This window comes from Microbulbifer sp. ABH2_005 (genome assembly GCF_056160005.1).
Genome location: NZ_JBSWWI010000001.1, coordinates 3,015,001 through 3,072,671, shown reverse-complemented (window position 1 = coordinate 3,072,671; position 57,671 = coordinate 3,015,001). Strand labels below are relative to the sequence as shown.

General features: G+C 49.3%; 55 protein-coding genes (1 of these 55 running past the window's edge). 34 read left to right on the top strand and 21 right to left on the bottom strand.

Annotated features, from left to right (window positions below; genetic code table 11):
* The 9 genes from eno to rpoS all read left to right on the top strand — a co-directional run.
* Positions 1-1,012 carry the 3' portion of a phosphopyruvate hydratase gene (eno, locus tag ACXAFI_RS13430; protein WP_475109213.1) on the top strand. It extends 275 nt beyond the left edge of the window, so only the last 1,012 of its 1,287 coding nucleotides appear in the window; its start codon lies beyond the left edge, outside the window; it ends in the stop codon at positions 1,010-1,012.
* 85 nt (positions 1,013-1,097) lie between these two features.
* Positions 1,098-1,385 carry a septum formation initiator family protein gene (locus ACXAFI_RS13425; RefSeq protein WP_226645888.1) on the top strand — a complete coding sequence of 96 codons (288 nt, stop codon included), beginning with the start codon at positions 1,098-1,100 and terminating at the stop codon, positions 1,383-1,385.
* Positions 1,382-2,101, top strand: coding sequence for a 2-C-methyl-D-erythritol 4-phosphate cytidylyltransferase (gene ispD / locus ACXAFI_RS13420; protein WP_475109212.1), 720 nt, complete (start codon positions 1,382-1,384; stop codon positions 2,099-2,101). Before ACXAFI_RS13425 ends, ispD begins: the two co-directional genes overlap by 4 nt.
* Entirely contained in the window at positions 2,101-2,586 is a 486-nt protein-coding gene (ispF, locus tag ACXAFI_RS13415; RefSeq protein ID WP_475109211.1) for a 2-C-methyl-D-erythritol 2,4-cyclodiphosphate synthase, read from the top strand. Before ispD ends, ispF begins: the two co-directional genes overlap by 1 nt.
* The gene (gene truD / locus ACXAFI_RS13410; RefSeq protein WP_475109210.1) at positions 2,579-3,541 is read left to right on the top strand and encodes a tRNA pseudouridine(13) synthase TruD; all 963 of its coding nucleotides are present in this window, start codon (positions 2,579-2,581) and stop codon (positions 3,539-3,541) included. Before ispF ends, truD begins: the two co-directional genes overlap by 8 nt.
* Before the next feature lie 52 nt (positions 3,542-3,593).
* A complete protein-coding gene (locus tag ACXAFI_RS13405; RefSeq protein ID WP_475109209.1) occupies positions 3,594-4,265 on the top strand; it encodes a protein-L-isoaspartate(D-aspartate) O-methyltransferase in 672 nt (223 codons plus the stop codon).
* The gene (locus ACXAFI_RS13400) at positions 4,262-5,224 is read left to right on the top strand and encodes a DUF368 domain-containing protein (protein ID WP_475109208.1); all 963 of its coding nucleotides are present in this window, start codon (positions 4,262-4,264) and stop codon (positions 5,222-5,224) included. The genes ACXAFI_RS13405 and ACXAFI_RS13400 overlap by 4 nt, the downstream gene beginning before the upstream one ends.
* A gap of 221 nt (positions 5,225-5,445) precedes the next feature.
* Complete coding sequence (locus ACXAFI_RS13395) at positions 5,446-6,183, top strand: peptidoglycan DD-metalloendopeptidase family protein (RefSeq protein WP_475109207.1); 738 nt, start codon at positions 5,446-5,448, stop codon at positions 6,181-6,183.
* 202 nt (positions 6,184-6,385) lie between these two features.
* Positions 6,386-7,438, top strand: coding sequence for an RNA polymerase sigma factor RpoS (gene rpoS / locus ACXAFI_RS13390; RefSeq protein ID WP_253868642.1), 1,053 nt, complete (start codon positions 6,386-6,388; stop codon positions 7,436-7,438).
* A 111-nt stretch (positions 7,439-7,549) separates the two neighbouring features.
* On the opposite strand, the gene ACXAFI_RS13385 is transcribed toward rpoS, so the two are convergent.
* The 4 genes from ACXAFI_RS13385 to ACXAFI_RS13370 form a co-directional block, all read right to left on the bottom strand.
* Positions 7,550-7,876 carry a YdbL family probable chaperone protein gene (locus tag ACXAFI_RS13385; RefSeq protein WP_444921460.1) on the bottom strand — a complete coding sequence of 109 codons (327 nt, stop codon included), beginning with the start codon at positions 7,874-7,876 and terminating at the stop codon, positions 7,550-7,552.
* Positions 7,877-7,887: 11 nt separating this feature from the next.
* Complete coding sequence (locus ACXAFI_RS13380) at positions 7,888-8,082, bottom strand: YnbE family lipoprotein (protein ID WP_152454390.1); 195 nt, start codon at positions 8,080-8,082, stop codon at positions 7,888-7,890.
* Between the two features lie 192 nt (positions 8,083-8,274).
* Entirely contained in the window at positions 8,275-11,265 is a 2,991-nt protein-coding gene (locus ACXAFI_RS13375) for an intermembrane phospholipid transport protein YdbH family protein (protein ID WP_475109206.1), read from the bottom strand.
* A gap of 209 nt (positions 11,266-11,474) precedes the next feature.
* Positions 11,475-11,921: a nuclear transport factor 2 family protein gene (locus ACXAFI_RS13370; protein WP_475109205.1), complete on the bottom strand. Its 447-nt coding sequence runs from the start codon at positions 11,919-11,921 to the stop codon at positions 11,475-11,477.
* Positions 11,922-12,278: 357 nt separating this feature from the next.
* Here ACXAFI_RS13370 and pepN point away from each other — a divergent pair, with 357 nt between their 5' ends.
* Entirely contained in the window at positions 12,279-14,909 is a 2,631-nt protein-coding gene (gene pepN / locus ACXAFI_RS13365; RefSeq protein ID WP_475109204.1) for an aminopeptidase N, read from the top strand.
* A gap of 88 nt (positions 14,910-14,997) precedes the next feature.
* Here pepN and ACXAFI_RS13360 read toward each other — a convergent pair whose 3' ends face one another.
* From ACXAFI_RS13360 to ACXAFI_RS13350, 3 genes are all read right to left on the bottom strand, one after another.
* Entirely contained in the window at positions 14,998-15,546 is a 549-nt protein-coding gene (locus ACXAFI_RS13360; protein WP_444921464.1) for a histidine phosphatase family protein, read from the bottom strand.
* Between the two features lie 12 nt (positions 15,547-15,558).
* On the bottom strand, positions 15,559-17,124 hold the full coding sequence (locus tag ACXAFI_RS13355; RefSeq protein ID WP_475109203.1) for a carboxylesterase/lipase family protein: 1,566 nt from the start codon (positions 17,122-17,124) through the stop codon (positions 15,559-15,561).
* Between the two features lie 736 nt (positions 17,125-17,860).
* A complete protein-coding gene (locus tag ACXAFI_RS13350; protein ID WP_475109202.1) occupies positions 17,861-19,540 on the bottom strand; it encodes a hypothetical protein in 1,680 nt (559 codons plus the stop codon).
* Between the two features lie 616 nt (positions 19,541-20,156).
* On the opposite strand from ACXAFI_RS13350, the gene ACXAFI_RS13345 reads away from it, so the two are divergent.
* Positions 20,157-21,428 (top strand): MDR family MFS transporter, encoded by a 1,272-nt coding sequence (locus ACXAFI_RS13345; protein WP_475109201.1) that lies wholly within the window; start codon positions 20,157-20,159, stop codon positions 21,426-21,428.
* A 138-nt stretch (positions 21,429-21,566) separates the two neighbouring features.
* Here the strand turns inward: ACXAFI_RS13345 and ACXAFI_RS13340 are convergent, their stop codons facing one another.
* Both ACXAFI_RS13340 and ACXAFI_RS13335 read right to left on the bottom strand, forming a co-directional pair.
* Positions 21,567-23,603 (bottom strand): oxidoreductase, encoded by a 2,037-nt coding sequence (locus ACXAFI_RS13340; protein WP_475109200.1) that lies wholly within the window; start codon positions 23,601-23,603, stop codon positions 21,567-21,569.
* Between the two features lie 212 nt (positions 23,604-23,815).
* The gene (locus tag ACXAFI_RS13335) at positions 23,816-24,709 is read right to left on the bottom strand and encodes a LysR family transcriptional regulator (RefSeq protein WP_475109199.1); all 894 of its coding nucleotides are present in this window, start codon (positions 24,707-24,709) and stop codon (positions 23,816-23,818) included.
* A gap of 108 nt (positions 24,710-24,817) precedes the next feature.
* Here ACXAFI_RS13335 and ACXAFI_RS13330 point away from each other — a divergent pair, with 108 nt between their 5' ends.
* Genes ACXAFI_RS13330 through ACXAFI_RS13310 form a run of 5 tightly spaced genes read left to right on the top strand, consistent with a single transcriptional unit; the run spans position 24,818 to position 29,424 of the window.
* Positions 24,818-25,495, top strand: a complete 678-nt coding sequence (locus ACXAFI_RS13330) for a histidine phosphatase family protein (RefSeq protein ID WP_444898748.1) — start codon at positions 24,818-24,820, stop codon at positions 25,493-25,495.
* A gap of 35 nt (positions 25,496-25,530) precedes the next feature.
* Complete coding sequence (locus tag ACXAFI_RS13325; RefSeq protein ID WP_475109198.1) at positions 25,531-26,763, top strand: acyl-CoA dehydrogenase family protein; 1,233 nt, start codon at positions 25,531-25,533, stop codon at positions 26,761-26,763.
* Positions 26,756-27,811, top strand: a complete 1,056-nt coding sequence (locus ACXAFI_RS13320) for a phosphotransferase (RefSeq protein ID WP_475109197.1) — start codon at positions 26,756-26,758, stop codon at positions 27,809-27,811. The genes ACXAFI_RS13325 and ACXAFI_RS13320 overlap by 8 nt, the downstream gene beginning before the upstream one ends.
* Positions 27,812-27,869: 58 nt before the next feature.
* A complete protein-coding gene (locus tag ACXAFI_RS13315; protein WP_475109196.1) occupies positions 27,870-28,646 on the top strand; it encodes an SDR family oxidoreductase in 777 nt (258 codons plus the stop codon).
* Between the two features lies 1 nt (position 28,647).
* Positions 28,648-29,424, top strand: coding sequence for an SDR family NAD(P)-dependent oxidoreductase (locus ACXAFI_RS13310; protein WP_475109195.1), 777 nt, complete (start codon positions 28,648-28,650; stop codon positions 29,422-29,424).
* A gap of 110 nt (positions 29,425-29,534) precedes the next feature.
* Here ACXAFI_RS13310 and ACXAFI_RS13305 read toward each other — a convergent pair whose 3' ends face one another.
* From ACXAFI_RS13305 to dinB, 5 genes are all read right to left on the bottom strand, one after another.
* Positions 29,535-30,299 (bottom strand): substrate-binding periplasmic protein, encoded by a 765-nt coding sequence (locus ACXAFI_RS13305; protein ID WP_475109194.1) that lies wholly within the window; start codon positions 30,297-30,299, stop codon positions 29,535-29,537.
* Positions 30,300-30,372: 73 nt separating this feature from the next.
* Entirely contained in the window at positions 30,373-30,987 is a 615-nt protein-coding gene (locus tag ACXAFI_RS13300; protein ID WP_475109193.1) for a hypothetical protein, read from the bottom strand.
* A 138-nt stretch (positions 30,988-31,125) separates the two neighbouring features.
* Positions 31,126-31,575: a hypothetical protein gene (locus ACXAFI_RS13295; RefSeq protein WP_152454373.1), complete on the bottom strand. Its 450-nt coding sequence runs from the start codon at positions 31,573-31,575 to the stop codon at positions 31,126-31,128.
* A gap of 13 nt (positions 31,576-31,588) precedes the next feature.
* Complete coding sequence (locus ACXAFI_RS13290; RefSeq protein ID WP_475109192.1) at positions 31,589-32,110, bottom strand: RNA polymerase sigma factor; 522 nt, start codon at positions 32,108-32,110, stop codon at positions 31,589-31,591.
* 429 nt (positions 32,111-32,539) lie between these two features.
* Entirely contained in the window at positions 32,540-33,619 is a 1,080-nt protein-coding gene (gene dinB, locus ACXAFI_RS13285; RefSeq protein ID WP_475109191.1) for a DNA polymerase IV, read from the bottom strand.
* Between the two features lie 83 nt (positions 33,620-33,702).
* On the opposite strand from dinB, the gene ACXAFI_RS13280 reads away from it, so the two are divergent.
* On the top strand, positions 33,703-34,248 hold the full coding sequence (locus ACXAFI_RS13280) for a carboxymuconolactone decarboxylase family protein (protein WP_475109190.1): 546 nt from the start codon (positions 33,703-33,705) through the stop codon (positions 34,246-34,248).
* 46 nt (positions 34,249-34,294) lie between these two features.
* Here ACXAFI_RS13280 and ACXAFI_RS13275 read toward each other — a convergent pair whose 3' ends face one another.
* From ACXAFI_RS13275 to mutS, 4 genes are all read right to left on the bottom strand, one after another.
* Entirely contained in the window at positions 34,295-34,462 is a 168-nt protein-coding gene (locus ACXAFI_RS13275) for a DUF1328 domain-containing protein (RefSeq protein ID WP_152454369.1), read from the bottom strand.
* A gap of 89 nt (positions 34,463-34,551) precedes the next feature.
* Entirely contained in the window at positions 34,552-35,220 is a 669-nt protein-coding gene (locus tag ACXAFI_RS13270; protein ID WP_475109189.1) for a polysaccharide deacetylase family protein, read from the bottom strand.
* Positions 35,221-35,287: 67 nt separating this feature from the next.
* Positions 35,288-35,611 (bottom strand): ferredoxin FdxA, encoded by a 324-nt coding sequence (gene fdxA, locus ACXAFI_RS13265; RefSeq protein ID WP_020411359.1) that lies wholly within the window; start codon positions 35,609-35,611, stop codon positions 35,288-35,290.
* A 137-nt stretch (positions 35,612-35,748) separates the two neighbouring features.
* On the bottom strand, positions 35,749-38,409 hold the full coding sequence (mutS, locus tag ACXAFI_RS13260; RefSeq protein ID WP_475109188.1) for a DNA mismatch repair protein MutS: 2,661 nt from the start codon (positions 38,407-38,409) through the stop codon (positions 35,749-35,751).
* A gap of 762 nt (positions 38,410-39,171) precedes the next feature.
* On the opposite strand from mutS, the gene ACXAFI_RS13255 reads away from it, so the two are divergent.
* The 5 genes from ACXAFI_RS13255 (at position 39,172) to ACXAFI_RS13235 (ending at position 42,164) form a co-directional block, all read left to right on the top strand.
* Positions 39,172-39,915: a hypothetical protein gene (locus ACXAFI_RS13255; RefSeq protein WP_475109187.1), complete on the top strand. Its 744-nt coding sequence runs from the start codon at positions 39,172-39,174 to the stop codon at positions 39,913-39,915.
* A gap of 103 nt (positions 39,916-40,018) precedes the next feature.
* On the top strand, positions 40,019-40,390 hold the full coding sequence (locus ACXAFI_RS13250; protein ID WP_475109186.1) for a transposase: 372 nt from the start codon (positions 40,019-40,021) through the stop codon (positions 40,388-40,390).
* Positions 40,391-40,433: 43 nt separating this feature from the next.
* Complete coding sequence (locus ACXAFI_RS13245) at positions 40,434-40,763, top strand: hypothetical protein (protein ID WP_475109185.1); 330 nt, start codon at positions 40,434-40,436, stop codon at positions 40,761-40,763.
* A gap of 124 nt (positions 40,764-40,887) precedes the next feature.
* Positions 40,888-41,073, top strand: coding sequence for a hypothetical protein (locus ACXAFI_RS13240; RefSeq protein WP_475109184.1), 186 nt, complete (start codon positions 40,888-40,890; stop codon positions 41,071-41,073).
* A 755-nt stretch (positions 41,074-41,828) separates the two neighbouring features.
* Complete coding sequence (locus ACXAFI_RS13235) at positions 41,829-42,164, top strand: DMT family transporter (RefSeq protein ID WP_152452344.1); 336 nt, start codon at positions 41,829-41,831, stop codon at positions 42,162-42,164.
* A 134-nt stretch (positions 42,165-42,298) separates the two neighbouring features.
* On the opposite strand, the gene ACXAFI_RS13230 is transcribed toward ACXAFI_RS13235, so the two are convergent.
* Positions 42,299-42,907, bottom strand: a complete 609-nt coding sequence (locus ACXAFI_RS13230; protein WP_475109183.1) for a tRNA-uridine aminocarboxypropyltransferase — start codon at positions 42,905-42,907, stop codon at positions 42,299-42,301.
* Positions 42,908-42,934: 27 nt separating this feature from the next.
* Between ACXAFI_RS13230 and ACXAFI_RS13225 the strand changes: the two genes are divergently transcribed.
* Positions 42,935-43,369, top strand: a complete 435-nt coding sequence (locus ACXAFI_RS13225) for a GNAT family N-acetyltransferase (RefSeq protein WP_475109182.1) — start codon at positions 42,935-42,937, stop codon at positions 43,367-43,369.
* 314 nt (positions 43,370-43,683) lie between these two features.
* On the opposite strand, the gene ACXAFI_RS13220 is transcribed toward ACXAFI_RS13225, so the two are convergent.
* Together ACXAFI_RS13220 and ACXAFI_RS13215 are read right to left on the bottom strand one after the other, a co-directional pair.
* Positions 43,684-43,842, bottom strand: coding sequence for a galactose-binding domain-containing protein (locus ACXAFI_RS13220; protein WP_475109825.1), 159 nt, complete (start codon positions 43,840-43,842; stop codon positions 43,684-43,686).
* 222 nt (positions 43,843-44,064) lie between these two features.
* A complete protein-coding gene (locus ACXAFI_RS13215; RefSeq protein ID WP_475109181.1) occupies positions 44,065-46,092 on the bottom strand; it encodes a glycoside hydrolase family 16 protein in 2,028 nt (675 codons plus the stop codon).
* Between the two features lie 612 nt (positions 46,093-46,704).
* On the opposite strand from ACXAFI_RS13215, the gene ACXAFI_RS13210 reads away from it, so the two are divergent.
* From ACXAFI_RS13210 to csrA, 11 genes are all read left to right on the top strand, one after another.
* Entirely contained in the window at positions 46,705-47,220 is a 516-nt protein-coding gene (locus tag ACXAFI_RS13210; RefSeq protein WP_475109180.1) for a CinA family protein, read from the top strand.
* A gap of 199 nt (positions 47,221-47,419) precedes the next feature.
* Positions 47,420-48,454, top strand: a complete 1,035-nt coding sequence (recA, locus tag ACXAFI_RS13205; protein WP_475109179.1) for a recombinase RecA — start codon at positions 47,420-47,422, stop codon at positions 48,452-48,454.
* Entirely contained in the window at positions 48,455-48,943 is a 489-nt protein-coding gene (locus tag ACXAFI_RS13200) for a regulatory protein RecX (RefSeq protein WP_475109178.1), read from the top strand.
* Positions 48,944-49,042: 99 nt separating this feature from the next.
* The gene (glpK, locus tag ACXAFI_RS13195) at positions 49,043-50,521 is read left to right on the top strand and encodes a glycerol kinase GlpK (RefSeq protein ID WP_475109177.1); all 1,479 of its coding nucleotides are present in this window, start codon (positions 49,043-49,045) and stop codon (positions 50,519-50,521) included.
* A gap of 46 nt (positions 50,522-50,567) precedes the next feature.
* On the top strand, positions 50,568-51,587 hold the full coding sequence (locus ACXAFI_RS13190) for a class I fructose-bisphosphate aldolase (protein WP_475109176.1): 1,020 nt from the start codon (positions 50,568-50,570) through the stop codon (positions 51,585-51,587).
* Positions 51,588-51,631: 44 nt separating this feature from the next.
* Complete coding sequence (locus tag ACXAFI_RS13185) at positions 51,632-52,471, top strand: lysophospholipase (protein WP_475109175.1); 840 nt, start codon at positions 51,632-51,634, stop codon at positions 52,469-52,471.
* 132 nt (positions 52,472-52,603) lie between these two features.
* Positions 52,604-52,789 carry a Trm112 family protein gene (locus ACXAFI_RS13180; protein ID WP_152452364.1) on the top strand — a complete coding sequence of 62 codons (186 nt, stop codon included), beginning with the start codon at positions 52,604-52,606 and terminating at the stop codon, positions 52,787-52,789.
* Between the two features lie 4 nt (positions 52,790-52,793).
* Positions 52,794-53,141, top strand: a complete 348-nt coding sequence (locus ACXAFI_RS13175; RefSeq protein ID WP_152452366.1) for a histidine triad nucleotide-binding protein — start codon at positions 52,794-52,796, stop codon at positions 53,139-53,141.
* Between the two features lie 71 nt (positions 53,142-53,212).
* Positions 53,213-55,825: an alanine--tRNA ligase gene (gene alaS / locus ACXAFI_RS13170; RefSeq protein ID WP_475109174.1), complete on the top strand. Its 2,613-nt coding sequence runs from the start codon at positions 53,213-53,215 to the stop codon at positions 55,823-55,825.
* A gap of 129 nt (positions 55,826-55,954) precedes the next feature.
* Positions 55,955-57,178, top strand: coding sequence for an aspartate kinase (locus ACXAFI_RS13165; protein ID WP_475109173.1), 1,224 nt, complete (start codon positions 55,955-55,957; stop codon positions 57,176-57,178).
* Between the two features lie 239 nt (positions 57,179-57,417).
* Positions 57,418-57,612, top strand: a complete 195-nt coding sequence (gene csrA, locus ACXAFI_RS13160) for a carbon storage regulator CsrA (RefSeq protein ID WP_091391203.1) — start codon at positions 57,418-57,420, stop codon at positions 57,610-57,612.
* Positions 57,613-57,671: the final 59 nt, after the last annotated feature.

The window sequence follows — 57,671 nt, the reverse complement described above, 5'->3', positions numbered from 1 at the left end:
AGCGATGATCGATGCCGATGGTACTGAAAACAAAGCCAAGCTGGGTGCCAATGCCATCCTGGCAGTTTCCCTGGCGGCAGCCAAGGCTGCAGCAGCTTCTAAGAAAATCCCGCTGTATCAGCATATTGCCGAAGTGAATGGCACTCCCGGTCAATACACCATGCCGGTACCAATGATGAATATTCTCAACGGTGGTGAGCACGCCGACAACAATGTGGATATTCAGGAATTTATGGTGCAACCGGTTAAGGCTGAGTCTTTTGCCGAAGCTCTGCGTCAGGGTGCTGAGATTTTCCACTCCCTGAAAAAGGTACTGTCTAGCAACGGCCTCAACACCGCTGTTGGCGACGAAGGTGGTTTTGCTCCGAATCTGCCTTCCAACGAAGCTGCCCTGAAAGTCATTGCTGAAGCCGTGGAGAAAGCCGGCTACACCCTGGGTGATGACATTACCCTGGCACTGGACTGTGCTTCCTCTGAGTTCTACAAAGATGGCAAGTACGACCTGGCAGGTGAAGGCAAGCAGTTCGATAGCGAAGGTTTCGCCAGCTACCTGGCCGAGCTTTCCGCAAACTATCCGATCCTGTCTATCGAAGATGGCATGGATGAAAGCGATTGGGATGGTTGGAAAGTGCTCACCGATAAGATTGGTGACAAAGTACAGCTGGTCGGTGACGACCTGTTCGTAACCAACACCAAGATCCTCAAAGAAGGTATCGAGAAAGGTGTGGGTAATTCTATCCTGATCAAGTTCAACCAGATCGGCTCCCTGTCCGAGACTCTGGATGCGATCAAGATGGCTAAAGATGCTGGCTACACCGCTGTGATCTCTCACCGCTCCGGTGAAACCGAAGACACCACTATTGCCGACTTGGCTGTAGCTACCGCTGCCGGTCAGATTAAAACCGGCTCCCTGTGCCGCTCCGATCGCGTTGCCAAGTACAACCGCCTGCTGCGTATCGAAGCTGAACTGAACGGTTCTGCACCATACCGCGGCCGTGCTGAATTCAAATAATCAACTTTTGAATTGCACGCTGGTATTGCAGAGGGCTTCCTCTGCAATACCTCTAATACGAACAAGCGAAATATCGTAATCTCGTATGAAATGGCTGCTGGGAATTCTTACCTTTATTCTGCTTGCCACTCAGTATCGCCTCTGGGTCGGTGATGGCAGTCTCGCCGAAGTTACCCGTCTCAAACGACAACTCGCTCAACAACAGGAAAAAAATGCAGCTTTGGCACGGGAAAACCGCCAGTTGTTGAGAGAAGTGCGAAGCCTGAAAGAGGGCACTGATGGTGTCGAAGCCAAGGCACGCTATGATCTGGGGTTGATTAAGGAAGGGGAAACCCTGTTTATCTTCCTGGATTCGGAAGAGGCTAAAAAGTGATTACAGATTATTGGGTGATTGTACCCGCTGCAGGCGTTGGTAAACGCATGGGGGCAGACCGCCCCAAACAGTATTTACCATTATTGGGGCGCCCCTTGTTGTCCCTTACCCTGCGAAATATTTTAAGCTGGCCGGGGCTCGCTGGTGTTGTTGTGGCCTTATCAAAAGATGATGCATTTTTTCCACACCTGAAAGAAGCTTCGCACCAGCTAATACATACCGTGACTGGTGGTGTTGAGCGGGCAGATTCTGTCCTCTCGGCCTTGGAGTTTCTCGCCCAACGGGAGCAGGCAGATACCCCAGTGCTGGTACACGATGCCGCGAGGCCATGTGTTGCACTGGGAGACATTCATGCACTGTTGCATAGCCAGGTTGCACAGACTGCGCTGTTGGCACGTCCCGCCAGCGATACAGTTAAGCGAAGCCGTGATAAAGGCGGCATTCCATGTGTTGAGCAAACCCTGGATCGCAAACAGGTCTGGCTTGCGCAGACCCCCCAGCGAGCCCCTCTTGAGCTACTGCGCTCCTGTCTTAGCCAGGCCTTACAGCAAGGTCAAGCTGTTACCGACGAAGCCAGTGCCCTGGAAATTTTTGGTCACTCTCCGCAACTTGTTGAAGGGCGGAGCGATAATATCAAAGTGACCCATCCCACCGATATTGTAGTGGCAGAGACCATTTTACGTCTGCGTTACGCTCCCACAGAGGATCATCGATAGTGAGTTTTCGAGTTGGCCAGGGTTTTGACGTTCATGCGTTTGGCCCTGGTGATCATGTTGTACTTGGCGGAATAAAAATTCCCCATAGTTTTGGTTTGAAGGCTCACTCCGATGGGGACGTGTTGCTGCACGCCCTGTGTGACGCACTTCTTGGTGCTTTGGCACTCGGTGATATCGGTCATCATTTTCCTGATACGGATGAGCGCTATAGTGGTGCTGATAGTCGTGCCCTTTTACAGCATGTTATGGCACTGCTTAGGGAGAAGGGATATCGCCTGGTGAACGCGGATACCACACTGGTTGCCCAGGCACCCAAGATGGCTCCTCATATCGAAGCCATGCGTGACAACATTGCCGCAGATTGTGGCGTGGATGTCGCTGATATCAGTGTGAAAGCAACGACTACGGAGAAACTTGGTTTTACCGGCCGGGGCGAAGGAATTGCGGCTCAAGCCGTTGTGTTAATTGAGCGAAGTGATGTCTGAGGTCTGGAATCTGAATTGGCCCCGCGCTTTGGGTGGGGCGGCAATCTCTGCTGACTTCCGTACGGTTGCGGAAGATTTTGTTGTCGATGAGCTGGCATTTCCCGAGCCATCAGAGGATGGCGAGCATGTCTACCTGCATATCAAGAAGCGGGGTGCCAACACTGCCTGGGTGGCAAAGCAGCTGGCTAATCTCGCCGGAGTACGTCCCCTGGATGTGAGCTACTTTGGGCTAAAGGATCGGCATGCAGTAACCACGCAGTGGTTTAGTGTTTGGCTCGGACAGAAACCAGAGGCAGACTGGTCACAGATCAATAGTGATGAGGTTTCACTTCTGCAGTTTTTCAGGGGTGCCCGTAAGCTGCGTCGCGGTGAGCATGCTGGTAATCGGTTTAAAATTCGTCTTCGCAACGTCTGCGGAGATCGAACGACTGCGGAAAAGGTGCTTGAGCAAATTGGCGGTGGATTGCCAAATTATTTTGGTGAGCAGCGCTTCGGTATTAATGGCGGCAACCTGGATTTGGTGCGTAATCTGGCAGAAGAAGAGGGGCGTTGCCGCAAGAGCGAAAAGGCCTTCGCTATGTCGGCTGCGCGCAGCTGGCTGTTTAATCAGATATTGGCTGAGAGAGTTACTATCGATAACTGGCAGCAATGTCTTGAAGGTGAGCCACAAAGTGAGTCAACTGGCCCTCTGTGGGGGCGTGGCAGGAACCTCGCCTCGGGCCCTCAAGGTGAAATAGAGCAGCGAGTATTAGAGAAGTGGCAGGCTTGGTGTAACTGGCTGGAACATTGCGGGCTCAAGCAGGAGCGCAGACCGCTGATTCTCCGTCCAGAGGCCTTTCGTTTTGAGTGGCAGTCCGACGACCTCCTTTTGGAGTTTGCTTTACCGCCCGGCGCATTTGCAACAGCCCTACTCAGGGAGGTGGCACAGCTGGTCAATGTGAACTCGGACACATAAAATTTGTGGCTGAAAGCGAGAGAGTTATACAGGGGATGGAAATAGACAGCTTATGGACCGCTTGAGACACGAAGGCTTGGGGATGACCTCCCAGCGCACCCGTAATCGCTTGATCCAGCGATTGCGGGATGAGGGCATTAGCAATGAAGAAGTCCTCGATGTAATGGCTTCAACTCCAAGGCATTTGTTTCTGGATGAAGCCCTGGCGATCCGCGCCTATGAGGACACCGCTCTGCCAATAGGTTATGGCCAGACGATATCCCAGCCCTATATCGTTGCCCGTATGACGGAATTGCTGCTGAGTAGAGCCAAGTCTCTGCACCGGGTGTTGGAGGTAGGCACTGGTTCCGGTTATCAAACCGCCATACTCTCTCGACTGGTTGAACAACTTTTTTCTGTCGAGCGTGTCGAACCGCTATTGGATAAGGCCCGACAGCGCCTGACCGAGCTGGGTTACCAGAATATTGAATACAATCTCAGCAGTGGTGGTTTTGGTTGGCCAGAAAAAGGGCCCTACGATGCAATCCTGGCAGCAGCGGCTCCTTCGACAATCCCCGATGAGCTGAGGCAACAGTTAGGTCCCAACGGTGTCTTGGTTATTCCGGTGGGTTCGGAGCAGCAGCACCTGATGATGATCTCTCGGCGCCAGGATACTGATCAATTCGATGTGGAGAAGCTAGAAGCAGTGCGTTTTGTACCGCTGCTAAGTGGTGTTGTTCGATGAAATTTAGTGAGCTCTTCAAGAGCCGTTACCCTGGCGTAGTATTGCGTGGAATGGGGATGGGCGCAGCAGATGTGGTTCCGGGGGTTTCCGGGGGTACCATTGCTTTTATTACTGGTATCTACCAAGAGTTACTCGATTCTTTGAGCCGGATAGGCCCTCACTGCATCACAATTCTGCGGGAGGAAGGGCTGTCGGCAACTTGGAAGTATATTAATGGTAGCTTCCTGTTATCCTTGTTTTTAGGGGTATTGATCAGTATCTTCAGTCTGGCAAGGATCATTAGCAGCCTATTGGAGCAATACCCTATTCTGGTCTGGTCTTTCTTCTTCGGCCTGGTGTTGGCTTCCACCTTCCCGATCCTTCGCAATATTCCCAAGTGGACTCTTTCGACGGTTGTCTTTCTTTTGTTGGGGATTGCGTTGGCAGTTGCTGTCAGTGAGCTTCGTCCCGGAGATATCCCGGCCACTCCGCTCACATTATTTTTTTCTGGGGCACTGGCTATTTGTGCGATGGCATTACCCGGAATATCCGGTGCCTTTATCCTGCTCATGATAGGGATCTACCCTAAGGTACTTGCTGCAGTGCATGAGCTGCAAATATCGAATTTATTATATTTTGCTGCTGGAGCAGCTTTGGGACTTATGCTCTTTAGCCGATTACTTTCCTGGTTGATGCATAAATATGCTGCCAGAACATTGGCTTTTCTTGCCGGAATTTTACTGGGTAGTCTAAAAATAATTTGGCCTTGGAAGCTCCCAATGGATGGCGCTGAAGCCGTTTCCAGTAAGCTCACGCCACTGCTCGCTAATACGTCCCCGTCGAACTTTATGGCCCAAACTGGTGAAAATGCGAGTCTGGGGCCGGCGGTTATTGCGGCCCTGGCAGCAGCGATATTGGTTCTTGCGGTGGACTATTTTGGCGGGGGCCAACGAGGAAAATCCTACGCCACGCCGCAATAAGATCTGGAATATCTCGGTATGGCAGCTTTTTATGAAGCTTTTTCAGAGATTTTTAGAGCTTTTCTTTAGACACTTTTTCCATAAATGCCGTGGTCTGATGTAAAAAGAGAATAATGGAATGTCATCTTTTACGACGTGTTAAGGGCCTTTTTTGGCGGAACAATAACCCTAATATTGGTCATTTTTTGACTTTGCCGTTAAAAATATTAGGCGTTGCTATAGTGCTCCTGGCCCTGGTTTCCTGTGCCGGCCACAGGGCACCCAGCAGTTCCCTAAAGCAGCCTCCCAGTATCCGCCTCAACCACCATACTGTGAGCCGCGGGGATACCCTGTATTCTATTGCCTGGCGTTACGGTAAGGACTTCCGGCAGCTGGCGGCAATCAATGGCATTAAACCCCCTTACAGTATTTATCCGGGCCAACGTCTGAAACTGAGTGGCGTTGTACCGCTCCAGACTGCATCAAAATCACCCGTGACCACTAAAAAACCCGTGGTTAAGCCGGCAACTCCAAAGAAAGCTATTCCCGCCAAGAGTAAAAAATCTTTAACGAAAAGTTCTGCGCGCCAAAAGCCTCAAACTAAGCACACAGGGACGATTCACTGGCGCTGGCCAGCCAGTGGGCAAGTCATTAGCAAGTTCCGCCCTGGAGACCCCTTGAGGAAGGGTGTTGATATCGCCGGTGAAAAGGGAGAATCTGTATCGGCAGCAGCTGATGGCACCGTTATCTACGCTGGTAGTGCGTTGAGAGGGTATGGAAAACTGCTGATCGTTAAGCACAGTGAGGTATACCTAAGTGCTTATGCTCACAATCACCGGTTACTGGTGAAAGAGGGTAGTAAGGTCAAAGCTGGACAACGGATAGCGGAACTGGGTTCGAGTGGTACCGACCGCGACAAGCTCCACTTTGAAATACGAAAAAACGGTCAACCAGTGGACCCTCTTGCGTATCTACCGTGAGTCGGGAGGGTGTTCTAAAGCTCTGCAAATAAAAATGGACTTTTAACTAATACCACTTGGGGTAGTCACCGTAATCGTGGCGACCAAAGGGTCAAGCCGATTCAGTGGCTGTCGCACATGTGCACATAGTTGGTCGTATTTTTGACCAATTCTGGGCTCATGCTATGCGGTTGATATTGGCAAAGTACAAGGAGCAGGGGAAATGGAAGCACAACGGCAAGACCAGTCCATGGCGGCTGGCCAGGCAGAAGACTTTCCTCCTGAGTTGGCGGTTGAGAATGATGAGCAGAAACTAAATCCCAAAGAAGGAAAAGGTAGTAGCCGTACGCGGAGAAACACGGCAAAAAATAACTCCGTATCCTCCCCCACCGAGAAGAGTAGGGTTAGCAGGTTGGATGGCGATAGCCATCTGCAGAAGAACCTGGACGCCACCCAACTCTACCTAAATGAAATTGGCTTTTCTCCCCTACTGACCGCTGAAGAAGAGGTCTATTACGCTCGCAAGGCTTTGCGTGGTGATGCTGCGGCAAGAAAGCGTATGATTGAGAGTAATTTACGTCTTGTTGTAAAAATCGCTCGTCGCTATGTAAGTCGTGGCCTTGCCTTGCTGGACCTGATCGAGGAGGGCAACTTGGGGTTAATTCGCGCTGTTGAGAAGTTTGATCCAGAGCGAGGTTTCCGCTTTTCTACTTACGCTACTTGGTGGATACGTCAGACAATAGAACGAGCCATTATGAATCAGACTCGCACTATTCGCCTGCCAATTCACGTAGTAAAAGAGTTAAATGTGTACCTTCGAGCATCTCGTGAGCTTGCGCAGAAGCTGGATCACGAGCCATCCGCAGAAGAGATTGCTAACTTGTTGGAGAAACCTGTAGAGGATGTTGAGCGGATGTTGGGGCTCAACGAACGGGTCACTTCCGTTGATACCCCTATAGGCCCCTCTTCAGAAAAGACATTGGTTGATACCATTCCTGACCAGCAGGAGTCTGATCCCGCAGAGCTTCTTCAGGATAGTGATCTTTTCGACAGCATTAACCGTTGGCTTGGTGAGCTTCCAGACAAGCAATGTGAAGTTGTTTCCAGGCGATTTGGGTTGCGTGGTTTTGAAGCGAGTACTCTGGAAGAAGTTGGGCGTGAAATTGGCCTTACTCGTGAAAGGGTTCGTCAAATCCAGGTTGATGCGCTCAAGCGTCTCAGGGAAGTCATGGAAAAGCAAGGGCTTGATGGGCAGTCCCTGTTTGGAAATCTTTAAAGTTGGCCCCTAGATAAGGAAACCCCATGAACGGCGTGTTTTGTGGGGTTTCCTGGGACAACCTGGGGAGCCTTGTAAATTGTTAGAGTTACAATTTTCCTCTGGTCCGGCTTACTTTCTCACCCAGCGGCCAAGGTTGTCCTGATAGTACTCACCTCGGGACAGGCGAGCCTCTAGTTTCTCTGCAGCGCGTGCCGCGACTTGGGCAATATCCACATTGTGGCTTTTGGCGATTTCGGTATATGCCTGCTTACGCTCGGCATTGACCTTTTTCACCAGCTTCTCCAGATCGGGTGAGCTGGCGTCTACGATGGCGATGTAGCCACTGTTAGCCTCTCCCACCAACCCCTGCTTTTTGGCCTCATCCAGGGAGATCGCCATTGCGGGTAACGCCACCATCAAGCCCAACAATAATAGAGCTCTTTTAAACATACTCATATTGTGTCTCCTTAGAAAATGCCTTCCTTGTCGTCAAACAGGTTTTCGAGATCCTTGTCTACTTTGACTCGGATTTCGTGCTCAATCTTAACATTCAGGTTAACAGTTATAGGCTCACTAGGGGCCTTTACTGCCACAGTGGGCGTACATCCTGCAGCAACCATAACGTACAGCAGTCCTATAGGAATCAGCCGGCTGGCCCTCATCTGATACTCCTTACGGTACCTCTCTGGCACCTTGTATTTGTTGCATAATTAGCAGTTACGTCAATATCAGGCCAGGTTCGCCAACTGTGTCGGGAGTGACCACAGTTGCTTATTGTATAGGTTCTACCTTAACCAGCTCTGAACTAGCCGACCATTCTGCCCCGAATGGGGGAAGCCTACTTTACTACTAACCTATTGGTCCAGTTGCTTTTCCAGGGCTGTGGTCAGGTCGCGGCTGGCCTGCAAAGAGCGCAGCATCGCAGGGATATTATTCTCAAGGTTGAGGTTAATAATCAGGTCTCGCTCTGCGTCCATAGACTCGCTACGCCCTACAAGTTTTAGGTTGAGTTGCAGGTCTCCACTGGGGGGATATTGCAGATTGCCCTCCAGTGTGCGGAAGTCGTAGTCCTCAAGAGCGTTGGAAATCAGTTTAAGCTGCGGGTTACCTGCGAGCATTTGCGGAGAGAATGCCCCGTAATATCTAAGCTCTCCACCAGGCTCTATTGCTTCCAGATGGCCATTTTTTACAGTGACTCCATGGGGGCCGGTAGTGACAGGGATGGTTAAGTTAAGGCGTCCTTTAGCCTTAAAGTTTTCAGACTCGGTGACTTCAGCAAGTTGCTCTAAAGACACGTCCTTTGCGTACAAGATACTACTGCGTTCTTTATTATCCAGGTTCCAATACAGTGCATCAGAGCTTAACTTCCCATCGAGAAATTCTGCAGAAAAACCTTCCAAAACAAGATCTTGATCCCTGTCCATGGTCAGGGAAAAGGACACTTTACTCAAAGGTAAACCTGCGTTGATAGATTGTATTGTCAAGGGTTGTGGTTTGGGTGTAAACCAATGCTCTCCATGGTTTTCTACCAGGATACTCCCGTCAATACCTGTGGCAAAACTACCATCATAGACAGTAGCAACATCGTTAAGGGTTATAGCAATAGTGTCTTTTGGCTGTAGGGGCCAGGATATAGTTCCATTGGCAGAAAGGCTTCCGGAAACAATATCTACAGGTAAACTACGGACAGACTTGCTGAGAGGCGCTTTGGAATCAAAGTTGACTTTTGGTAAAGAAAATCGAATTGCTCCAGCAGCCAGCTCTAGATCATGTTGCCAGCTAGAATTAAATTGTAAAGTGCCGGCCTTTAGCTGGCTTTGCCCTTTTATTTTATTTCCACTTAAAGAGAATGACCCAATAAGTGAAGCCTGCAGGGCATAATTTTCAGGTGATTCTATTTCAAGCCTACTACTGCCAAAGTTGCCACTGAACTCTGTGTTTCCTAGTGAGGATACTAGCTTAAAGTCGCTAACATCGAGATTTCCAGAGAGAGTCGTATACTCGCTAGTGAAAGTATTAAACTGGTTACTCCATTTCTCACTGGTGCAACTTGTAGTATTTTTTGAAAATTTGCAGTTGGCACTAAGGGACTGAGTTTCCCCTTGGCTAATGTGGAAATCTTTAGTCTTTAACTCATTGAATGATGCTTTCAGCTGCTCAAGTTTTATAGTCTGGGTGTTAGCACTTGTCAGGAAATGAACTCTGGAATCTATATTCATTTCACTTAAACTAATATCGGTTCGCTTGTCGATAAACTCAGGTGACTTAGCTTTTAAGTCAAAAATGCATTCGACATTATCTTCCATTCTGCATTGAATTTGTTCAATCTTTGCGTGTATAGAAGTAGAAGAGTTTTTAGCTTTTAGTTGAGCGTTAATTATTCCATCGGTGGCTTTTAATTTAAAGGAATCAGATTTTGAGGGCTCCCCGATGAGTAAAACCTCCTTCATGAGCTCTATTTGAGCCTGACTATGGTCTAATCCGGTCGAAAGTAAGGGAGACTCTTCCTTTAGTCCAGTTACTTCTGTGTCAAGCTGTAATGTACTGTTGGGTAATAAGGTTAAGTGAATTTTTTCAAGCCAGCCTTGCTCGGTGAACGAAGTGCCAGTGAGATTCAAAAAAGCTTCACTTTGGAAGTTAAGCTCACCCTTGAGATTAGTAAATATTAGTGAGGGAAAGTATTCCTTCACTAGCTGTGATTCTAATAGTGGTTTTGCGGCAAGCAGATCAACAGAGCCGTTTACCTGCAGTTTAGGATCGGCCACGAGGTTGGCAGAGTTAAATTTTAAGCTTGCCAAATGGCTTTTAGTTGCTGCGTCTTTAACCGTTGAGAGATCAATAAAGCCGGAGCCAGTAGCAGATTCAAGTTTTACTGGGTTGAGAGTTTTTAGTTTGAGCTCTATAGGTGATTGAGTCGATAAGTGAGCCTTTACCTTGGTATTAAAAGATTCGCTGAGAAAGGTTAAGTCTAGTCCATTGCTTTCAACTTTAACTAGGGTGTCCTGATAGTCTGCTATGGATAAAAAGTTGTTTGGTATAATAGATTTGGTATCAATGGAAATCTTTCCGTTTGCGCTCATTTCATCCGAAGAGAATACAGCCAACGCCTCAGAAAAGCTAAGAATAGGATCGATAGAATTTAAGTTCGAATTCGCAGTCGAGTGAAATTCCCACTGATCAAGATTAACTCTTGAGATGTTTAGCTTTAATTGAGAAGCATCTTCAGAAAAATCAGAAAATACTTGTGCTCTAGCAGTTATATTATTTGCAGTTAAATCAGCTTTTAGAGTGATGTTGAGGTGCCCTGTTTCTATGGAGTGATATGGTAGATCTGCAAAGAGTTCTGTGTTATTTCGAGTAACCCTTAGTGGGCCGGCCTTAAATTTCTGGCCAAGCGTGATTTTTTCTACGGATACCATCCCAGGTATATATCTGGTTATATTCTGAATAATCTCATCTAGAGTTAAAGCACTTTCCTCATTCGGATCAATTATCGACGGTTTATTTATGAAAGAGGTTGTCTCTTTGACTTTTTGATAGGTCAGTTCGGCAATAGATAGTTCAACCTCTTGAATATTATCCCGATCAAAAATTATATGAAAAGGATTGAGGATCTGAACCTTATTAAGGACAAGATTGCTATCATGACTGGATTGAAGGCGGACTTGTTCGATAGAAGCTTGACTAAAATTCAATTTCAATCCGGATAGTTGCTGAATAACAACTTCGCCTGCAAGCAGATTGACTAGTTGTGAGACAACAATATCTTTTTTCCACCAGTTAGCAATTAGTAGGGTGATTAAGCAGACTGCAGACGCAGTGACAAGAATGCGGGGCTTTCGCACACTAAACCTCTAAACTCCTGGGCGGAGATATCTTTGTATTACCGCTAGTAAGCCGCAGTAGTCTGTAATAAGTCAGTGACGTCTTCTGCGTACTTGAGAAAAGAACATCTTATCAAACTGGCAGGATAATACCGTGTGGGAATTGGATTATTAATGATCGAGATGGTTCATTAAACTGCCAATCTGCCTGTGCCGAAATGAAGATACGGTCATGGGGCGTCAGTCATGGTTTCCTGTAATAGTTTCAGGCGCCATACGCCCTGCTCCTTAACCCAGATACTGGCAGTGAATAACCAGGCGGAGACAGGGTCATCTTCAAAGCTGCCTTCAAAAGAGGTATACATAGTCATCAAGGCGGTTTTAGGTCCCAATGGCACTACAGAGATCTTGTAAGAGGGGTGCTTTTTGATCTTCAGGGCCTTGAATCTCGCAGCAATTTGCCCTGATGTTAAGGGGCTCTTGTAATAGGGTGTAACTATCAGTCCATCCTTTGTCATTATTTCTTTGATGGTTTCCCCGTTATGCTCCATGAATGCTGCTTTAAGGCTGTCCATTCGCGACTTTAGTTCCATATCCAAGTTGGAGCCCAGGCTTGAGGCGCTGGCGAGCAACAAGCCTCCTGCTATCAGGAGGTAGGAAATCAGTTTGTAGCCCATTGAGTCACCCTCTAAATCTGAAGCCCACAGAAGCCAATGAAAGTCGCGTTGCTTTTATTCGGCGGCCAGTGGGTAGATTCTGTAACTAATGAAGAAATCGAGCCAATCCTAGTGTCCGCTAGAAGTTGAAACAAGTGATGTACTTTGGATGGGATAGGTTGTCTCGGCTGATCACTTGGGGAGGAGTACCGATTCTTAAGTCTCGCGGAGATTAATAGAAGAGAGGGGGCCGCTGAACAGAAATTCTGAAGAGGTAAAATATACGCAGAGGTTTCTTAACTTGTATTGACATATTTCACCCCAACTTATAGTTCCCTACTGTTCCTTAGAGAACGCACTTATCGAGGATTTTTTAAAATGCAAGACGCCCAGCCGAAGACTATTTACCTCAAGGATTATCAAGTACCAGATTACCTGGTGGATAACACCGATCTGCACTTCGAACTGGAGCCCAAAGCAACCCTGGTGAAATCACAGCTTAAAATTCGTAGAAACCCTGAAGCTGGCAAAGACCTGCCACCTTTATTATTAGATGGCATTGATTTAGAGTTGTTGTCTGTTGCCATTGATGGCTCCATTCTCTCCCAACCCACTTATCAAGTAACACCCCAGGGGTTATCTATTTCAGTAGAAAAACCTGAATTTCTACTTGAGATCCACAACCGAATTAACCCAGAGGATAATACTTCCTTGGAAGGTCTGTATCTATCCAACGGCATGTATTGCACACAGTGTGAGGCGGAAGGGTTTCGAAAGATCACTTTTTATCCGGATCGGCCGGATGTGATGTCAAAATTCACCACTACCATAGTGTCACCAAAAGACCATCCCGTATTACTTTCTAATGGTAATCAGATTGATAGTGGCTATTGCGAAGATGGGCGTCACTTCGCTACCTGGGAGGATCCTTTCGTTAAACCGGCTTACCTATTTGCTTTGGTAGCTGGCGATCTGGAGCATGTTGAAGATACCTTTACTACAGGCAGTGGTCGTGAAGTCAAGCTACAGATTTTTACTGAGCCAAAAAATATTGGTAAATGCGATCATGCTATGCGATCCCTGAAAAAAGCCATGCGTTGGGATGAAGAGATGTATGGCAGAGAGTATGACCTGGATATTTTTATGGTAGTGGCGGTAGACCATTTCAATATGGGAGCCATGGAAAATAAAGGGTTAAATATATTCAACTCAGCTTGCGTGCTAGCGAGCCCGGAGACTGCAACTGATTCAGCTTTCCAAAGAATAGAATCTATCGTCGGGCATGAATATTTTCACAACTGGTCTGGAAATAGGGTTACATGCCGAGATTGGTTTCAACTCAGTTTAAAAGAAGGTTTTACCGTATTTCGTGATGCTGAGTTTTCTGCTGATATGAATTCCCGGGCAGTAAAGCGTATTGAGGATGTTTCTCTACTGCGCACCAATCAGTTTGCAGAAGACGCTGGCCCTATGGCCCATCCGGTAAGGCCAGATTCTTATATGGAAATATCAAACTTCTATACTTTGACGGTATATGAAAAAGGCGCTGAAGTCGTTCGTATGTTACATACGCTGCTGGGGCCGGAGGGATTTCGCAAGGGAAGCGACCTTTATTTTGAGCGCCATGATGGATGTGCAGTAACCTGTGATGATTTTATAGTGGCGATGGAAGATGCCAATCAGATAAACCTTACACAGTTTCGTCATTGGTACAGTCAGGCTGGAACACCAGTCTTAGATGTCACAGATGACTTTGATCAGGCCAAGGGTGTTTATAGTCTTAAAATCTCCCAATCTTGCCCATCAACAACTGACCAGAAGGATAAGCTACCTCTTCATATACCAGTAAAAATTGGATTATTGGACCAAAGTGGTAATGACTGTGTCCTGAATTCCAAAGGAAATACTGAAGAAGTACTTGAAATCACTAAATCAGATCAAGTATTTGAGTTTAGTGGCTTTCAAGAAAAACCACTGCCTTCACTATTACGTGATTTTTCAGCACCGGTCAGGGTTCGTTATCCTTACACCGAAAAGCAATTGATTTTCCTAATGCGCCACGATTCCGATACTTTTAATCGCTGGGATGCTTCGCAGCGGCTAGCTTTCTTAGCACTATCTAAGCTCCAGAAAGACTACCGGAATGGAAGGGCATTGCAGTTACAGCCAGAACTGGTTGAGGCTTATCGAGATGTGCTAAGTAACACCGCACTTGATCCTGCTTTGGTGGCTGAAATATTAAGATTGCCAAGTGAGCAGTCCATAGCCGAGATGAGTGACTTAATTGATGCTGAAGCTATAGTGGTGGCTCGAGAGTTTGCGTATAAATCACTGGCTGAAGCATTATTTCCTGAGCTTTGGGCGAAATACTCTGAATTGAATGCTCAGAAGCCTTACGATCCTAATGCAAAGGATATCGCTGAACGTAGTTTGAAAAATACTTGTTTAACTTATCTTTCGGCTACTGAAAAATTTGAGGCCTTAGAACTTGTGCAAAAGCAGTTTGAGGCTGCTGAAAATATGACGGATAGTGCCGCTTCACTCAGCGCATTGATCAACTACGGAGATATACAGAAATCTGATTCTGCTATCCAAGATTTTTATCAACGCTGGAAAGGTGATACACAGGTTGTGGAGCTTTGGTTAGGTTTACAGAGTAGTAGTGCTCGTAATGGCACTTTGAATAAAATCAAAGATCTTATGAGCCATCCTGCCTTTGAGGTTAGAAATCCGAATAAAGTTCGGGCGGTAATCGGTGGTTTTGCTAATAGAAACTTCAAACAGTTCCATAAGGAAGATGGCAGTGGGTTTCGCTTTGTTGCCGAGCAGGTAATTTTACTCGATAAGTTAAATCCTCAAATAGCTGCCCGACTTGTTGTGCCGATTACCCGATGGAAAAAGTATAGTAAAAACCTCTCTGAAAAAATGAAAACTGCACTTCAATATGTGCTTGATGCAGGAGAGTTGTCACCAGATGTTTTTGAGGTGGTGAGTAAAAGTCTTAAATAAGTTTATTTGTTGGAATTTTTGTATGTGGGGCGCTAAAGCGCCCCAATTTTGCTTAGATTTAGAGTGGATGCAAGATTTTCTTTGATGGTTATGAGATCTTAGTGGTGCGCTCGCTGCCAAGTTGAACTAGATCAAGGCTTCCTTTGGTGAGCCTTAGCTCGGTGATGGATGTGTAATCAGGCCGAAATTGCTGGACTTTCGAATCTTCTAATATGTGTGCTACTACAGAATTGATCACCATGAAATGACAAAAGACCATGGTATCTTCGTGAACTCCTAGAAGGTAATCTATGATACCCTCACGCCATTCTTTTTGCTGTTTATTGCTTGGATCCCAATTCTGAGTTAATAAGGAGCGTAGCCAAGGCAGTCGTTGCTGTAATGAGATCCCTTTGGGAGTAGGGATTTCACTAACTCTGCTTTCTAGGGTAATAACTTGCCCCCATCTTTCAGCTACTGGCTGTGCAGTTTGTTGTGCGCGCAATTTTGGACTGCTAACCAACTTCAGGCATGTATCGCCAGGTAAGTTTTGAGCTAGAAGGGAGGCCTGTCTCTGCCCCAAAGTAGTGAGGGTCGGGTCTGCGATGGAGGGGCCTTTTGCTGCTTCTCCATGACGGACAAGTAGAATTTTTATCATATTGTTACTAGGTTACAGATACTTGTTTAAAACTTCATCAGGAATATCTTGCCACAGGCGAAGGAGTTCAGTGGTGTTAAATTTTCTGTTATCAGGGTTGTGTCCAAATCTTTTGCTATTTATACCAGAATAAACGGGCCAATCCACACCTGGATTACCCTTCTCGGCAAAGCTTAACCATGCCTCCTGAATAGAAGCGCTAAGTATGTGTGCCTTGGTTTCACCTCCATAAAGTGTTTGAAGTGAATCCTCACCATGAGTTCCAAAAACATAGCCGAGCTCCACTGCATGGCAAGCTCCCAGTAAAGGTTGAGCGATAAGCGGTTGGGTAAAGTGATAGTGGTAACAGTCTCCTTGATGTACACCTAGATGCCTCATTCCTGGAAGAGTAAATACCATATCTGTAAGCATGAGATTCCAGGTCTTACTCCACTTAGGCCAGAGGTTATCTTTTGTAGTTGATGCCTGATGGTAATAGTAATCTATGATTGGTTTTAAGCTGCTCTCGGGTATTAACCACTCTAAGTGGTTACAAATTTTCTGGTAGGTTAGGGAGTATATTTCTGGGTTGGGGGCACTAAATAAATTCCATTCATCTAAATTACTCCCTAAAAGAAGGGGGATGTTTTTTGAGGTGGCTAACTCGTTAGCCTCATTATCCTTTATGAGTATGTGGTCAATGACCGGTTTAAAGGGAAGTTGACCCCATTGTTTAGTCATTTGAGGATCATGTAGTATTTCATTCTGAGCTTGTAGAAGATCTTTTACAAGGTAGTTTCGAAGTGATTTTTTGCCGCAGTTTTTTCTTAGGTGGGAGATAAAAGCTTCGGCCATATGATTGGCTCGATCAATAGAGTGGAGGGCTTTAGGGTGGCCACTTTGTACAATCGCTCGAGAGTAAAGGCCTTGACATTCACGTATATTTAAAAGGGAGGCAATGCTCATGGCGCCAGCAGATTCACCAAAAATTGTAATGTTTTCGGGATCGCCACCAAATGCCGAGATGTTTTTCTTTACCCATTTGAGGGCAGCAATTTGATCCTGAAGCCCCTCGTTGCCTGTAGATGAAATATTGCTGATATCTGTCAGCCTTAAAAAACCAAAAGAGCCAAGCCGATAGTTGATGGTAACCACAATCGCCCTACCGCTGGAGGCGAGGTAGCTGCCATTGTAAACAGGTTGGCAACCAGATCCCATATAGAAAGAGCCTCCATGAATCCAGAACATGACAGGAAGCTTTTGGTTGTTCTCAATAGGCGGGGAAAATATATTGAGATATAAGCACTCCTCACTTTCTGGGAGAGCTCCATCTTGTCCACGCACTTCTATCAAGGCGGAAGGGTTTTGTGCGGCTGGCGTACCAAACTCTTCCGCATGATATGGGGCTGTCCAGGGGGGTAGTTCTTCTGGAGCGCTCCAGCGCAGCTCTCCCACTGGAGGTCTTGCATAAGGTATCCCGAGAAATCTATAGACGCCTGATTTTGTATCTCTGGTGCCGATAATTGGACCGGCATTTGTTTCAACAACTGGCGTTAGATTTTTATTTAAGTGCTTTCCAATGCCTGGGTCCGTTGTCATGACTGCCGTCCATTATATCAAAAAATCAATTAACTCTTTACGCTTGCGATTAAACCCTAGAGGTCTTTTGTAAGGTTGTGTCTGGGATTTTTAATCCAAAGAAATATATATGAAATAATTGGCACGCTTATACCTTTACTGAGTATGTAAGGTAATAATAAATTTAGTCGTGGGTAGATCCTTGATGCGGTAATAACTGTCTTTTAGTCAAATCATTGTGGGTTTAATGAGGTTTTTGTATTTCCTGAAGTTTTATTGTGTGATTAAAGTTTGAAGCAGTATTGTCGTTAGCAGTGCTAATTGTCATGCTTCATTTGTGGGTGGTGACAGGCTGATCTTCTATTCATGTAACGGTAACAATGCAAAATTTGAATTGTGTTCTTATTGGCTGGATGCAGTGGTCTTTATGATCTGCTATCGGTTGGAGTGATGTTAATCTCTATTTTAAGCTCGAAGCTCTCAATGTTTGATCTATCTTTGGAGAGAATGGGCGGATCAAATTTACTGTAAATATTTAAGGTTGTTGAGTCTAGAGGTGATAAGTTAATCTGCCCTTATATCATTCATTATCAGTTGGGGTAGGTTAATACTCGCTATTATAGGGTTGTATGATGAATTTGAATGTTATTCATTGGTGTTGCAGCTGATTGGAAATTGTTGGTATATCTAACTCTCAGTAAACTATAGGTACTTTGATACCGATGAGCCTAATTGTTAACGAAGGAGTTCCTGGGTTTTAAGATGTGGAGAACATTATGTTGTCAATATGGTTGGCTTTCTCAGTTTGAGGTGGATTATCTATACAGGCTGGTTTTTGGAGTGTCTGATCTAATATAAAATCACGATAGGCGATAAGCCCTGAAAGATATTGTTCAACCTCATCCGCTCGAAGTCTAAAGGCCTTGTGACGAATAAAAAAGCTGCCTGTTATTTTCTCCGGGTTTTTGAAGAACATTGCAGATTCTGGCCAAAAGTATCCGTTTAGTAAGTGGTCGGCTCTTTTGGCTAGTACGTGATAGAAATGTTCTAGGTCGACCTGGTCGAGAAGCTCTTGGAATAATCCTTGGGAATGCAGGTGGGAAATCATCTTCTCTGCAGACATCATTAGTTCAAGTAGGGCGGGAAAAGTAGTCTTGCAGTTTTCAACAAAACCCAGATGGTTAGCAAAGTTGCGGATGCCAAGCTGATAATATTTTTCCTTGGGGCGGTATTTGGTGAGTTCATTCAGGCAATAGCTCAGCCTGTGATCATGAGTGCGCCATTGCTCAGTAGCTATAAAGTATTCAAGGGCTTTTTCTACCATTGTGAGCCAGCGGGGGTTTTTGTCCCAGCTATATAAACGTATCAATCCGAGGGCTGCCTCACTGTCGTATTGGATGGATAAACGTTGTTTTTTGATATTAAGTGAAGGGTAGTCGAGGACATGACAAAACTGACCACTGGCTTGGTTTTGCATAAATTCGATGCCTTTAGCCAGCTGTTCCATTAGGTCTGCATAGGCTCTTACTCCCATAGCCTCGGAATATTTAACGAGAGCCAACAGACTTAGTGCATTGCCTCCTAACTTGATTTCACTATTGGATTCCACCAAGAAGGCAGCGGTCTCTCCTGTTTTTAACGGTATCGTTTGGATTAAATCACTAGTGAGAACGTTTAATGCTCGTTCTATTACCGCTTGTAAGGCGGGATCCTTACTGACTTCCCAGGCCTCTATCATGGCATGGGCACAGCTGGCGTGGCGTAGGTTGTTGTGGCCTTCTATCTCAAGATCAAAACATGGGTACCAACCAGAATGAAAATGTCCACTGGACGTAAGCTGGCGCCCTAGGTAGCTGCTGGCATTTTCGATTAATTGGGTGATCAGTTTTGCATTGAGGTTATTGATAATCCTTCGTCCAGTATTCGGACCGGCCCCAGATAGATATACTGGCTCTTTGTGGCTTTCGCAGAAAAGCCCTTCTGTAGATAAAAGAACCACATTTCTTTCGTCGGCAAAATCTAGTTCGACTTGATCTCCAAATCTACGCTGGCAATAGGATCTGAAGTTTCTTTTGTTGAGGGCCGCATGATCTATACAGTTGCCCTCATAGAGCATGGCATTACCATTTAGTTCCTGCTCCAGAAAAGCGATCTTACAGTCTTGATCCAACGCTAAGCCGTAGCGGAAATAACCGGGTTTGGTGTCAGAAAGAATTTCATGGAGGTTGGCAAGGGTGGTAGAGCTTCTTCTGGTAACCCAGTCGATCCTCAGCCAGCAGGGGTTCATCTTAGCTTGCCAAACAGCCTGGTGGATGTCGGCGGTGAGGGTTTGCCAGGCGCTGGAAAAGTCTGCGGCGTTAGTATGCCTCACTTCGGCGCGTTGTTTACTGTCGCTAATGGAAAAAAAAAGAGTGTAAGGTGGGGCTACCTTACTCAAGGCCCGCTCCACCAGTGGGCGTGCCCGCATAAGCATGCTGGATAGGGACATATGCTATTGCTCTCTGTGGATCACGATGTGGGCAGGTTTTCCATTTTGCTTATTTTGATAATCATCGGAGGACTTTTCTGCTGGAGTATAGACTTGTGTACAGATCCTGCAGGAGAGAAAGTGATGCTCCCATGGGAAATTGCTTTCAATAAAATTTATTATGAATATTGGGTTTCAAAATGAATCCACTTGGATAGTATTGGGATACCGCGCTAGAGAATGAAAGGCACGCAAAGTGTCGAAGGTTTTCACGATTAACCCTTAGGCAATTTCGAGGGTTAATATCCAGGTTGAATGATTTTGCAGGTTATACGCTTGCCAATCCCTAAAACCCGAAAGGCTATCCTTTCGGGTTTTTTTGTCAAAACTATTGGCCGCCTAATTGATTGTCGGTTCTCGCGGTTGATTACCCTGTCGACCTTTGATGTGGCACATGGGCGTTAAGTCTATGTGACGGGCTGTCCTCCCTGGCATTTAACGGGAACTTGCCTCTTTGGCGCGGGGTTCAAAAAGTCTCTATGGACTATTTGAGAACAAGGAAGAAATTGATGTGGAGTATTAGGCAATGCGTTGGAATTGGTGGCAGAACCTTAGGGGTTTTCCTCCTCTGGTCTGGATAATATTAATAGGCAGTTTTTTTAGCCGTGGCACTTACTTTATGGTTTGGCCCTTCCTGGCCATTCTTCTTTTCAATAAATTTGCGTTGGGTGCAGCGGAAATAGGCTTGATTCTCAGTGCTTCAGCAATTGGTGCGGCGCTATTGGGGTTTTATGTAGGGGCCTTGTCGGACCGCTATGGACGTCGGAATATCCTGCTATTAGGTTCGCTAATCAATCTATGTTCTTTTGCCCTATTGGCAGTGACTGAAACATTACCGGGATTTATTCTGGCAATGACGCTGTGTTCAATTGGTCGCGCTGTTTGGAAGCCGCCCGCTAGTGCATTGATTGGCGACTTAATTGATAACCAGGCGAGTCGTGAGCTAGCTCTGCAGCTGCGTTACTTCCTTATCAATGCGGGAGCGGCATTAGGGCCCATTGTTGGTGTCTGGGCGGGGCTGAGTGCGCAGCAGTCCACCTTTGGCTTAACTTCTCTCAGTTATTTGCTTTTGGCGCTGGCGTTTATTTGGGGATTTGCAAAAACAGAGAAGGGACAGCTCGTAAAGAGCAATGGTGATGGTTCTGTCGATTTAGGCAGTACCCTGGCGATATTGCGCAGGGACCAGGTGTTTATGGTGGTGATTGTTGCCAATATCCTCACGATGTTTATCTATGCCCATATGGATTCCAGCCTGGTGCAGTATCTGACACGGGCAGAGGCACCGAGATTGGTTGAGCTGATCTCCAGCATGATTTTTGTGAACGCAATGACCATCGTATTGTTGCAGTTTCCGCTCATGCAGTTGATGCGCAAACTGGATATTAATGGTCGAATAATGATTGGACTGGTGATTTTGGCTGTGGCTCAAATGTGGTTTGCCTTAAATCCGGTGCATTGGTTTTGGGGCTGGATGGGGGCGACCTTTGTCCTCAGTTTGGCTGAAGCGATTCTCTTTCCAACCATGAGTGTACAGATAGACCGTCTGGCACCTGAGCATTTGCGCGGTACCTATTTTGGGGCTTCCTCCTTTTATGCCCTTGGTTGGGCCCTGGCTCCTTTGGCTGGAGGGGTGGTTTTAGAATGGTGGGGTGGACCGACACTTTATTGGATGTTGCTGATGCTCTGTGGTGTAGTATTCGCGCTTTATCGCACAACAGCTTACCTTTCCCGCCCACAGTGGCCGGAGCAGAAAGAGCCGATAATCTCTTCAGGTGAAAGTGCCAAAATCACTGGATAGTTAAAAAGAGGTTTTTCAGATATAGAAATAGATGGTGTCTGTGAGGCATAAAAAACGGGAAATCCAGCAGTAAGCATGGAGTTTCCCGTTCTGATTTGCCTGAGAAAATCCCCGACAAGAATATTGCCGGGGAATTTTTTAGATCTCTGCGGCGAGGCGTGAGCCTTGGTCAATGGCGCGCTTGGCGTCGAGTTCTGCGGCTTCGTCGGCACCACCGATTAGGTGGGTCTTTACTCCGCGCTCCTGCAGCGCTTCATACAGTTTGCGAGCAGGTTCCTGACCGGCGCAAACAATAATGTTATCCACTTCCAACAGCCGCTCTTCTTCGCCAACGCGAACATGCAGACCCTTATCGTCAATTTTGTCGTAAAGGGCACCGGAAATCATCTCAACCTTGCGGTGTTGCAGGCTACCACGGTGAATCCAGCCAGTGGTTTTACCCAGGCCTGCACCCACTTTGGTGGTTTTACGTTGTAGCAGGTAAACCTGGCGAGGGGTGCTTACTGCTTCGCGGGGTTTCAGGCCAGAGCGCTGTTCCAGCTCGATATCCACACCCCATTCACTAAAGAACTCTTCTTTATCGCTGGCAACCACTTCCTCTTCGGTAGAGTGGGGGCCGTCGTGAGTCAGGTATTCCGCCACGTCGAAACCGATGCCACCCGCGCCGATAATGGCCACTTTTTCGCCGACTGGTTTCTTGTGTTTCAATACGTCCAGATAACCCAACACCTTGTCGCTCTCAATACCAGGGATCGGTGGAGTGCGCGGCTCGATACCGGTGGCGATTATCACTTCGTCAAAAGACTGCAGGTCTTCTGCGGTAGCGATAGTGTTGAGTTTGACTTCAACGCCAGTCACTTCAAGGCGGCGTTTGAAGTAGCGCAGGGTTTCCTGGAATTCTGCCTTGCCGGGAATCTGCTTGGCGATATTAAACTGGCCACCGACTTTGTCGCCGCCTTCAAACAGGGTTACTTGGTGTCCGCGCTCGGCGGCAACCGTGGAGGCAGCCAAACCAGCGGGACCGGCACCGATAACAGCCACTTTTTTCACGTTTTCGGTAGGCAGGTAGTTCAGCTCAGTCTCATAACAAGCGCGTGGGTTGACCAGGCAGGAGGTGAGCTTCAGCTGGAAGGTGTGATCCAGGCAGGCCTGGTTACAGCCAATACAGGTATTGATTTCATCGGCGCGGCCCTCTGCGGCCTTGTTGACGAAATCGGAATCTGCCAGGAATGGGCGTGCCATGGAGATCATATCGGCCTGTCCGGAGGCCAGCACTTCTTCGGCCACTTCCGGCACATTGATGCGGTTACTGGCAACTACCGGGATAGACAGGTGCTGTTTCACCTTGGCGGTAATATCGGTAAATGCGGCGCGTGGTACATTGGTGGCGATAGTGGGAACGCGCGCTTCGTGCCAGCCGATACCGGTATTGATAATTGTGGCGCCAGCTTTTTCGATAGCCTGGCCCAGGGCAACCACTTCGTCGAAGTCACTGCCGTCTTCCACCAGGTCCAGCATGGACAGGCGGTAGATAATAATAAAGTCTTCGCCAACAGCCTCGCGCACACGGCGAACGACTTCGATCGGCAGGCGGATACGATTCTCGAAGCTGCCGCCCCACTCATCGGTACGTTTGTTGGTGCGCTTTACGATGAACTGGTTAATAAAGTAACCCTCGGAGCCCATGATCTCTACGCCGTCGTAGCCGGCTTCGCGGGCCAGGGTGGCGCAGCGTACGTAATCATCGATCTGGCCTTCGATTTCCTCACTGGTCAGCTCGCGCGGAGTGAAAGGGTTGATCGGAGCCTGGATGGGGGAGGGAGCAATCAGGTTTTCGTTGTAAGCGTAGCGGCCGGTGTGCAGGATCTGCATACAGATTTTGCCGCCTTCGGCATGAACGGCCTCGGTCACTTCCCGATGCTGTTGTGCCTCTTCTGGGGTGTTCATTTTAGAGGCACCCTTAAATACGCCACTCTCTTCGTTGGGCGCGATACCCCCCGTTACAATCAGGCCAACGCCACCGCGGGCGCGCTCAGCGTAGAATGCCGCCAAACGGGTAAAGCCACCGGGGTGTTCTTCCAGGTTGGTGTGCATGGAGCCCATCAGCACCCGGTTTTTCAGGGTGGTGAAGCCCAGGTCCAGGGGGGCAAGCATATTAGGGTAGGCTTGGGACATGGCAAAATTCTCTTCTTGTAACCTTTGGGGTTCATTTATATATGCAAAAAAGTGCATATCGTTGCCCAGCAGGATAACAAGAGCCTTTGACGCGAAACAGTGACCTTTCCGGTCGAATTCAGTGATCAATTCCTGACGTTTTATTAAGCTATTTGCGTCCCATTCTCATTTGGCGGAAATGCCTGTTTTTAAAGGGGTTTTCGTCTGTTCATTTACACAGCCAAAACCGCCAGAAGCTGCTCTCGCAGCCATCGATTGGCGGGATCTTCTTGTAGATTTTTATGCCATAACAGGTGCCAGTCCATCAGGGGTATTTGGAACGGCAGTTCAAATAGACGTGCCGAATACTGACTGGCCAGACTCGCCGGTACGGTTAGAGCCAAATCTGTGCGTAATACGATTAAAGGTGCCACTCGGTAGTGTTGTACACGCAGTTTGATGGTGCGTCGACGCCCCAGTTTATTCAGTGCTATATCCGCCAACCCAGGACCCGTTCGCCTACTGGAAACATGGATATGTTCCAGTTGTAGATACTGTTCCAGTGTCAGGCTCGACTCCCCAGCCAAGGGATGCTCATTGCGCAACATACAGAGATATCGGTCCTGGTGAAGGCGTTGTCGTTGTAGCTGGGGTGCTGTCGCCAGAGGGATATCCAGGGCGAAATCCAATGTATTGGCTGCCAGCTCCTTGGCAAGTTGATCCCTGGGTACATGGAATGACTCTACTGTCACACCCGGCGCTTCTTTTTCCAGGCGCTCTAAGAGAGGCGGCAGCAGTAGGGTTTCTGCCATGTCGTTCATAGATAGTCGTAATGTTTTGCGTGCCAGGGCGGGATTGAACTGGCGGTGTTCATTCAGGCTGGTACCCAGTAGGGAAAGGGCCTGCTGCACCCTGGGCATAATGGACTCCGTAAGAGGGGTGGGAGTCATGCCGGATGGGCCGCGAATAAATAATGGATCGTCCAGGGTGCGGCGCAGACGTGCCAGGGCATTACTCACCGCCGGCTGGGTAATATGCAACTGCTCAGCCGCACGGGTGAGGTTACCCGAGTTATAAATGGCCTCTAGAACCAAGAACAGGTTCATATCCATTTTTTGCAGCTGCATCTGTGCCTCAATCATAACCAGTGTGAATGATCATATATTCGCATAATAAACTTTGATGATTCAAACGAGAGGACTAGGGTTGGAGTTCCATTAAAAGAGGAACTCGCTGTGGCCGAATCAATTGTGGTGCGCCATGGACAGGCGTCCTTCGGCGCCGATGATTACGACAATCTCTCCGATATCGGCTGGCAGCAATCCCGCTGGCTGGGGGAATACTGGCGGGGCACTGGCCAGAAGTTTGACCGGATTTTCTGCGGCAGCCTGCGCCGTCATCGGCAAACCACCGAGGGTATCTGTGCAGGCCTTGGCATCGACTTAGAAGGCCACTTGACGGTGGTTCCCCAATTGAATGAGTTCGACTTCCTTGAAGTAGCTCGCCTCTACAGTGAGAAAAAACCCACAGCTACCCCGGGCCCCAATGCACCCCGTGCCGACTTTTACCGTTTTTTGATGCAGGGCATGCTCGCCTGGTCTGCAGGGGAAATTGCACCGGCAGAGAGTTGGCAGGCATTCGAAAATCGCATTCGTGAAGTTTTGGATTTAATCAGCGATAGCCCCAAAGGCAGTAAAACTCTGGTGGTCAGTTCCGGTGGGGCTATTGCCATGATGGTGCGGCAGGTATTGGGCGGTCCCCCCGAGTCGGTGATCAAACTCAATATGCAGATACAGAATACCGGCACTACCCGTTTTTTCTCTAGCGCAGGGCAGGGGCTCAGCTTGAACAGTTTTAATCACGTGCCTCATTTGGAGAGAGATGAGCGCCACACTTCCGTGACTTACAGCTGAATTAAAACCTACAACACAATTAAAGGTGAAAAGACATGGAGTTTGAATATTCAGAAAAGGTACAGGGCCTGTTGGAGCGGCTCAAAAACTTTATGCAGGAATATGTGTATCCCGCTGAGAGTACCTATATACAGCAGTTGCAGGATGACCCCTGGGGCGAGCCCACTATTATGGAGGCTTTAAAAGAAAAAGCCCGTGAGGCTGAGCTGTGGAATTTATTCTTACCCGATTCCCGCTATGGTGCCGGCCTTACCAACTTGGAATATGCGCCTTTGGCGGAGGAGATGGGGAAGGTTTTATTTGCCTCAGAAATTTTTAATTGCAGCGCCCCGGATACCGGCAATATGGAAGTGCTGGCCCAGTATGGATCGGAAGCACAGCGGGAAACCTGGCTGAGGCCATTGCTGGAGGGCAATATTCGCTCGGCATTCGCCATGACCGAACCCAAGGTGGCCTCCTCCGATGCTACGAATATTGAAACTTCCATCGTGCGCGATGGCGATGAATATGTGATTAATGGTCATAAATTTTATATCAGTGGCCTGATGAATAAGCGCTGTAAGGTCATGATTGTGATGGGCAAGACCGATCCCACTAATCCGGATCGGCATCGTCAGCAATCGCAAATCCTGGTTCCCACAGATACCCCTGGGGTAAAAATAATTCGGCCCATGCAGGTATTTGGCTACGACGATGCTCCGGAAGGTCATGCGGAAGTGATTTTTGAGAATGTTCGGGTGCCTGCGTCTAATCTGATTTTCGGAGAAGGGCGTGGTTTTGAAATTGCCCAGGGGCGTTTGGGGCCGGGCAGAATTCACCATTGTATGCGTTTAATTGGCCAGGCCCAGCGCGCCCTGGAAATGATGGCAGGTCGAGCGGAAAATCGCATTGTGTTTGGTCGCCCAATGAGCAAACAGGGCTCTGTACGGGAGGATATTGCCAAGTCTGCCTGTGAAATTGAGCAGGCGCGCCTACTAACTTTAAAAGCGGCGGCGCAAATGGATCGACTTGGCAATAAAGCGGCCAAAGACCTGATTGCCATGATTAAAATTGTTGCACCGCATATGGCCTGCAAGGTGATTGACCGCGCTATCCAGATTCACGGTGCGGCAGGGTTGAGCCAGGACTATAGCTTGGCCCATCACTATGCTTACGCGCGGACTATCCGTTTAGCCGATGGACCAGACCAAGTACATATGATGCAGCTGGGGCGCAACCTGGCTGCCCGTTATGCCGCAGAGACTGCACAGGGAGAGGAGCATGTCTGAAACCGTAAAGGAGTCACGTAACTCAGTGGAAGCTTTGCCGCTGGAAAAGTTGCAGGAATACCTCAGCGCAAATGTTGAAGGTTTTTCCGGGCCACTGAAAATCAGTAAATTTTCCGGCGGTCAATCCAATCCCACCTTTAAGCTGGAAACGCCTTCAAATACCTATGTATTGCGCCGGCAACCCCCAGGAAAACTATTGAAATCTGCTCACGCAGTGGATCGTGAGTACCGTGTAATGTCTGCACTGGCAGATACCGATGTACCGGTGCCCAAAGTTTTTCATTTATGTGAAGACCGGGATCTGATCGGCTCCATGTTTTACCTGATGGAATACTGTGAGGGGAGGATTTTCTGGAATGCGGCAATTCCCGAGGTGGATGCTCCTGCGCGCAGTGCTATGTACGATGAAATGAATCGGGTGCTCGCCGCATTACATAGTCTCAACATCGACGCCATGGGGTTATCCGATTACGGCCGCCCGGGAAACTATTTTCAGCGGCAGCTGGAACGCTGGACGGGGCAATACCGGGCTTCCGAGACACAGCCTATTTCGGCGATGGAAGAGTTGATTGAATGGCTTGGCAGTGCGCTCCCGGAAGATGATGGTCGGGTAGCTCTGGTACACGGTGATTACCGCCTCGACAATATGATTTTCCACCCTAAGGAACCCAAAGTGATCGCCCTGCTGGATTGGGAGCTTTCTACTTTGGGTCACCCGTTTGCGGATCTTGCTTACCAGTGCATGCAAATGCGTATGCCTGCTGGGGGTGACAAGATGTCCGGACTGTTGGGGCTGGATATTGCCTCGCTGGGTATCCCCTCTGAACAGGCCTATGTGGCCAAGTATTGTGAGCGTATGGATATTGAGGGCATTGATCACTGGCCTTTTTATTTAGCGTTTAGTTTTTTCCGTTTAGCGGCGATAGTCCAGGGCGTGGCCAAACGCGCACAGGATGGTAATGCCTCGAATCGCAATGCGGCGAGCCTCGGCGCCCTGGTAGCGCCACTGGCACAAACGGCAATGAGCATTGCCAGTGAGGCGAGTTAGTTAGAAGGTCATCTCGATACAATTTATTGTGCTTTGGAAAAATGATAAGGATAAAAAAATGGCAAAGAATCTTTTTGATCTCACCGGAAAAATTGCTCTGGTAACCGGTGCTAGCCGTGGTATTGGTGAGGCAATTGCAAAACTTTTGGCAGAGCAGGGCGCCCATGTGCTGGTATCCAGCCGAAAAATTGAAGGCTGTCAGGCTGTTGCCGATGCGATTGTCGATGCCGGCGGTAAAGCGGAAGCGGTGCCTTGCCATATCGGCAATATGGAAGATATCCAGAAAATGTTTTCCGATGTCCGTGAACGCTTTGGGCGGCTGGATATCCTAATTAACAATGCGGCTACCAACCCCTATTTTGGTCATATCCTTGATACCGACCTCGCGGCTTTTGAAAAAACGGTTGAAGTGAATATTCGTGGCTATTTCTTTATGTCTGTGGAAGCGGGCAAGTTGATGCGCGAGCAGGGTGGTGGTGTGATTGTGAATACTGCCTCGGTTAATGCCCTGCAGCCTGGTGTGGGCCAGGGAATCTATTCCATCACCAAGGCGGCAGTAGTCAATATGACCAAAGCCTTTGCCAAGGAGTGTGCCCAGTTCAATATCCGTGTAAACGCCCTATTGCCTGGGTTGACCAAAACCAAGTTTGCCGGGGCACTCTTCACCCACGAGGATATTTATAAAACCGCAATTGGCCATATCCCTATGCACCGTCACGCCGAGCCTGAGGAGATGGCGGGTACAGTACTCTACTTAGTTTCCGATGCTTCCAGTTACACCACGGGCGAATGCGTAGTGGTGGATGGCGGAATGACTTCCTGTGGGGGAATTTAATATGCAAGATCCAATATTGGATTTCGGCAACCAGGTTGCCCTAATTACTGGCGCCGCCAGTGGTTTTGGCAAGCTGCTGGCTAAAGAGTTGGGATCTCGCGGAGCGCACTTGGTGCTTGGTGATATTAACGAAGAGGGCCTGATGCAGCTCGCCGATGACCTGGGTCGTGATGGTATACAGGTGCGTGCTCAACGTTGCGATGTTTCCTCTGAAGCGGATTGCGTTGCTCTGGTGCGACTGGCCGAGTCTGAGTTCGGTGGCCTGAATATGGCGGTTAATAATGCCGGTATCGCTCCGCCGATGATGTCCCTGAAGCAGACTGACGAAGCGATGATGGACCATCAATACAATGTAAACCTGAAGGGCGTATTTTTCGGTCTCAAGCACCAGCTGCCATTGATGAAAGATCGAGGCGGTGTGGTTCTCAATGTTTCCTCTATGGCAGGGCTGGGGGGTGCACCCAAAATTGCCTCCTATGCTGCCGCCAAGCATGGGGTTATTGGACTGACCAAAACTGCAGCAATGGAAAACGCCAAGTACGGTATTCGGGTGAATGCCATTTGCCCATTCTATTGCCTGACGCCTATGGTGACCTCTGTGGAGGCCCCAGGGGCCAGCCCGGAAGAGGTACAGGCTTTTCTCGCCGAAGGTTGTCCGATGAAGCGTCTTGGTGAGCCGGAAGAAGTAGTAGCGGCTATGTTAATGCTCCTCTCTCCGAAGATGACTTATGTTACCGGCCAGGCACTGGCGGTGGATGGTGGATTATCGGCATATTGAGGATAGGAGTGATTTAAAGCTAAAGAGTTGGTAAATGGCTAAATTTGCAGACTCCCGCTCCTTTAGTGGACTTTAGTTCGCTTTTGAAAGTTAGCTTACAATCTCTACTTCTATTTTGTGGGGCAGACATCGGCCGCTGGTGTCACCCCGTACTTTCTCAAGAGTTCTCTATAAGCGCCACTGTTACAAAGTTTACTGAGGCCAAGATCAAAGGTGTTCCTGTCCTCTTCCTTTTTGAATGCCATTTTGAATTTTGTGGTAGGCATTTTGAAGTTGTGTAGGGATACCGCTTCCAATGAATGTCCACTTTGTTTTGAGAGGTAGGAAAATATGCTGATATCTATGACAATGATTGCACCTTCTTCCTGCCAGAACTTTTTCACCTGCTCCTGTGAGCTTTGTAGCTCAATATAGTTATGACTATTTGGTGAACCAGGTGAGAACAGCGCCTGGAACTCGGGGCCGAGATCCCGGTGGGCACCGTGCCAGGTAATGATTGGATGTCCGGCTAAATCACTGACACTGTTTATGGTGATATTGTCTTTTTTCTTGCTAATGGCGTAATTTATAAAGGCAATATAGTCTTTTGAGTAGAATAAATTTTTGCTGGCTTCATGAACATTGGCTTCAGCATCGGCGATACCACGATCAATTGCACCTTGTATTTCTCCCCAACCCATTTGAGCAAACTCTATAGAATACTCTGAGAGTGATTGTGAGATGACCTCAATTTCCAAGCCGCTTTTTGCGTGATCCATAACATAGGGGGGAGCATCCTCAGATATGGCAACTTTCAACTCTTTAGCGGTAGTGCAGGGTACTGAAAATAATAAAATAACCCATAGAATCAAGGTGTTTAAATGCCTACTTTCCATATTTGACTCCTTGAACAAACATTGCTTTTCCAGGGATCATTGATGTTGAATCATTGAGCGCTCATTGGTCACTTTAGATCGATAAAGATTGCGCTAGGTGTTCTTGGTTCGATGCCGAAGGTAAAGCAGCTAGTGACTGACGGACAATGTTGAGGTGGGAAACCAAAATACCTGTTTTGAAATAATCCCCGGTAAAATCTATTTGCTGTACTTCTATGTAATTCGATTGTAAGGGGCATCCCCAGTAAGGGTTTATTCCCCACCAGCCGTATTGGCCAGCACTTCTCGGATTTCTCTGGAAGAAGTTATGTGCTTGGCCGATATTGTTGTATCTCAGTTTAAAGGTTTTGTTATCGAAAACGCTGTGTGCATCAAAAATAACCAGGTGACTCAGGCTAATTCCCAGGCGTCCGAGAACATTTGCTAATTTAATAGCAGCGGTTCCCCCCCGACTGTAACCTACTAATACCAGAAACTTTCCCTGTGAAGCCTCCTGGATAAGATATTGTCTTGCCTGTCTTTTGGCTAAGGGGCTGAACATGGCTCCCCCCATGTGTGAGACCCAGGCGTTGAGCGATTGGTTGTCCCCGGCGTTTGGACCACCGGCACCGTAAAAGCCGGCCACCGCCAACGTATTTTTTGATACCAAGTTTTGTGCTCTGGGGACACTGTTAATAGTCAGGGGCATTGCTGTACCACTGCACTACTCAGAAGGGGCGTAACTCTCTAGGATATATAGTTTACTTAGCCGTCCAGTGTTGCTTGTGCACTTTCCGAATACTGCTGCGACTGAAACTGAGCACAACAAAAGTTTCAACTCCTCTCGCTAGGGCAGAATACGACAGCGCTTCTGGGCAGCTTTTCGCAGTTCGCGGGGCAAGTCTTGCTCCGCAATATTATTTTGTTGTTGTCGCCATTCCTGGCAGAGAGCAACATAGTTCTCGGCATTGACCTGGCTGCGCAGTGTTTGCCAGGGATCGTCTTGTATTTCGGGTTCTGGGGGAGGGGGTTGCCACTGGGCTATTTCCTGGGTGGCAAGTTGAAACTCACTATTTTGAGTCATTGCGGGAGTCCTGGCACCGAGGTGCTGTGCCGGGTGTGCCAACATCAATAAAGCGGTCACTAGAGCGCAACTCAGGGAGGTACCGGATAGCATCCGGCCTATATCCTTTTTCGGCTGGTAGCCCTTTGCCTGTAGTAAGACTTCAGAATCTAACTGTTGCGGTGAGGTAAAAGCTGACGCCTCTTCGCGGTATTGGTGCTCCCAGTTACTCATGCTTCTACCTCTATCACTCTTTAATGGCCTCCACTTGCCAGGGTTGTGCTTGAGATCCGTAAATCAGGGTTTCAATTTGCTGCCGAGCTAATTGGTAATACTCTCTACAATTTTTCAGTGATATACGTTCTATATCTGCTACTGCAGCCAGGGAGAGCTTGCACTCCATGTGTAGCAACAGCACGTTGCGTTGAAGTGTGGGGAGTTTCTGAATGGCTGCGATAACCTTATTTTCCCCGGCTAATGTCTCAGGTTGGGTGCTGCTGATTGTTTGCTCCTGCAGGGATTTATTGATTTGAATAAACAACCAGTTTCTAAATAGCCGGCCGTGGAGTTGCGGAGGATTCTCCAGAATGCTTTGCCACAGAGCCTGCAATAATTGTGTGGTGGAATTTGGTGCCATCTGGATGCAGTAACGGTAGAGGGCATCCTTGTGTCGGTTATACAGTGGCTCAAATGCAGCAAGCCGACGAGTCTCCCGGTAGTGATCGAGCAGCTTCTCATCGGAATAATGTTGGAATGTTTTGCGAGACAAAATGTCGTGCCTCCGTACGCAGGTAACCCGCAAGCCAGAGATGGCTTAGGCCTGGGTTTATGCGTCATTGATCATAAAAATTGTAGTCGGTATAAACGTTAAACTTGGCACCTTTGAGAACGAGCGGGATTTCTATTGGTTTTTGAGTAAGCCGAGTTCTCTTGGCCTGCGAAGTATAGATGGCCCAGCTCTTCAGGGGCTTACAGAGGGTAACGGGTAACGCCATATCTTGATAAACGGTCGCTTGGCGCGTTAAGCCTTTCATCTTTATTAAAATGGCGGATAATTTTTTATTATGGCAATTTATTCTTTATTAATAAGGACGTTTTTGAACAACGGTAGGTGTGTGGATTGTTGGAAAGCGCGACTGATCTGGAAAGTTCAGGATGAATAATTTGTGAAAAGTATCCTGCCTAAGGAAAGGCCAAGTTAGTGATGTATTGGCAAATCTGGTAGGGGGAGAGGAAGTTGTAATGGGCCGCGTCCGGCGCGTAGGTCCGTGAGCCTTAGCCCTACGCCTAGTAGGCGAATAGGAGTGGAGCGTTTATCCCAGCACTCCTGCAGCAATTGGCGAAACTCAGAAATACGCCCTGCACGACTGTTGCGCTCATGGGTACTCTGGGAAAAATCGGCATATTTTACCTTTACGGTGGCGCCATTTACTTCATAACGATCGCCGAGTTTTTCCAGCCGTTCAAGTAGGCGCACATATAAGCTCGTCATCTCTTCCAGCCAGTCATCATATTCACAGAGATCCTTGTTAAAGGTGCGCTCTACACTGACACTCTTGCGGGAGCCATCCCCGCTCACCGGGCGATCGTCGATACCGCGGCTCAGTTCGTAGAGGCGGCGCCCAAACTTGCCAAAGGTTTTACTTAACTCTACCTGGGAATAACGTCGCAGGTCGGCGCAGGTATGGATACCCTGGCGGTGCATTTTCTCTGCCGTGACGCGGCCTACGCCATGAATCTTGTTTACCGGCAAACGCAATATAAATTGATCAACCTCTTCAGGGGTGATCACCGTAAGCCCGTCGGGTTTACACCAGTCACTAGCGATCTTGGCCAGGAATTTATTGGGGGCAACTCCGGCGGAGATAGTAATACCAAGGGTCTCTCTAACCCTCTGGCGGATCTCCTCCGCCATCAAAGTAGCGCTACCGTGGCAGCGACCACTATTACTGACATCGAGAAATGCTTCATCCAAGGAAAGTGGCTCAATATCGTCACAGTAATCGAGGAAAATCTCGCGAATCTGGTGGCTGACTTCCCGGTATTTGGCCATGTTACCGGGTACTACAATCAAATCAGGACAGAGTTTCTTGGCCTGGGCGGTGGGCATGGCGGAGCGGACACCGTAGCTGCGGGCCTCATAGTTGCAGGTGGAGATGACTCCGCGGCGATCACTGCTACCGCCAACAGCGAGCGGGCGCCCACGGAGATTTGGATCGTCTCGCATTTCGACCGAAGCGTAAAAACAATCGCAGTCGCAGTGGATGATCTTTCTCATGCTGTGATTATATACAGTATTTTGTGGCGCCAGGAAGTTATTTCTGCCAGTAGGCAATAGACAGCTGGATAGCAGGAAGGTGAATGATGAGCAGCATCCCTTTAGTGGAGACCCCTGATTCGGAAGAGGCTTCCAGGGTATTTGCGGAAATCCAGGATGAACTGGGTGGGATTCCCAGTCTGTTTAGGATTTATGCCCACCACGAGGGACTGTTGTTGGCCAATTGGCAGAAGTTCAAAGCGGTGATGCTGCACGGCTGCCTGTCGGCTCAGTTGAAAGAGGCCATTGGTTTGGCGGTTTCTGCGGATAACCATTGTGACTATGGCATTTATCATCACAGTACCTCTCTGCAAATGCTTGGGGTTACCCCCGATGAGGTGATGCGTATTCGTACCGATCCAAAGCATGTGCACTTTTCTGAGAAGGAGCACGCGTTGTTTGATCTGGCCCGCAACGCCAATAAGGCACCAGATGATCACCGGCAACACCTTATTGCGGAGGCACGGAAGCTGGGGGCGGGAGACGACGAGCTACTGGAGGCTTTGGGGGTGATGGAGTTGGTGTTGGGTTTTAACCATTTGGCAGAAGCGTTGAGTCTTGTGCCTACCAGGACTCCGCACCAGAAATAACCCCGGCAAGATGCCGGGGTTTGGCCAGTAGAATACTTCAGAAACTCTATTTAGGTGGCCGACCCCTGCCGAAGATCAATGCCAGGACAAAAAGTACAATAAAGATAAAGAACAGGATTTTGGCGATCTCTGTTGCCGTGGATGCAACACCGCTAAAGCCAAAAAAGGCGGCAATCAGCGCAATCACCAGGAAGATAATGGCCCAACGTATCATGGTGGTCTCCATATAAGATAAGGGAACCGGAGGTAGTACTTTGGGGGCCGACTCCCAACGACTTAATTGGTAGTGTATTGAGACGGTAATTACAAATTTCCGACACTGCCAGTATCAGTGATCTGCGCCAGGCTGACAAAGTAAAACCCCTGTTCTGTGACCTGTGTATAGATCAGCGGCAGCGCCTCCGCCACTTCTTTGCCGTGTTCATACATTGGGTGCAGCATAACCACACTGCCATCTTTGGCATTCTGGACGATATAGTCGGCGATGGCGTGGGGGCTATTCATATTGACATGAAGATGCGGCTCCAAGTCCCACTGGGCCACCTGAAAATTCTGCGCGGCCAATAGACTACCCAGCTCTTCCGAGAGGCTACCAAAAGGGGGCAGGATCGTTGGTCTTTCCTGATATCCGTGGTGCTGCAATAACTTACAGGTTTTTTTAATTTCGGCTTTGGCGCTGCTTAGTGGCAGGCTTGCCAGGTCGATATAGGAATAACCGTGATTTCCCAGCTGATGGCCGGCATTGATAATGGAGCGAGTCTGTTTGGGGAAGCGCTCCATTTCTTTGCCCACCAGAAAGAATGTCGCAGGTATTTGCAGGGTTTCTAGCTGTTTGAGTAGAGACTCAGTCGCACCTGGTACTGGCCCCCCGCTAAAAGCGAGGGCGATGCGTTTCCCCTCGTTGGATTTGGCAGATACCGTGATAGATAGACATAAGAATATACTCGAAATCGCAGTTATTATTATTCTCATTTACTAATCCAGCTTTCTCTGACCCAGAAAAGAAAAAAGCCGTCTGAGACGGCTTTTTTGTGTTTTGTTATCGCTCGAGAAGTTCGAGCTTGCCCTTCTTGCCATCCCATTCCTCGGCGTCTGGCAACGGGTCTTTTTTCTCGGTGATATTGGGCCAAACCTCAGCGAGCTCAGCGTTTAGCTCGATATACTCCTGTTGATCGTCGGGCACTTCGTCCTCGGAGAAAATCGCATTGGCGGGGCACTCCGGCTCGCACAGGGCGCAGTCGATACACTCGTCAGGATGGATCACCAGGAAGTTGGGGCCTTCGTAAAAACAGTCTACCGGGCAAACTTCTACACAGTCGGTGTATTTGCACTTAATGCAATTTTCCCCAATTACGAATGTCATGATTGTCCCTCAATAGTGCACTGATTCTTTCGTGCACGGATTTTATCAATTACTGGCGCGAATTGTAGTGGCTTTTCAGTCGATTTAGTTCACTGTTTATAACAAGTTGCTCTGGGCGACATAAGTCGCCCAGCCTTTTACTTCAATAACTTGCGTAACGCATAAAGCGCTTCGAGCGCTTGGCGTGGCGTCATATCATCCGGCTCCAGCTCTTCGAGGGCATCCACAGCCGGGTGGCTGGGGCTGCCGAACAGGTCGACCTGTTGGGGAGAGCCGGGCTGAACTGGTGCTGAAACCACCGGAGTCACAACCGCTTCAGGTTCCTGTTTAGGCGTTGCATCAGGTTTAGAAACAGCTGCGGGTACATCTACCGATTGGGCGCCGGCTTCCAGCGCTGCCAAGCGAGCGCGGGCCTCGGTCAGTACATCCGCTGGAATACCCGCCAGTTTGGCCACCTGCAAGCCGTAACTCTTGGACGCGGGTCCTTCCTGGATGCGGTGCAGGAAGACGATACCCTCGCCGTGTTCGGTGGCATCCAAGTGGATATTGGCCGCTTCCGCACACTGGTTAGGCAAATCGGTTAGTTCGAAGTAGTGAGTGGCGAACAGGGTGAATGCGCGCACTTCTCCGGCCAGGTAGTGGGCGCAGGCCCAGGCCAGGGAAAGGCCATCGTAGGTGCTGGTACCGCGGCCGATTTCATCCATCAGCACCAGACTGTGCTCGCTGGCATTGCGCAGGATATTAGCGGTTTCGGTCATCTCTACCATAAAGGTGGAACGACCCCCGGCCAAATCATCGGCGCTGCCGATGCGGGTGAAGATACGGTCGAGTAGGCCGATCTGGGCACTGTCGGCAGGGACATAACTGCCGCAATGTGCCAGCAGGGCAATCAGCGCAGTCTGGCGCATATAGGTAGATTTACCACCCATGTTCGGGCCGGTAATCACCAGCATACGGCGATCGTCGCGCAGTTCGATATCGTTGGCCACAAAAGGCTCATCCAATACCTGTTCTACCACCGGGTGACGACCGCCACTGATATGCAGGCCCGGTTCAGTACCCAGTTCGGGGCGGCAGAGGCGCAGGTCATCGGCACGTTCGGCCAAACAAGCCAGAACATCCAGCTCAGAAACGCCGGCCGCCGCGGCTTGCAGCTCTGCCAGGGATTCATTCAGCTGATTGATCAGTTCCTCATAGAGGGCCTTCTCCCGCGCCAGGGCACGGCTCTTGGCGGAGAGTGCTTTGTCCTCGAACTCTTTCAGTTCGGGCGTAATAAAACGCTCGGCATTCTTCAGGGTCTGGCGGCGAATATATTCCGCAGGTGCCTTGTCGCTCTGGCCGCGGCTAATTTCAATAAAGTAGCCATGCACTCGGTTGTAACCCACCTTCAATGTGGGGATACCAGTGCGCTCCTTTTCCTGAAGCTCCAGTTGAACCAAGTAATCGCCCGCGTTCTCGCTAATAGCGCGCAACTCATCCAGCTCTTCATCGTAGCCGGTAGCGATAACACCACCATCGCGTATTACCACAGGCGGGTTTTCGATAATGGCCTTTTGCAGCAGTTCTACGGTTTCCGGCCATTCACCGATCTGGCCACAAAGCTCTTTGAGTAGGACGGCACTGGAATTCGCTAGCTGTTCTTGGATTTCGGGGAACTGCGCCAGAGACTGACCCAGTCTTGCCAGGTCACGGGGGCGTGCGGAACGCAGTGCCAAGCGACCCAGAATGCGCTCCATATCTCCCACGGGTTTCAGGGCATCACGCAGGGATTCGAAACCATACTCTTCAATTAGTGCAGCAATGGCATCCTGGCGGTTGCGCAGCGTAGTGAGCTGGCGTAGAGGGTTGTTCAGCCAGCGGCGCAAAAGGCGGCTACCCATGGCGGTTTTGCAGCTGTCGAAAACAGACAGCAGGGTATTGTCATCGCCGCCATTCAGGTTCAGGTCGATTTCCAGGTTGCGGCGACTGGCGCCATCGAGAGCAACGGTTTCGTCGCCGCTCTCGGTGTGTAGGCCGCGAATATGGGGTAGCTCGGTGCGTTGGGTATCCCGTGCATATTGCAGCAAGCAGCCAGCGGCCACTATGGCACCGTGCATATGGCTGCAACCAAAGGCTTCCAGATTCATAGTGCCAAACTGCTGATTGAGTAGGCGCAGGGCGGTTTCCAGCTCAAACTCCCAGGGCGCACGTCGGCGCACACCGGCGCGGCGCTGGATTTCTACCGGCAAAGTGAGGTCTTCTGGCGCGAGCAACTCAGCTGGGTTGTGACGCTGAACCTGTTCGACCAGGGATTCCAGGGTATCAGTCTCCTGAACCACAAAGCGACCGGTCGCCAAGTCCAATAGCGCGAGACCGAATACATCTCCTAAGTGAGAAATAGCTGCCAGAAGGTTATCGCGGCGGTCGTTTAACAGCGCCTCATCAGTGACGGTACCGGGCGTGACAATACGTACCACCTGCCGCTCAACTGGTCCCTTACTCGTCGCCGGATCGCCTATCTGTTCGCAAATGGCAACAGACACCCCCGCCTTGATCAAGCGCGCCAAATAGCCCTCGGCCGCATGGTAGGGAATGCCCGCCATGGGAATTGGCTCACCACCAGATTTGCCCCGCGCGGTCAGGGTGACATCTAACAGCTCCGCGGCCTTCTTGGCATCGTCATAGAACAGCTCGTAGAAATCCCCCATGCGATAGAACACCAGCTCCTGGGGGTGCTGGGCTTTGATGCGTAAATACTGCTGCATCATAGGAGTGTGTTCGGGTTTCGCGGCCTTGGTCTTGGTTGCGGTTTTTGGCATTTTTCTAAGAAAATCAATAAGTTACAAAAGTGTTCGCAAACCTCGTAAGCCCCGCAGGAAGTGCGGTCAGCTTAGGTCGAGGTTGAGGGCAGGCATGTTTAGGGCTTATTAATGGAAAAGTCCGCTTAAAAATCGAACAGTAAGCCCAAGCCTGATGTTCCTGAAGCACACAATCGAGGCTGAACTGAACCGAGAGGCCCAGCCCAAAGTTCGAAGGGCTTCTTTAAGGGGGCGCAGAATAGCAGAGTGGGGGGCAAACCACTACGGATGGCTGATCACCATCAACAGGGATGAATTGCAGCATACCAATTTTTGGGGAGGAGTTTTCATTGGGGAGTAAGGCTCTTAACTTATGGGATAGCTTCCTATAGCCATACATCCTCCTTTGGGAGGATGTTACTTACGAAGGTAATAGCATTTAATTCCGGCTAACTTTTATTATTTTCTCATCGTAAGTGTTAGCAAAGAAACCCATCAAAGCGGCTGCTTGCGCTTTCAATTTAGACACATATACATCATCAAATGGGAAAATATAGTATTGAACGCTATGTCCTGCTGCATATATCAGAATTAAGGAGAAGCTTCTCCTATTTCTTTGAGAAGCTGCTATATATCTACCTGTTTGAATTCATGCCGACTGGTGTAGCCCTTTGATTTTGTGGGATATTTAAGATGATTTTGGTTGAAGGTTTTAGAATTATATAGAAGGGTGATATAGAGACGCTTCTTTTGAATTAACTGTTAAGCAAAAGGAGAGCGATATTGGCTGAGAGAAATAGATTTGGTCTGAGTCGTACTATACCTAGACCAATAAGAAGAGAAATCAGGCAACGTTGTGGCTTCGGATGTGTCGTCTGTGGATTAAGTCTTTACGATTATGAGCACTTTGATCCTGACTTCAAGGATGCGGATGAACATAACCCAAAAGGGATGACCTTACTGTGTATGCAATGTAATCAAAAAAGGAAGCGTTCTGTTCTATCTGTTGAGTCCGTCAAAAAAGCCAATGAGAATCCGAAATGTTTGCAGCAAGGATTCGCGAATGAAGCTTTTGATTTTGGAAGTGATCCAATTGAAGTTGCATTTGCAGGTGTCACGTTCAAGAACTGTGATCATCTCATTGTTGTCTGCGGCATACCAATTCTATCAATTAATAACCCTGAGCATGAACATGAACCTTTCCTTTTATCAGGTAGGTTCTGTGATGATACCGGCGCGGCAACACTGAAAATTGAAGATAATATTTGGTCGGTGGGTGCAGATAATTGGGACGTTGAGTGTGAGGGACCAAAAATCACTATACGAAAGGGGCCTGGTGACATAGTGTTAGTTCTTAAGTCTGAGCCTCCAAAGCGACTAGTTGTAGAACGGTTGAACATGGAGTTCGAAGGGATGTTTTTTCGTGGTTCGCAAGACGTTCTTGAAACATCAAATGATGGTGAAAATTGGGGAAGTTGGCGAGGGTGCGGAATGGAAAATTGTCATATAGGTATGAGTTTCAGTTGATGCATAACAAGGCAATGGTTCGGACTGCCATTCCGCTGGAAACCTTCCCCCATAGAGTAGACACCCTGTATAGTTAGGTTTAGGCCTAACACGGAGGTGTATCATGGGTAAGAAAAGAACTCAGGCGTATACGGAGGAGTTCCGTAGAGAAGCAGTTAAGAGAGCGGAAAAGCCTGGACTAATAGTTCACTCTGACAGGGGTGTGCAATATAGATCGCAGAAATACCAGGATCTCTTGTCCGAAAGCAAGTGCAAGTCGAGTATGAGTCGCCAGGCTAACTGTTGGGATAATGCGGCAATGGAATCATTCTTTAGCAGGCTAAAAGTCGAGCTGGTCTATGCCGGAACATTCGAAAGCGAAGAGCAAGCAAAGTCTGAGGTGTTTGAATACATTGAGATTTTCTACAATAGGGTTCGTAGGCACTCTGCATTGGGCTATGTAAGTCCAGCAGAGCATGAACGAAAATACGCATAGTTAGAGTGTCTACTTTTTATGGGTAAGACCAGTGTAAATCAATATGAGTATTTTGTATTGGCTGGGCTTAGGTGGCTTGGCTGTTATGGCCTTCCTCTTATTTAGGAAGTGGAACATGCGTTCGGTCGAGTGGAAGCCTGAGGAGATTGCAAATCTCCTTGAGTCTTGGATCAAGGATGATGTTGACTATAAACGTTGGGATTACTTTGAGGCCTGTGAAATTGCTAACCCAAAATTAGAAGCGATTCGGCAGCGAGCTATTAAAGCAACCTACATAAATTCACCTTATATTGAAGTCTATGGCCGGCATAAAGGTAAACTAAATGAAAAAGGCAAAGAGCTTTTTAAAGAGCTAAGAAAGCAATGCTTCTGATTTGTTGCTGGCCATCAACAGCGCATAACAAGTAAAGGTGCTTGATGTCAAAACCATCTCTTTGGTTTTACAGCAAGCGCATTAAGTGTTATGTGCAAATTTAAATTGATGAAAGGGCAAATGTATGTTTGGTAAGGGTTACATTTATGGTCTCGGTGTCGCTTTCATTTTGTGCCTTATTATCTGGCAGGTAGATAAGCGTTATTATAAAAGGAAGCATGAGTTACTGAGAAAGCAGCTTCAAAAAAAGGAAGAGCGATCGGGTGAATCTGAAGAAGATTCTTCCAAAGCTGAAGATTCAAGCAAATGAGCATGACTACATATAACGAGGTTGGATAGTCGACGCACAAAAGTGCGCGCCTTCTAAATTTAGTGGCCAACTAATTCCGGACAGTAAGCTAAGTTTTTCTTCCACTTTTGCAGACGGTATTCTGTCATTGTATTGGAGAATACGCTCCCAGTATCAGGCAATGATTGATATCTTGCCTTGCTTCTGTGATAGATGTGTAGTCGAGAGATGGTACCATTCAATTTTCAGGCTCAAAACAGTCTTTCCGTTGGCGCATTATCTCAGTAATTTCCACGCCGACTCATGCTCTGGGTCTTGCGGTAAGACTAAAGCCTTTGGTGAAACTGATGACTGGTAAACTGGCTGCTCTAACCCAAGTGGAGCATGGCTCTAGCAGGCTTCCTCGCTGCTCCCAGGACATTTCCAGTGCTTTTTTAGTTGATATTGTATCTGGTTGCCCTAAAAGGGCTCACCCAACGATACGGCGAGCATGTAAATCTATAAACGGTATAGGTTTCCTACCTTACCCCTGGGATCTAAAATTGTTGGGGTGGAGTCAGTCCAATAAGATCATTAAAGGTGGTTGAGAGTTTAAGATGGTTTTTTTCATGTCCACTTAAATATTTGTTCTTATTATTGCAAATGGAGTTTCAATAGAATCATTGTTGAGTATCCGGCCTGCGTGTATTGATGTGGTCACATTTGTATGTGGGCCAGCAGAGAAAGAATGATCTGCTTTTCCAGAATCTGGTTAGCTATTTAAATAGGAAGATTGAATGTCACATTGGGTTTATCTCTCCATGGCGATTGTTGCTGAAGTCGTGGGTACGTCATTTCTAAAAAACTCAGATGGGTTCTCTAAGGTTATTCCATCGATAATAGTGGTCATATCTTATGGTATTGCATTCTATTTGCTCTCTATTTCATTGAAGACCATTCCGGTTGGTGTCGCGTATGCAGTGTGGTCTGGTGTAGGTGTTGCGCTAATTACTCTGGTCGGCTTTGTTTTCTTTGGGCAAAGGCTTGATTGGGGAGCGGCTTTAGGTATAGCTCTTATCGTCTTGGGGGTTATAGTAATAAATCTATTTTCCCGGAGTGTGAGCGGTGGTTAAATACAAAATGGGGTTGGCAATTTTGGCCGTCGTGGAGTATAGGTTGGACAAGCTCTTCTATGAAAAAAATTGAGAACACTTGTGAGTGATTCAAGAAACTATTGGATAGCTATGGTTTATCAGCTGAGCTAATTTCAGGCTGGCTCGACAGTGTAACTTCTCTGTTGTAAAGCAATCATCTTGTCGAATGGCTCCAGTAATCTTAAAAAAATATCACTTTGTTCAAGCAGTTGCATTGCAGTGGCGATACTCTCAATGGTTGATAGGCCATCAGCAATAGAGGTCTTGCGGATTTTGTAATTTGATTCCAGACCACCAGTAAGGTTGATTCGTGGAAGTTTTTGCAACAAAGGGTTTAGGTGGAGAATTCTTTTTGATTTCTTCCAGGTAGCATCGATCACGATTAGCTGTTTGATGGTTGCTTGCCTGTTGCTGGATTTTTCCCCTAAATGACGATTCTCATCGAGTTCGGTACTGTCAGCTAGCCATTCCAGTGAAGGGTAAAGTAGTGCTGAAGAGTCACTGAGCAGGGTATCTAACTGATACTTAGATAACGTTTCAGCAACCATCAGCTCGCTGTTACTCAGGCATAGGTGTGCCATGCGTCCGGTATTGAATGGGTGCTTCTCCTCTTGCGGGTGCTGTATGATCACCACTCTTATGGTACTGGCAAGGCTCACCAGGGCACTGCAATAGCAAACTTTGGGTGGGCGCAAACAGGTATTACAGGTTTCTCTGGGCATTTTTGACTACTGGGTACAGGCAGATTTATGGGGATCACACAGCCTTCTTATAAGGTTCAGTGGCTGGCAGATATTGAGATTCCACTGGCAAACAAATTCTATCGCATGCATGGATTTCGTGGCAAAGCCAAACGTCATGAGGATTGTGCCGTAGTGCGTAGCGAGCGTGGTGAGGTAGTTGGCTGTGGATACTTGCGCAGATATAAAACCTTTAAACTGCTGGCGGGAGTTGCGGTGGCTCCCGAGCATCGGGGGCAGGGCGTTGCTCGACTATTGTTAACACTGCTAGGTGAGCGCTTTGGTGGGGATACCTTTACATTTCCCTATGTCCACTTAGAGTCTTTTTATTTGTCATTGGGCTTTGAGCGGGTTGATGTAGAAGCGCTGGCTACACCCGTTGCCGAACTGTACCAAAGTTACTTGAATCAGGGGCGTTCAATTTTGGCAATGGTCTATCGATAATTGGATCAATAGATATTTGTTTTCATTCTATTGGGTAGCCCTAGGATTATTGGGTGGCAGTATGCCGTCTGAATGAAACTAAAATTTTTACGGCCAGGTAATAAACGGGGCATCATCGCCAAGGCGATACTCCATTCATTTAGTTAATATTGATCTCCCAGATGGAATATCAGTACATTGCGCTGCGTACAGTCAATTTTTAAGTAGCGGTAGTCGCCGTCTACACTGATTGATTCTCGACGTTCGCCAGCACTTAATCCAGAAAAGGATTGGGTTGTGCTCCAGTTATTGCCATCGGTACTGCCAAGTAAGGTTTAGGCGGTGGCCTTGGCGGTCTCCCTGTCGATAGTTACTGAGCTGATAGCCTGCTGTGTGCCAAGGTCATAGGTTAAGTTGACTCTATCCAGGCCGTGAGCACTCTCCCAGCGGTTATTTGTACTGCCGTCATTGGCATTGGCATTGGCATTGGCGATGGGCTGGGGGTGGGGTTGGAGAAGATAAGTCTAGAAAATATACACTTATTGTTTTAGGCAGTTCTAGCTTGTTACAGTGCTAAGGCTTAACAAGTTCTCGTTAAGGCTTAACAAGTTCTCGTTAATGATGGGCGACAATGAAATAGATGAATATTCATCTATTTCATTGTTTAGTGAATCATTATTTGGGCGGTAGACACTCAAAAACAGAGCTTGGCTTTCTTACCCTTCAATTACCGTGCGCCTGGGGCCATTTTTCGGTGGGCGGGGGCCGCAGGGTTTGCATTTTCCTTTAGGGTGCTTATGTCGCCCATGATGTGGGCGGCATTTTCGGGGTGGGCGCTGGCAGTTGGATTCTGTTGTTCCACTGGAAAAATAGATGTTATCGATCTCAATAGCGTCGATATTTCCCTCAACTCCTAGTAGCTCGAAGAGTTGAATCACGTTAGACATATCAACTTCATCGCTGAAATCGTTGATGGGGATGGATACCTGATGCCATTGACCATCACGGATGAAGTCGTAGGGATCAGAGCTGCTGTTAAATTCGATCCATTTTTGTTCAACATCATTGATGCTGCCACTTTTCATACCAATCTTGAAGGGGGTATCGCTGCTGGTTTTGAGGGCAAAATTTAGTGTGGCGGTATCGTTGTCGAAAGCGGACAGGTCGTAGTAACTATCGGCGGTAAATGCCATGCCAAACCAACCAGCTCCAGAGGACTGGTAGGAAAGGGACTTTTCTCCCTCGAATGGGGATTGAGGAGCTTCCACCAGTGTGCTTTCCCACACATATAGATTGCCGTCGGTACCCAGCTTAAAAGTGGAATCGTTCTCGACAGTTTCGCTGTATAGGGAAAAGGTGCCAGCGGGGATGGTCTTTGTTTCTCCCTCACTGAAGTAAATGTCATCAATGGCCAGGGTGAAGTCCTCTGCAGGTGCGCCACCACGAATCATTAGGGTCTGACTGATGGTGTGAAAATCCACCGCATATTTGCTGAGCGGAATGCTGACTTGGTGCCATTCACCATCGCGCTTTAACCCATAAGCTTCACCGCCATCGACCAAATCAACCCAGGTATCGCTACCGCTGCCAGTACTGGCAATGCCAATACCGATGGTTTCGGTGCTGGTGGTCTTGATACGTAGGTTTAGGTGGCCATTCTGGTAGTGCATCATGTTCAGGTCATAGTGCATCCAAAAGCCCATGCCAAACCAATCGCCGGCACCAATATTGAATTCCAGTGCTTCACTGTCTTCCAGGCTTGCAATGGACTCCATATTGTTCCAAACATAGAGCTCGGTATCGGTCCCGAGTTCTAGAGATTCGGTGATATTCTCATTGTCACCGTATATACCGAGGTTGCCGGTTTTTGCGCTGTCTTTGGCTAGGGTGATTTCAGTGCTGTAATTGCTGTCGTCATTATCATAAATACGGACATAATCCACATACATTTTGGCGGGCATCGGCGCAGTGATTTCTTCATTGGTGAAGATCTGAGGAAAAATGCCTCCCACAGCGAGATTGAGGATCAGGAAGTGTTCTTGGCGAAATTCATCAAACGCAGGGTCTTCACTCCCAATGCTGATTATCTCATTGGCTTCATCGTCTACCCACATCGTAATACTGTCGGGAGTCCAGGTCATGCCGAAGATATGATAGTCCTCGGTTAAGTCGCTGCTGGAACCAAAATCTTCAATAAGGTTTTTGCTTTGACCGTAGTCTGCCTGCCCGGTGTAGTCATCGGATTCGTGATGCCAATGGAAAGCGCCAGAGATAGCTGAATTTACACTGCCGCTATTAAGTGCTTCCGCCATACCGGCTTCGAGGATGTCCAGTTCACCACAGGCGGGCCAACCGGCCTGACCATAGTTATTACCGAGCTGCCAAAAAGCCGGCCAGAGTCCGGCATTGAGGTCGGGTAGTTTGATTCGGGCTTCTATTGAGCCGTATTTATAAGAGAGTCGGCCCAATGTTTTTAGGCGAGCAGATGTAAAACTGCCGTCACTGTTACGCAGGGCTTGAATCACCAGATTACCATCCTCTATATAGGCGTTATCACTATTATCAGTGTAATTTTGCAGTTCATTATTGCCCCAACCCCAGCTACCTACATCGTAGGTCCAGATAGACTTATCAATGCTGTCATTATCGAAATTATCCTCCCAGATTAAGGTTTTTGCGGTGGTTAATGGAGATGCACAGATACCGAGAATGGCCAGTGCCATCGCTGACTGTTTAACTAGCATAATTTGTTTTCTTTGTTGGTTTTTATAAGGAATGCCGTTTTAATAATATTGTTATTTGGCGTTTTATGATCGCAGTGAGTGCCGTTGATTTAATGAAAAGTATTTTTGGGTTGAGTTTTATTGGCACCGATCAAAGCCTAACAAATAACCGATTGTGCTGGGGTGACAGTTCTACCCCTTTATCGTGAGGTCGGTCCTACTTGCCGCATACGAGTGATGTGAAAATTTTTAGTCAGCTGCGGGGTTGTTTCTATTGAAGTTTTCAGAAAGAGTCTTAGAGATAGACTTTAATGCCATAAAAGCTAAATTGCGGTGAGAATTAAATATCTATATAGGAGACTTTTTCCTTTGGTTTGATTGAGTGGCTTGTGCTTTAAACTAGTTTTTTAAATCCATTTCTATTCTGACTATCATTGCTGTAACTACACTGTCGCTTCTGGAATCTTATTATCTTTATTCCGTCCATGAAAAAGTTGATATTCTATGTGCTATGGCCTGGCGCTGGAAAATTATAAGCTGGATAGTAGGGCCGCCTTCTACCGCATATCATCCGGTGATATTTACGTCGCCCTGGCGGATGGTTGCCGAGAGAGATAAATAACGGGAAGAAAAATGGTTGATCATGGCGAGATAACGATGTTGGCACAGCAGCTTGGCGAGGAGCTGGGAAAGCGCCACTGGTTTGCGACTTCTGCGGAGTCCTGCACCGGTGGTGCGATTGCAGCGGCGATAACCTCCATTTCCGGCGCGTCCAATTGGTTTGACGGCTCTATCGTCAGCTATGCCGACCGTATCAAGCACAGTGTATTGGGGGTGGACGTTAAGGACTTGAAGCAGTTTGGTGCGGTCAGCGAGCCTGTTGCCCGGCAGATGGCCTGCGGGGTGCTGGCTATGATGGATGCCAACCTTTCTGTGGCAGTAAGCGGTATTGCGGGGCCCAATGGAGGCACTGAGGAAAAGCCGGTGGGGACCGTGTGGATTGCCTGGGCCCATGCGGAAGGGCAAGAGCCAGTTCAGATTGATGCCCGCTGTTTCCACTTTCAAGGGGATCGCGCCACCGTGCAGGCTCAAACGGTGGTGGAGGCTATCAAGGGTATGCTGGCAATTCTGGATGACCACCCCGTTTAGGGCGTGCTATCTAGGAGGGCATTCTTGAAGGGCATGGGGCCTGTTTCTCTTTGCTGCAGCGGGACTGTGCCGGTTAGGGGGCTGTGATTCCATGCTGGCAAGAGTGGTACTGGTTGTGCCGGAATTACTGGTTGCCTATACAGTAATCCTTCGATAAGCTTGCCTCCACTCAACACAGCTCAGAAATACGGGAATGGTCATGGATTCCAATAAAGACAAGGCATTGAAGGCGGCACTGTCGCAGATCGAACGCCAGTTTGGCAAGGGCACAGTGATGCGCATGGGGGATAAAGAGCGCGAGCGCATCCCCGCAATCTCTACTGGCTCCCTCGGCCTGGATGTGGCGCTCGGTATAGGCGGCCTGCCACGCGGTCGTATCGTCGAGATCTATGGCCCGGAGTCCTCTGGTAAAACCACCCTGACCCTGCAGGTGATTGCCGAGGCTCAGCGCAAAGGCGGCACCTGTGCTTTCGTGGATGCGGAGCATGCCCTGGACCCGATTTATGCCGAGAAGCTGGGTGTAAATGTGGATGAGCTGATCGTCTCTCAGCCCGATACCGGTGAGCAGGCCCTGGAAGTGGCAGATATGCTGGTGCGCTCCGGTGCTGTAGATGTATTGGTAGTGGACTCTGTAGCGGCCTTGACCCCGCGCGCTGAGATTGAGGGTGAGATGGGTGATTCCCATGTTGGCCTGCAGGCCCGCCTGATGTCCCAGGCGCTGCGCAAGCTGACGGGCAATATTAAAAACACCAACACCCTGGCGATCTTTATCAACCAGATTCGTATGAAGATCGGTGTGATGTTTGGTTCTCCGGAGACCACCACTGGCGGTAATGCCCTCAAGTTCTACTCTTCCGTGCGCCTGGACATCCGCCGTATCGGCTCGGTGAAGGATGGCGATGAAGTGGTGGGTAACGAGACCCGTGTGAAGGTGGTGAAGAACAAGGTGGCTCCACCCTTCAAGCAGACCGAATTCCAGATTATGTACGGCGAAGGCATCAATATGATTGGTGAAGTCGTCGATTATGGTGTGAAGTTGGGCTTGGTTGACAAGGCTGGCGCCTGGTATAGCTATAAGGGCGACAAGATTGGTCAGGGCAAGGCTAATGCCACCAAGTTCCTGCGTGAAAACCCGGATATCCGTAACGAGATTGAAGGCCAGCTGCGCGCTCAACTGTTAGGTGACCTAGTGCCGGCCAGCCCCGCAGAAGCTGTGGAACTGCCGGAAGAGTAAGTGTCTTTTTCCTCAAAAGCGGCTTTCACCGCTGACCCGGCTCAAGCGCTTTTCGGCGCGGCGCTTGAGCTGCTTACCCGCCGCGAGCACTCCCGTCTCGAGCTGAGGCAGAAGCTGGTGGGTAAGTTCCCCGATGCCGATTTCGATGCGCTATTCGAGCGCCTGCAAGAACTCAACTATCAGTCTGATCAGCGATTCGCCGAAGTTTTTGCCCGCTCTCGTGTTCAGCGTGGCCAGGGGCCCCTGCGTATTCGCCAGGAATTGCAGCAGCGCGGTATTTCCGCTGGGCTGTTATCCCAGGCGCTGGAGCAGTTGGAGGTGGATTGGTTTGCCTTGGCGCTTGAGCAGCTGCAGCGTAAATACCGATCGCCGATTGATTTGGCGTTGCCGCGTGAGCAGCAGATGAAAGAGCGCGCACGCCGCCAGCGCTACTTGGCTTACCGCGGTTTCCCCTCGGACGCCATTTGCTGGGCGCTGGACGAAGAGTAATCACGCTTATACTCTCATGCTTGCTTGGAGTACGGAAGCTATGCTTCCCAGCCGGGCTACAGGGTAGTGAGAGAAAAAATAATAAGCGTGAGAGACTTTATGATCCTGTCCATTGATCAGGGCACTACGGGCACCACAGCCTTTGTTTTTGATAGTGGTGGAGCCCTGGTGGGCCGCAGCTATTCAGAGATTCCCAATTACTATCCAGAACCCGGATGGGTCGAGCAGGATGCCGAGGAAATCTGGCAGGTCACCCAGCGTGTTTGTGCCGCGGCTCTGCAGCGTGCCGGGATTCGCGCGTCCGATATAAAGGCGGTGGGTATCACCAACCAGAGGGAGACCACGATCCTGTGGGACCGGCACACAGGTGAGCCGGTACATCGGGCGATTGTCTGGCAGTGTCGGCGCTCGGCAGGCATTTGCGCAGAGTTTGCCGCCGAAGGGAAATCCGAATGGCTGCGCCAGCGCAGCGGACTGCTGCTGGATGCTTACTTTTCTGCCAGCAAACTATTGTGGCTGTTTCGCGAGCAGCCGGAATTGCAGGCGCGTGCCCGCAGGGGGGATCTGTGTTTTGGCACGGTAGACAGCTGGTTAATCTGGAAAATGAGCGGTGCCCGCGCGCACTTGACCGATCACACGAACGCAAGTCGCACCTTGCTATACAACTTGGAGCAAAAGCGTTGGGACCCGGAATTACTGGCGCTGTTCGAATGCCCCGAATCCATTCTGCCTGAGATCAGGCCATCCGCAGGGCACTTTGCCGATACAGACCCCGCGGCCTTTGCCGGAATTAGTGCGCCCATTTGTGGGGTGGCCGGTGACCAGCAGGCGGCCCTGTTTGGCCAGGGGTGCACCAATCCTGGAGATATCAAAAATACCTATGGCACAGGCTGTTTTATGCTGGCCTATGCCGGTGATAAGCGGCCCGATCCGCCCCGTGGTCTGCTTGCCACCATCGCCTGTGATATCCATGGCTCACCGGCCTATGCGGTCGAGGGGTCGGTTTTCACCGCGGGCTCTGCAATACAGTGGCTGCGGGATGAAATGGGGCTGATTCAACAGGCTGTCGATACTGAAGTTATCGCGCAGAGCATCCCCAATACCCGTGGTGTGTATTTAGTGCCGGCGTTTAGTGGTTTGGGTGCCCCGCACTGGGACTCATCGGCGCGGGGTACCCTATGTGGGTTGAGCCGGGGGGCGGGACGCGCAGAAGTGGTCCGTGCCACCCTCGAGTCTATCGCCTACCAGAGTGATGAGCTGGCGCGGCTTATGGAGGAGGCCCTGGGGGTCGATATCACTCATATGCGTGTCGATGGCGGGGCCAGTGCAAACAATTTCCTGATGCAGTTTCAGTCTGATATTTCCGACCTGCGTGTAGAGCGCCCTAGACAGATAGAGTCCACGGCGATTGGGGCGGCGCTATTGGCGGGAATTGGCAGTGATCTCTGGCATTTTCACCGGTTACCCGAGTGTTTGCAGGAGATTGAACGGGATTTTCTGCCGGGGATGCCCGCAACAAAAAGAACGTCTTTGCTGGCGGGTTGGCAGCGAGCGGTCGCGGCCTGTAAAGCTTTTTGATCGAAGCGGCTATCCTTGACTGGGTTTTGGCACATGGAGGTGCTCTATGACGATTCGAGATGAGTTGCAGGCAACGATAGATTCCCTGGTCGATGGCCGGCGCGGGATTCTGGCCGCAGATGAGAGCAGCGGAACTATCGCCAAGCGCTTTTCTGCGGTAGGGGTGGAGTCGACTGAAACAAACCGCCGAGATTACCGTGCGGCCCTGCTGGCAAGTGAGGGTCTTGGAGACTTTGTTTGTGGAGTGATTCTGTTTGAAGAAACACTCGGCCAAAGTGATCGGGGTGGCACTCCTCTGCCGAAGGTGGCGGCCGCACAGGGTATTTTGCCGGGAATCAAAGTCGATAAAGGCAAGGGGCCGTTACCGGGCGCAGTAGGAGATATGATCACCTATGGGCTCGATGGGCTTATTGAGCGTTTGCGGGAGTACAAGGCGCAGGGGGCGCGGTTTGCCAAGTGGCGGGAAGTCTATCCGGTGACACCCCATAACCCCACAGAATTGGGGCTCACAGCCAATGCGGAAATGCTGGCTCGCTACGCGGCTGCCTGTCAGTCCGAGGGCCTGGTACCGATTGTTGAGCCGGAAGTACTTATGGATGGCAATCACAATCTCGAGCGTTCCGCTGCTGTCAATGAGCAGGTTTGGCACAACGTTTTCCATGCCCTGTATCGCCATGGTGTCATCTTGGAGTTAATGCTGCTAAAGCCGAGCATGGTTACTCCCGGGTCGGAACTGCCTAAAGTTGAGCCGCAGGAGGTCGCTGAGCATACCTTGCGCAGCCTGCGGCGCTGTGTGCCCGCCGCAGTGCCTAGTATCAATTTTCTCTCAGGTGGTCAGGGGCCAGAAGAGGCTACAGAAAACCTTAACGCACTCAATCAGCTTAACAATGCCCCTTGGCAGTTGAGCTTCTCCTATGGGCGGGCGCTCCAGCAGCCAGCGCTAACGGCCTGGAGTGGTCAGGCGGAAAACATCGAAGTGGCGCAAAGGGCGTTGGTCAAGCGGGCGTGTATGAATCACCTGGCTATGTTGGGCAAGTACCGCGATAGCCTTGAAGGTGAGGGCTAGGGACAAGTTAACCGAGATAAAACAATAAAAAGTTGGGGGTGGCCATGGAATTTGTAACAAGGAATGTCATTCTGCATTACCGTCGTTGGTGGGTTGAAGGTGCGCAGGGGGTTGTAGTGATTTCCCATGGGCTGGGAGAGCACAGTGGTCGCTACAGTGCCTTGGCGGCGCACCTCAATCGGGCCGGCTTCAGCGTTTATGTGCCGGATCATTACGGTCACGGTTTGTCGGAAGGGAAGCGGGGCCACATAGAGGATTTTTCCCTCTATTGTGAGGATCTCTATGAGTTCATCTGCCTGGTCAAAAGTGGTAATCCCGGTACAAAGTTGCACCTGCTGGGGCATAGTATGGGGGCTGTGGTCGCCTGTGGTAGTGCCATTCGCTATGGTGCGGTGGATAGTATCATCCTGTCTGCGCCGGGATTCCGGGGAGCTAAAGAGCCATCGGGTTTGGAATTGAAGCTGGTGTTAATACTGGCAAAACTGTTCCCGGGGTTGGTACTTTCCAGCAGGCTTGATAGCCAGTGGTTGAGTCGGGATACGTCGGTGGTTGAAGCCTACCGCGAGGATGAGTTGGTGCATCGCGGAGTTTCCCTGCGTTGGTTTGAGACCTTTTTGCGTGAGCGGGAATTTATTTCCGCCAATCTGGAGCGATTGTTGGTGCCCTGTCTAATGCTGCTGCCAGAATCCGATCGGCTCGTGGATGTGGCGGTCAGCCGTGAGTGGTTTGAGCGGATGGGGTCGATTCGTAAAATGTTGCACTGCTTTCCAGAGGCCTATCACGAGCTTTTTAACGAAGCGGAAGACGGGCGCCTGGCGCGGGACTTGCTGTGTGGGCACCTGAAATCCTACGCCCCACAGGTGGGCCCTGTCACCTCAGGATAAAAATAAGCGGGTGCCAACCCCGGAGACTCGAAGCCGTGGCGAATGCCGTGAAAAACCCTATGAAGCATTGTATGATACGCGGTCATTTTTGCCCCCTGCTTGTCATGTCAGGGGGAAATCGTGGGGTGGAACATGGATAAGAAGTTACTGAGCCTGTTAGTGTGTCCGGTGAGCAAGGCGCCGCTTGAGTACCGTGAGGAAACCCAGGAGCTGGTGTGTAAAGCCAGTGGTCTGGCCTATCCAATAAAGGATGGCATTCCGGTAATGCTGGAATCCGAGGCGCGTCAGCTGACTGCTGAGGAAAAGCTGGAAAAATAAACCAATGGGTGAACCCAGCGTTTTCAGTCGAATAATCTCGGGCGAAATAGCAAACGAGAAAATCTACGAGGACGATCTTTGTGTCGTTATTGAGGACCGGGCGCCACAAGCCCCGACCCATCTCCTCATTATTCCGCGTAAACCCCTGGTTAACTTGTCCGACGCCAAAAGCGATGACAAGGCCCTGCTCGGCCACCTGATGTGGGTAGCTGCTGAACTCGGGCGAAAGCTGGCGCTAGAGGGATTTCGACTTGTGGTCAACAATGGTCGAAGCGCGGGACAGACCGTATTTCACCTGCATGTTCATCTGCTGGCTCAACAATTAATGCCCGAACAGGGGCTCGCACAGTAGCGGAACAGACGAGACACCGCGTCATCGGTGTCATTCAATAACTCTCAACTAACGAAGTGGAATTACGCCGGATGAAAAGCGCACAGATTCGCGACGCCTTTCTGAATTACTTTGCCGAACAGGGCCATACCCTGGTGCCGTCTAGCTCTCTGGTGCCGGGCAATGATCCAACCCTGTTGTTCACCAACGCCGGCATGGTGCAATTCAAGGATACCTTTCTCGGTCAAGAGTCGCGCCCCTATAAGCGCGCGGCGAGTTCTCAGCGCTGTGTACGCGCGGGTGGTAAACATAATGACCTGGAAAACGTAGGTTATACCGCGCGTCACCACACTTTCTTCGAGATGTTGGGTAATTTCAGCTTTGGCGATTATTTCAAACGCGACGCCATCCGTTTTGCCTGGGACTTCCTCACCAAAGTGTTGAATCTGCCCGAAGAGCGCCTATGGGTAACCGTGCATATTAGCGATGATGAGGCCGCCGATATCTGGCAAAAGGAAGTGGGAGTCAGCCCGGAGCGTTTCTCCCGCCTCGACGAGGATAATTTCTGGCAAATGGGGGATACCGGCCCCTGTGGTCCAAGCTCAGAAATTTTCTATGACCACGGTGAAGATGTTCCCGGTGGTCCTCCCGGCTCCGACAACGATGATCTCGATCGCTATATCGAGATTTGGAACCTGGTATTTATGCAGTACGAGCGCACTGCGGACGGCGAGCTGCATCCACTGCCCAAGCCCTCCGTCGATACCGGCATGGGTCTGGAGCGTATTGCCGCTGTTATGCAGGGCGTGCACTCAAATTATGAAATCGATCTATTCCAGGCGCTGTTGCGAGCGGCCAGTGAAATTGTTGGCTGCGACAATCTGGAAGAAAAATCCCTGCGGGTAATTGCCGATCATATCCGCTCTTGTTCCTTCCTGATCGCCGATGGCGTTATGCCTTCCAATGAAGGCCGTGGTTTTGTGTTGCGCCGCATTATTCGCCGGGCAGTACGTCACGGGCACAAGTTGGGCCACCAGGAAGTATTCTTCTACAAACTGGTAAGCGCCCTGGTAGATCAGATGGGGGAGGCCTATCCAGAACTGCGCGAGAAGCAGTCGTTGATAGAGCAGGCTCTGCGTAAGGAGGAAGAGCAATTCGCCAAGACCTTAGACAAGGGCATGGCCTTGCTGGAAAGCGCATTGAGCTCTCTCGAAGGCAGTGAAGTACCCGGCGAGCTGGTATTTACTTTGCACGATACCTACGGCTTTCCTACAGACCTGACCCAGGATATAGCTCGCGAGCGCGGTCTATCCCTGGATATGGCGGGTTATGAAGCTGCTATGGAAGCCCAGCGTGAGCGGGCACGTGCCGCCGGTAAATTTAAGCAGGATTACACCGAAGCTCTGGATCTGCAGGGCAGTACGGAATTTCTCGGTTACGAAACGACTGAAGCCGAAGGTACCGTGGTTGCCATCGTTAAAGGTGGTGAGCAGGTTCAGCATCTGGAAGAAGGTGAAGACGGTGTGGTAATTCTTGATCGCACACCGTTTTATGCCGAGTCAGGTGGTCAGGTTGGCGATAGTGGCTATTTAAAGGCCGCATCGGGCCGTTTTGAGGTGCGCGACTGCAACAAGCAGGGCGACCATCATTTGCATACCGGTAAATTGCTACAGGGAACCATTGCTGTCGGTGAGCAGCTCACTGCGGAGGTGTCTGCAGATGTGCGTCAGGCAACGGCTTTAAATCACTCCGCGACTCATTTGTTACACGCCGCTCTTCGCAAAGTGCTCGGCGAACATGTGACTCAGAAAGGCTCACTGGTTGACTCAGAGCGCTTGCGTTTTGACTTCTCCCACCCGGAAGCGGTCACCGCCAAGCAGTTGCACGCGATTGAATCCCTGGTAAATGCACAGATTCGCGCCAATACACCGGTCGATACCTGTGAGACAGATATTGAGTCGGCCAAAGAAATGGGCGCCATGGCACTGTTTGGTGAAAAGTATGGCGATACAGTGCGCGTCCTTTCCATGGGGGCTGCAGAAGGTGTCGCTTTCTCCGTAGAGCTGTGTGGCGGTACCCACGTGAAACGCACCGGCGATATTGGCCTTTTGCGTATTATCAGTGAGAGCGGGATCGCCTCTGGGCAGCGTCGTATTGAGGCCGTTACTGGTGCTCATGCATTGGCTCAGTTTGATCGTGCCGAGCAGCGGATCGAACATGTCGCGGCACTTCTCAAGGCGCGTCCAGACACACTTGCGGATAAGGTGGAGCAGTTACTGCTCAATAATCGCAAATTGGAAAAGGAAATTGCGCAGCTAAAAACCAAGCTGGCCAGTGGTGCCGGAGGTGATCTCAGTGCCCAGGCGATAGAAATTGCGGGCTTTAAACTGTTAGCTGCTTCAATCGATGGAGCCGACCCCAAATCTTTGCGTGATCTGGCCGACCAGATGAAAAATAAGCTGGGCAGTGGCGTCGTATTGTTGGCGGCACCGGGCGAAGAGAAGGTTGCCCTTGTTGCAGCGGTTACTAAAGACCTCACCGACCGCCTGTCAGCGGGTGATTTGATGCGCTTTGCCGCGGGCAAGATTGGTGGTAAAGGCGGCGGCCGCAGCGATATGGCGCAGGGGGGGGGGACCGACGCATCCGCTCTGCCAGGCATGTTGCAGGAAGTGCCTGAATGGGTGGAGAGCTCTCTCAAAAGCTGATTTCGGTCAAATTGGCGCCATAAATAGCGTGTGAAGTTGATTTCGCCGAAGTTTGGTGATTAAGTGCGCGCCTGCATGATTTCGAGCGGTGCGCGGACTTGGCCTGGAGCTAAGGAAACACAGAAAGTTATGAGTTTGTTCGTGCAGAAATATGGCGGCACTTCCGTGGGCTCTATCGAGCGTATCGAAGCTGTCGCCGACAAGGTAGCCGCCTTTCGTGCGAAGGGGCACGGTATGGTTGTAGTGCTTTCCGCAATGAGCGGAGAGACCAACCGCCTGATTGATCTAGCCTACCAGATTCAGGAAAAACCCGACCCTCGCGAACTCGATGTACTGGTATCCACTGGTGAGCAGGTCACTATTGCGCTGTTGAGCATGGCCCTGAAAAAACGCGGCTACGATGCCTGCTCCTATACTGGCGGGCAAGTCAAAATCCTCACGGATAATGCCCATACCAAAGCTCGTATTCAGCGTATTGATGTCGAGCGTATGCGCACGGACCTGGATAGCGGCAAAGTGGTTGTGGTCGCCGGTTTCCAGGGAGTGGATGACAACGGAAACATCACCACTCTCGGGCGCGGCGGTTCAGATACCACGGGTGTAGCGCTTGCTGCTGCGCTTGATGCCACGGAATGCCAAATTTATACGGATGTTGATGGGGTCTATACCACCGACCCGCGTGTGGTGGATAGTGCGCGCCGTATGGATCGGATTACTTTTGAGGAAATGCTGGAAATGGCCAGTCTTGGCTCTAAGGTCCTGCAAATCCGTGCCGTGGAGTTCGCTGGCAAGTACAAGGTTCCTTTGCGCGTGCTCTCGACTTTTGAAGAGGGTGAAGGAACCCTGATAAGCCTGGATGAGGAAGATAACGAGATGGAGCAACCTGTCGTATCCGGCATCGCATTCAACCGTGATGAGGCCAAGTTAACGATCCGTGGTGTCCCGGACAATCCCGGTGTTGCCTGCCGTATTTTGGCACCTGTTGGCAAAGAAAACATCGAAGTAGATGTAATCGTACAGAACATCAGTGCGGTTGATGGAACCACCGATTTTACTTTCACAGTGCATCGCAACGATTTAGGCAAGGCTCGCGAAGTATTAGAGCGTGTCTCAGCGGAACTTGGTGCGCGTGAGGTGATCACAGACGACAAGATTGCCAAGGTTTCTATTGTCGGCGTGGGAATGCGCTCCCATGCAAATGTGGCCAGTCGTATGTTTAGTGCGCTTGGTGAAGACAATATCAACATTCAGATGATCACCACTTCCGAAATCAAGATTTCGGTGATTATTGATGAGCGCTATCTCGAGCTGGCAGTGCGCGCTTTGCACAGTGAGTTTGAACTCTCCAAGTGAGAGAGATGAAAGAACGCTATAACCGGAGTTAAGGCAAAGAGAGCCTTCCCATTTCGATTCAGTTGTTTGGCATTGCATCCAACCTGTTGAGATTTCGTTCGACTGGTCAATACTGAAGAGTGTGATGGGTAGTTTTTGACCTTGCGTGTACCGCCACCCGGTTATGATGACCAAATAAGAGCAGCTTTGGGAAAGTGCAGGCTGCTCTTTATCACAGGATGATCAAGGAGAAGTAGGTAATGTTGATTTTAACCCGCCGAATTGGCGAGACGCTGATGGTTGGCGACAATGTCACGGTTACCGTGCTGGGGGTGAAAGGCAATCAGGTGCGTATTGGCGTAAATGCGCCAAAAGAAGTAGCCGTACACCGCGAAGAAATTTACCAGCGCATCCAGCGTGAAAAGCAATCCTCTGAGGAGGGTGGCAACGAGTAAGCGAACTTTTTTCTAAAAGGCCGGGATCCCGGCCTTTTTTTATTTTTGCTGTTTATTGT

Excerpts from the sequence above, each read along its gene's own strand:
- ACXAFI_RS13425 (WP_226645888.1), top strand. The coding sequence starts at position 1,098 with ATGAAATGGCTGCTGGGAATTCTTACCTTTATTCTGCTTGCCACTCAG.
- truD (WP_475109210.1), top strand. The coding sequence starts at position 2,579 with ATGTCTGAGGTCTGGAATCTGAATTGGCCCCGCGCTTTGGGTGGGGCG.
- ACXAFI_RS13405 (WP_475109209.1), top strand. The coding sequence starts at position 3,594 with ATGGACCGCTTGAGACACGAAGGCTTGGGGATGACCTCCCAGCGCACC.
- ACXAFI_RS13400 (WP_475109208.1), top strand. The coding sequence starts at position 4,262 with ATGAAATTTAGTGAGCTCTTCAAGAGCCGTTACCCTGGCGTAGTATTG.
- rpoS (WP_253868642.1), top strand. The coding sequence starts at position 6,386 with ATGGAAGCACAACGGCAAGACCAGTCCATGGCGGCTGGCCAGGCAGAA.
- ACXAFI_RS13385 (WP_444921460.1), bottom strand. The coding sequence starts at position 7,876 with ATGAGTATGTTTAAAAGAGCTCTATTATTGTTGGGCTTGATGGTGGCG.
- ACXAFI_RS13380 (WP_152454390.1), bottom strand. The coding sequence starts at position 8,082 with ATGAGGGCCAGCCGGCTGATTCCTATAGGACTGCTGTACGTTATGGTT.
- ACXAFI_RS13370 (WP_475109205.1), bottom strand. The coding sequence starts at position 11,921 with ATGGGCTACAAACTGATTTCCTACCTCCTGATAGCAGGAGGCTTGTTG.
- pepN (WP_475109204.1), top strand. The coding sequence starts at position 12,279 with ATGCAAGACGCCCAGCCGAAGACTATTTACCTCAAGGATTATCAAGTA.
- ACXAFI_RS13360 (WP_444921464.1), bottom strand. The coding sequence starts at position 15,546 with ATGATAAAAATTCTACTTGTCCGTCATGGAGAAGCAGCAAAAGGCCCC.
- ACXAFI_RS13355 (WP_475109203.1), bottom strand. The coding sequence starts at position 17,124 with ATGACAACGGACCCAGGCATTGGAAAGCACTTAAATAAAAATCTAACG.
- ACXAFI_RS13345 (WP_475109201.1), top strand. The coding sequence starts at position 20,157 with ATGCGTTGGAATTGGTGGCAGAACCTTAGGGGTTTTCCTCCTCTGGTC.
- ACXAFI_RS13340 (WP_475109200.1), bottom strand. The coding sequence starts at position 23,603 with ATGTCCCAAGCCTACCCTAATATGCTTGCCCCCCTGGACCTGGGCTTC.
- ACXAFI_RS13335 (WP_475109199.1), bottom strand. The coding sequence starts at position 24,709 with ATGCAGCTGCAAAAAATGGATATGAACCTGTTCTTGGTTCTAGAGGCC.
- ACXAFI_RS13325 (WP_475109198.1), top strand. The coding sequence starts at position 25,531 with ATGGAGTTTGAATATTCAGAAAAGGTACAGGGCCTGTTGGAGCGGCTC.
- ACXAFI_RS13320 (WP_475109197.1), top strand. The coding sequence starts at position 26,756 with ATGTCTGAAACCGTAAAGGAGTCACGTAACTCAGTGGAAGCTTTGCCG.
- ACXAFI_RS13315 (WP_475109196.1), top strand. The coding sequence starts at position 27,870 with ATGGCAAAGAATCTTTTTGATCTCACCGGAAAAATTGCTCTGGTAACC.
- ACXAFI_RS13310 (WP_475109195.1), top strand. The coding sequence starts at position 28,648 with ATGCAAGATCCAATATTGGATTTCGGCAACCAGGTTGCCCTAATTACT.
- ACXAFI_RS13305 (WP_475109194.1), bottom strand. The coding sequence starts at position 30,299 with ATGGAAAGTAGGCATTTAAACACCTTGATTCTATGGGTTATTTTATTA.
- ACXAFI_RS13300 (WP_475109193.1), bottom strand. The coding sequence starts at position 30,987 with ATGCCCCTGACTATTAACAGTGTCCCCAGAGCACAAAACTTGGTATCA.
- ACXAFI_RS13295 (WP_152454373.1), bottom strand. The coding sequence starts at position 31,575 with ATGAGTAACTGGGAGCACCAATACCGCGAAGAGGCGTCAGCTTTTACC.
- dinB (WP_475109191.1), bottom strand. The coding sequence starts at position 33,619 with ATGAGAAAGATCATCCACTGCGACTGCGATTGTTTTTACGCTTCGGTC.
- ACXAFI_RS13280 (WP_475109190.1), top strand. The coding sequence starts at position 33,703 with ATGATGAGCAGCATCCCTTTAGTGGAGACCCCTGATTCGGAAGAGGCT.
- ACXAFI_RS13275 (WP_152454369.1), bottom strand. The coding sequence starts at position 34,462 with ATGATACGTTGGGCCATTATCTTCCTGGTGATTGCGCTGATTGCCGCC.
- ACXAFI_RS13270 (WP_475109189.1), bottom strand. The coding sequence starts at position 35,220 with ATGAGAATAATAATAACTGCGATTTCGAGTATATTCTTATGTCTATCT.
- fdxA (WP_020411359.1), bottom strand. The coding sequence starts at position 35,611 with ATGACATTCGTAATTGGGGAAAATTGCATTAAGTGCAAATACACCGAC.
- mutS (WP_475109188.1), bottom strand. The coding sequence starts at position 38,409 with ATGCCAAAAACCGCAACCAAGACCAAGGCCGCGAAACCCGAACACACT.
- ACXAFI_RS13250 (WP_475109186.1), top strand. The coding sequence starts at position 40,019 with ATGGGTAAGAAAAGAACTCAGGCGTATACGGAGGAGTTCCGTAGAGAA.
- ACXAFI_RS13245 (WP_475109185.1), top strand. The coding sequence starts at position 40,434 with ATGAGTATTTTGTATTGGCTGGGCTTAGGTGGCTTGGCTGTTATGGCC.
- ACXAFI_RS13240 (WP_475109184.1), top strand. The coding sequence starts at position 40,888 with ATGTTTGGTAAGGGTTACATTTATGGTCTCGGTGTCGCTTTCATTTTG.
- ACXAFI_RS13235 (WP_152452344.1), top strand. The coding sequence starts at position 41,829 with ATGTCACATTGGGTTTATCTCTCCATGGCGATTGTTGCTGAAGTCGTG.
- ACXAFI_RS13230 (WP_475109183.1), bottom strand. The coding sequence starts at position 42,907 with ATGCCCAGAGAAACCTGTAATACCTGTTTGCGCCCACCCAAAGTTTGC.
- ACXAFI_RS13225 (WP_475109182.1), top strand. The coding sequence starts at position 42,935 with ATGGGGATCACACAGCCTTCTTATAAGGTTCAGTGGCTGGCAGATATT.
- ACXAFI_RS13215 (WP_475109181.1), bottom strand. The coding sequence starts at position 46,092 with ATGCTAGTTAAACAGTCAGCGATGGCACTGGCCATTCTCGGTATCTGT.
- ACXAFI_RS13210 (WP_475109180.1), top strand. The coding sequence starts at position 46,705 with ATGGTTGATCATGGCGAGATAACGATGTTGGCACAGCAGCTTGGCGAG.
- recA (WP_475109179.1), top strand. The coding sequence starts at position 47,420 with ATGGATTCCAATAAAGACAAGGCATTGAAGGCGGCACTGTCGCAGATC.
- glpK (WP_475109177.1), top strand. The coding sequence starts at position 49,043 with ATGATCCTGTCCATTGATCAGGGCACTACGGGCACCACAGCCTTTGTT.
- ACXAFI_RS13190 (WP_475109176.1), top strand. The coding sequence starts at position 50,568 with ATGACGATTCGAGATGAGTTGCAGGCAACGATAGATTCCCTGGTCGAT.
- ACXAFI_RS13185 (WP_475109175.1), top strand. The coding sequence starts at position 51,632 with ATGGAATTTGTAACAAGGAATGTCATTCTGCATTACCGTCGTTGGTGG.
- ACXAFI_RS13180 (WP_152452364.1), top strand. The coding sequence starts at position 52,604 with ATGGATAAGAAGTTACTGAGCCTGTTAGTGTGTCCGGTGAGCAAGGCG.
- ACXAFI_RS13175 (WP_152452366.1), top strand. The coding sequence starts at position 52,794 with ATGGGTGAACCCAGCGTTTTCAGTCGAATAATCTCGGGCGAAATAGCA.
- alaS (WP_475109174.1), top strand. The coding sequence starts at position 53,213 with ATGAAAAGCGCACAGATTCGCGACGCCTTTCTGAATTACTTTGCCGAA.
- ACXAFI_RS13165 (WP_475109173.1), top strand. The coding sequence starts at position 55,955 with ATGAGTTTGTTCGTGCAGAAATATGGCGGCACTTCCGTGGGCTCTATC.
- csrA (WP_091391203.1), top strand. The coding sequence starts at position 57,418 with ATGTTGATTTTAACCCGCCGAATTGGCGAGACGCTGATGGTTGGCGAC.